Consider the following 57,047-nt stretch of genomic DNA (forward strand, 5'->3'; position numbering starts at 1 on the left):
GTGCTCGCGGTGCTCGCGGTGCTCGCGGTGCTCGCGGTGCTCGCGGTGCTCGCGGTGCTCGCGGTGCTCGCGGTGCTCGCGGTGCTCGCGGTGCTCGCGGTGCTGTGTGCGTCCTCCGCCCGCCGTGTTGTGCACGCTGGCCGCGTCGTAGCGGCCGGTTCGTGCCGGGGCCGTGACTCGGGAGGATTCCGTGCGGCCGCTGAGCGGTACGCCACGGCCGGAAAGAGGGCGTTCCGGAACCCGAGCCTATGTCCGGGCCAATGGTTCGCTTCTGGGCCTTCTCAGCGCCTCTCCGCAATCCCCCGCAAGAGTGGTCACGCCGTCGAAGGCCCCGATCGAGCGGGCGGGATGGCCCCGCGCGACTCAGCCGGCGTCGCGAGAAGGCGGGAAGCGGGCATGCGAGACCGTGTGGGCCTGAGCGCGAGGGCGGGTGTGCGAGGGCGGGCGTGCTAGGACGTGCGGGCCTGAGCGCGAGGGCGGGCATGCGAGGGCGGGGAGAGCAGGAGGCCGGGGAGAGCAGGAGGCCGGAAAAGGGCGAGGGCCCCGACCCGGTGTCCGGATCGGGGCCCTCGTCGAGGAGGAACTCAGCGGCCGCCGCCGTAGCCGGCGCCGTTGCGGAACTCGTCGGCGGCCTCGCGGTCGCGGGTGAAGTCCCAGCCGCCGGCGGCCTCGCGGCCCGGGCGGCCGCCCATCGCGAACCCGCCGATCTCCTGGCCGCGGCGCCAACCGCGGAAGTAGCCGGTGGTGTGCGCGGCGATCGAGGCGGCGTCCCGGACGATGCGGAGCGGGCGCTCCTCGCGGAGCGGAGCACCCGGGACCAGGTTGGCCTGGGGCACCCGCTTCGGCAGGCCGGCCGAGGTCTCGGCGGCCACCTCGGGGGTGGCGGCCTTCTCGGCGGCGCGCCAGCCGCTGTCGTTCGGGTTGGTCCAGTCGGCGCCCTCGTTGCCGCCGGGGCCGGTGAACCAGGCGGAGCGGGCCGCGGCGAAGATCAGCAGGTCGCCGTCGCTGCCGTCGGCCGGGACCGGCGGGGCCATGCTGCGGTCCAGCGCGGTGATCTTGTTGCTCAGCGGCACGTTGTCGCCACCGCCGTCGACCAGGCGCAGCGGGGGCGGGTTACCGGCGGCGTCCGGCGAACCGGGCCGGCCGTTGCCGTTGAGGCCGTTCTCCACCAGGCGGAGCGCCGGCGGCTCCTTCGGCATGTCGTGCCACGGCGGCCTGACCCGGCCCTCGGAAGCCGGCGAGCTCACCGAGGCGGCGGTCGGCGTGAGCGCGTCGTCGCCACTGGTGTTGATCAGCGGCCAGTTGGCGCGCGAGCCGGGCTCGGCGATCTCCGGTGCGGCCGGCCGCTGTGTGGGCATCGGCAGGCTGAAGTCGGTCGGGCCGGTCGCGGCGCCGTTGGCCGGGGTGGCGGCCGCCGGGGTCTGCGGGGTACGGGTGTTGGGGCGGGCCGGGATGACCGTACGCCGCTCCGCCCGGGCCCGGTTGAGCTCGGCGTTGGTCAGCGTCGGCCGGAACGGCTCGCCCGCCTCCGCCGGGGTGCTCGCGCCGGCCGGGGAGGAGGGCGTGACGAGCGGGTTCCGGGTTCCGGGGACCGGACGGGTGCCCGGCGTGATCGGCGTCATGCCCGGCGGGGGCGGCGGCACCGAGACCGGGCGGTTGCCCGGGGTGCCACCACGGGTCGGCAGCGGCGGCGGTGAGGTCGGCCGGTTGCCGGGCGTGCCACCACGCGTCGGCAGCGGCGGCGGCGCGGAGGACGGCCGGTTGCCCGGGGTGCCACCACGGGTCGGCAGCCCGTTCGACGCGGCGGGGGCGAGCGGCGGCGGTGTGATCGGGTTCGGCGCGACCGGTGGGGCGTTCATCGGCTGGGGCACGGCGGGACCGCCGATGCCGGCCACCGAGGGCTCGGGACGGCCGCGTCGGCCGAGACGGGCGCCACTGTCGGCCGCGGGCGGCGCCGAGGCGGGCTCGCCGGTGATCCGGCGGGCCGCCGAGCGGCGGCCGACGGCGGCGTCGAGCGCGGGGGTGCCGGCCCGGGCGCTGAGCGTGCCGACCAGTGCGGCGCAGGCCGCGTCGCAGGAGCGTACGGCGGCGATCGCCTGCCGGACCGCGTCCGCGGCGGCGGGGGCGAGGGACTTGTTCACACCACCGCGGCGGGGCGACTCGCTGATCGCCACGTGCAGCGCGGTGACCGCGGCGATGACCTGGTCGTCGGTGCCGATCCCGGCCCGGCCCAGGACGCCGGCGATCTCCTGCGCGGCCTGTCCGGGGTCGCCGCCCCGCCCGGTCAGTTTGCCGGGCTCGGGGACGGCGTCCAGGACGGCGAGGGCCAGCGGGTGCGCGGGGTCCGGGTACGCCCGGAGCGCCGCGGGGTAGAGCTCCCGGAGCACCTCTCGCAGCGCCATCGAGGCGGCGTTCCGCCCGTTCAGCATGGCGACGTGAGCGGCGAGGACGGGCTTGTAGCTGACCAGCTCGCGCGGGGTGGGGAGATTGGTGGCCGCGATCGCGCCGGCCTGCAGCGCCCGGGCCAGACCGATCGCCCGGCGTGCGGCGGCCGGTGCGGCCATCTCCTCCGGGGAGTCGTCGTCCGAGAAGCGCTCGGCGTAGTCGTCCGCGTCGTCGTCGTCGACCACGACCAGCGGGCGCCCGGCGGCGGTCAGCAGCGAGGTGACGACGTGGTCGTCACTGTCGGCGGCGACCGCCGCGTCGCTGAACCCCGTCGTGCGCTCCACGAGCAGTGTGCCCAGCTGGGAGTAGCCCGCTGGGTCGTCGCTGATCTCGTGGACGCCGAGCAGCCGGCCCGCGTCGTCGACCACGGCGATGGTCAGCGGCGCGGCCGAGGCCGTACGCACCGCGTCGTCCGCCGACGCCAGACCGCAGTACACGCGCACGAGCGCCACGGCGTTCTCCTCCCCGGGACTGCTTCTTTCTGGCCAAGGACTGATGTTCCCTGGTGACCGGTCAGTCACGCCAGTCCACAGCAGCAGAGATCTTGCCGATGACGGAACGCCAGCCGAGGCTCGCCTGCTGCGCCCCGATCTTCTTCAAGCGCCGACGTCCGAAGAAACCGCCCATGCCGCCGTTTTCCGCGGAACGGAGGGACTCGTCGAGGTCGTCGAGCGGGGAACCGGGCGACAGTGCCAGGATCACCGGCTTGAGATGGAGGGCGTAGCCCAGGTCTCGGGCGATCTCGCCGGCGGCGATCAGCAGCGGAAGATCCCACGTGTCGTGACCGCCACGCAGGTTCTCCACCACGAGGTCGAGCTCGTAGCGGTCGTCCGGCAGCGGGTCGATGTCGCTCGACTGTACCCGCTCGGCCAGGTCGGCCCAGGTGTCCAATTGTGCGAGATCGTGCGGTGCACCCGAACGAATGAAGGAGACCAGCGACTCGGCGCTCTTGAACGCGAGCAACCGGCCCTTGTGGGTGAGGAAGAGGGGGATCTCCTCGTCGTCCGGCTGGGCCTTCGCCTCCTCCGGTTCGTCCTCGAAGTCGGCCGGGTCGGGCTCGCCGTCCTCGTCCGCCCCGTCCTTCGCCTGCTTCTTCTCGTCGTCCTCGTCGTCGCCCTCGGCGAGCAGCGCCTGGTACTCCTCGTCGACGATGATCTCTTCTTCGTCGTCCTGCTCGCGCTTGCGGGCGTCGAACAGGTCCTCCTCCTCGGCCTCGACCTCGGTCGGGGTCACCTCGGAGTTCGCCCGGTACGCCCGGAGGGTCAGACCCACGCCGCCCGGCAGCGCGATCTCCACCGGCTCGACGCCTGCTTGCTCCCAGAGCTCACGCCCGGAGAGCTCCTCCGTCGAGGACTTCTCGGCCACCGGCGCGGACGCCTCGGGCTCGTCGGACTGGCTGGTCACGGTGACCTCCGGGTTGATCTGGGGGTGGCGGGACGGGTGACTATGGGCACACACCCTAGTCGGCAACGCTGTGTGACAGCGTCCCCGGTGGGCTCAGTAGCCCTTTGGATGCCACACCGTCTTCGTCTCCAGAAGAGCGGTCATCGGCCGGAGACCGGGGTCTCCGGTGAAGTCCGTACCCCCGGCCGGCGGGCGCAGCACGCGCTTCAGGGTGCCGGCCGCCGCGCGCTCCAGCTCGGTGGCGAGCTCGGCCGACTCGACCCCGGTCAGGTCCAGCCCGTTCACGTCGGCGTGCGCGGCCAGCCAGGGTGCGGTCTCGGCGTAACGGCCGGTGAGGACGTTGACCACGCCGCCGGGTACGTCACTGGTCGCCAGGACCTCGGCCAGGGTGACGGCGGCCTGCGGGTTCGCGGCGAGCACCACGGTGGTGTTGCCGGTGACCACGGCCGGGGCGATCACGCTGGTCAGGCCGAGCAGTGACGCCGGGGCGACCACCGCGACGACGCCGGTCGGCTCCGGAGCGGAGATGTTGAAGAACGGCCCGGCCACCGGGTTGGCGCCGCCGGCCACCTGGGCGATCTTGTCGGACCAGCCCGCATACCAGACCCAGCGGTCGATCGCGGCGTCCACCTCGTCGGCCTTGACGCCCAGCGCGGTGAACTCGCGGCGGCGGGCCTCCACCATCTCGGCGATCCGGTAGAGCACCTGGCCACGGTTGTAGGCGGTGGCTCCGGACCAGCCGGGGAAGGCGGCCCGGGCGGCGACCACCGCGTCGCGGGCGTCCTTACGGGAGGCGAGGGCCACGTTGTCGCCGTCCACCACGAAGGTCCGTCCTGATTCGCTGCGGGGGAACTTGCCGCCGATGAAGAGCTTGTAGGTCTTACGTACGGCAAGACGAGAGGACTTAGGCAAGGTACGCCTCCAAGCCGTGGCGGCCACCCTCGCGGCCGTAACCGGATTCCTTGTAACCGCCGAACGGCGACGCCGGGTCGAACTTGTTGAACGTGTTGGCCCAGACCACCCCGGCCCGCAGCCTGTCGGCCACGGCGAGGATCCGGGAGCCCTTCTCCGTCCAGATGCCGGCGGAGAGCCCGTACGGCGTGTTGTTCGCCTTCTCGATCGCCTCGGCCGGGGTCCGGAAGGTCAGCACCGAGAGCACCGGCCCGAAGATCTCCTCCCGGGCGATCCGGTGTGCCTGGGTCACTCCCGTGAAGATCGTCGGCGCGAACCAGAAGCCGCGGTCCGGCAGCGAGCAGGCCGGCGACCAGCGCTCCGCACCCTCCTGTGCCCCTATTTCCGACAATTCGGTAATGCGCGCCAATTGCGCCGCCGAATTGATCGCGCCGAGGTCGGTGTTCTTGTCCAAGGGGTCGCCGACCCGCAGCGTGCCCATGCGCCGCTTCAGCGACTCGAGTAGTTGATCAAGAATGGACTCCTGCACCAGCAGACGCGAGCCGGCACAGCACACGTGCCCCTGGTTGAAGAAGATCCCGTTGACGATCCCCTCGACCGCCTGGTCGATCGGCGCGTCGTCGAAGACGATGTTCGCCGCCTTGCCGCCGAGCTCCAGCGTCAGCCGCTTGCCGGTGCCGGCCACCGTACGGGCGATCTCCCGGCCCACCTCGGTCGACCCGGTGAACGCCACCTTGTCCACGTCCGGGTGGGCCACCAGGTAGGCGCCGGTGTCCCCGGCCCCGGTGACGATGTTGACCACGCCCGGCGGCAGCTCGGCCTGGCGGCACACGTCGGCGAAGAAGAGCGCGGAGAGCGGGGTGGTCTCGGCCGGCTTGAGCACCACGGTGTTCCCGGTGGCGAGCGCCGGCGCGACCTTCCAGGCGAGCATCAGCAGCGGGAAGTTCCACGGGATGACCTGCGCGGCCACGCCGATCGGCCGCGGGTCCGGCCCGAACCCGGCGTACGCCAGCTTGTCGGCCCAGCCCGCGTAGTAGAAGAAGTGCGCGGCGACCAGCGGCAGGTCGACGTCGCGCGACTCCTTGATCGGCTTGCCGTTGTCCAGCGTCTCGAGGACCGCCAGTTCGCGGGATCTCTCCTGGATGATCCGGGCGATGCGGAACAGATACTTCGCGCGTTCGCTGCCCGGCAGGGCGGACCAGGTGGTGAAGGCCCGCCGGGCGGAGGCGACCGCCCGATCCACGTCCTCCGGTCCCGCGGAGGCCACCTCCGCGAGGACTTCCTCGGTTGCCGGATTTATCGTCTTGAAGACCTCACCGCTCTTCGGCGAGTCGAACCGGCCGTCGATGAAGAGGCCGTAGGAGGGTTCCAGCGAGACGACGGAGCGGGACTCCGGGGCGGGCGCATAGGAGAACATCTGCCTCAGTCCAGGGTGAAGTAGTCGGGACCGCAGTAGTGACCCGTCGTCAGCTTGGTGCGCTGCATCAGCAGGTCGTTGAGGAGCGAGGACGCCCCGAACCGGAACCAGTCCGGGCTCAGCCAGTCGTCGCCGACCGTCTCGTTGATCAGCACCAGATACTTGATCGCGTCCTTGGTGTTCTTGATGCCGCCCGCGGGCTTCACGCCGACCTGGCGTCCGTGCGCGGCCCGGAAGTCGCGGACCGCCTCCAGCATGACCAGGGTGATCGGGAGCGTGGCGTTCACCGCGACCTTGCCGGTGGAGGTCTTGATGAAGTCGGCACCGGCCAGCATCGCCAGCCAGGAGGCCCGGCGGATGTTGTCGTAGGTGGCCAGCTCGCCGGTCTCCAGGATCACCTTGAGGTGGGCGGTGCCGCACGCCTGCTTGACCGCGACGATCTCGTCGAAGACCCGTGCATAGTCACCGGCCAGGAACGCGCCCCGGCTGATCACCATGTCGATCTCGTCGGCACCGGCGGCCACCGCGTCCCGGGTGTCGGCGAGCTTCACGTCGAGCGGTGCCTGGCCGGACGGGAAGGCGGTGGCGACGCTGGCCAGGTGCACCCCGGAGCCGGCCAGTGCGGCGGCTGCGACCGGGGCCATCGCCGGGTAGACGCAGATCGCGGCGACCGGCGGGCAGCTCGGATCGGCGGGGTCGGGCCGTCGCCCCTTCGCGCAGAGGGCGCGCACCTTGCCGGGCGTGTCGGCGCCCTCCAGGGTGGTGAGATCGACCATCCGGATGGCCAGGTCGATCGCCATGGCCTTGGCGTCGGCCTTCACCGACCGGGTGCCGAGCGCGGCCGCTCTCGCCTCGATCCCCACCTTGTCGACCCCGGGGAGGCCGCGCAGGAAGGAGCGGAGATCGGACAGCCCGATGGGCGCTGTCACAGTCATGAGAACGATTCTATGCGACCCCAGGACAGTTGATCTTGAATGAACGGTAGGTTGTGCGTTCGTGGACGTCCTAGTCGTAGATCACCCGCTGGCGCAGACCCGGCTCACCGCGATGCGTCGCACCGAGACCGAGTCCGGTGTCTTCCGCGCCTCGCTGCACGAGCTCACCACCATGGTGGTCTACGAGGCGGCCCGGCTCTTCGCGGTCGAGAAGTTCCCGATCGAGACCCCGGTGGCGCCGACCCTGGGCACCCGCCTGTCGAACCCGCCGCTGATCGTCCCGGTGCTCCGGGCCGGCCTCGGCATGGCGGACGCGGCGATCGCCCTGCTCCCCGAGTCGTCGATGGGCTTCGTCGGCCTGGCCCGGGACGAGGAGACGCACGAGCCGCGGGCGTACATGGAGTCGCTCCCGGCCGACCTCGCCGGGCAGCCGGTCCTGGTCCTCGACCCGATGCTGGCCACCGGTGGCTCGCTGCTGCACTGCTGCAAGCTGCTCGCCGAGCGCGGCTGCACCGACATCATCATCTGCTGCGTGCTGGCCGCCCCCGAGGGCATCCAGCGCCTCGCCGACTCCGGCCTGCCGCTGCGCCTGATCACCGCGTCGATCGACCACGGCCTCAACGAGAAGGCCTACATCGTCCCCGGCCTCGGCGACGCCGGAGACCGCCAGTTCGGTGGCATGCGCAGGTTCTAGCCGCAAGTTTCAGCCGCAAGGTTCTGGCTGGTGTTCAGGGGTGTCTCGCTCCGCTTGAGACACCCCTGAACACCAGCCAGAACCCGCGGGCGCGCGATGGCCGCGGCCACGCGCGGGCGTCGCGAGCCCGTGTGGTCAGGGCATCGGGGTGTAGGACCAGGACTGGGCCTTGCCGTCCTGGAACGGCATGACGCCGTGGAAGGGCTGCGGGGCGGGGCCGAGGACCAGCGGCAGGAAGTGGCGGTCGGACTCCCACATCGGCACCGTGCCGGCCAGGACGTCGGCGACCCGGACCCAGTGCAGGGAGCCCTCGTCGTTGGCGTCCCGCGGGGTGCCGGTCCAGGTGGGGATGCGGAAGAGGAAACCGAACCAGTTCTCGCCGCCGCGGCCGAAGCCGGGCCATGAGACGGTGCCGGCCAGCTCCATCGGGCCGCACTCGAGGCCCGCCTCCTCGGCGATCTCCCGGCGCATCCCGGCGACCACGTCCTCGTCGGTCTCCAGCTTGCCGCCGAGCCCGTTGTACTTGCCGAAGTGCAGGTCGTCCGGGCGGGTGTCCCGGCGGATCATCAGGATGCTCTCCCGGTCGGGGGAGAGGACGTAGCCCAGGGTCGCGATGACAGCCCGCACGGATGAACGCCTTTCTCGGTGGAACAGCCCGCACGATCCTCTCCCGGCCCGCCCGGTGTCCCGCTCTCGGGGCGTACAGTCAAGAATCAGTCACTGCGGAGAGCGATCCGGCCACGAAGAGCTTCTGCCTGCCGCGCGGGGCGGGAATCTCCGGCCGAGTGGCTACAAAGCCGGTCGCCTGGCTGCTGGCGGCTGAGCGCGGAACAGTTATGTTTCTCCCATGACCTCCATTCCGCTCGCCGAGGAATTACTTCTTCTCGCGTACGACGATCAGACGGGTAAGGCGACCGGTTCCCGGATCGGGCTCGATCTCGGCATGGCGGCGGCCGTGTTGATCGATCTCGCGCTGGCGGGACGGGTCGCCTACGTCGACGGCTACCTGCAGGTCAAGGACGCGAGCGCGATCGGCGACCCGATCGCGGACGCGGTGCTGACCAAGGTCGCCGGGGACCCGCCGCACACGCCGGCGCAGTGGCTGCAGCGTCTCCGCCACCGGCTGCGCACCCGGGTCCTGGAGGACCTGTGCGCCCGGGGCGTGGTGAAGGACGTGGACGAGACCCAGCTGGAGTACATCCACGTGCATCGGTACCCGACCACCGACCCGGCGTACGAGGCCGAGATCCGTGGTCGCCTGGCCGAGGCGCTGACCAGCGAGAAGATCCCGGACGAGCGGACCGCCGCGCTGGCCACCCTGCTGGTCGCCGCCCGGATGGAGCCGGCGCTGAAGCTGCCGGCCGAGGAGGTCGCGCAGGCGCATCAGCGGCTGGAGGAGATCGCCAGCAACGCCGGGTTCGCCGGTGGCGCCGGCGTGGAGGACTCGATCGTGCGCCCCAGCGTCGCGCTGGTGGTCGCCACCCTGGGCAAGGCGATCTCGGCCGCCCTGGGCGCTCCCAAGGTCTCCTGACGCGATCTCCGGGTGTCCCGGTCAGGACACCCGGAGAGCTGCCGGACTACAGGCCCAGGACCTCGGAGATCTCGGCGCGCAGGGCGCGCAGGCCGGCCGCGGCGCTGGTCCGGGCCGTCGCCACGTCGCCCCCGCCGACCGGTTCCACCACTTCGAGGTACGCCTTCAGCTTGGGTTCCGTCCCCGACGGCCGGATCACGACACGTGCCGTGGCGGTCCGGAAGGTCACCACGTCGTTCTCCGGCAGGAGGTCGGACACCTCGGTGACCGGCCCGCCGAGCAGGGCCGCGGGCGGGTTCCGCCGGGCCCGGCCCATCGCCTCGCCGATCTCGGCCAGGTCGTCCACCCGGACCGAGAGCTGGTCGGTGGCGTGCACCCCGAACTCGACGGCCAGCTCGTCCAGCCGGTCGCCGAGCGTACGGCCCTCGTTCTTGAGCCCGGCGGCGAGCTCCGCGACGGTGAGCGCGGCGGTGATCCCGTCCTTGTCCCGGACCAGCCCCGGCGCCACGCAGTAGCCGAGCGCCTCCTCGTAGCCGAAGGCCAGCTCCCCGGCGGCCCGGACGATCCACTTGAAGCCGGTCAGGGTCTCCGCGTACGGCACCCCGCGGGCGGCGCAGAGGCGGCCCAGCAGCGTGGACGAGACGATCGTGGTGGCGTACGTCCCCGGGACACCGCGCCGGATCAGGTGGTCGGCGAGCAGGACGCCGAGCTCGTCGCCGCGCAGCGGGCGCCAGGAGCCGTCCGCCGCCGGGATCGCCACCGCGCACCGGTCGGCGTCCGGGTCGTTGGCGATCGCCAGGTCCGCGCCCTCGCTCCCGGCCAGGCTGACCAGGTGATCCATCGCGCCCGGCTCCTCCGGGTTGGGGAAGGCCACGGTGGGGAAGTCCGGGTCCGGCTCCGCCTGGTCCGCCACGATCGCGGGCACCGTGAACCCGGCGGCGGCGAACGCCTCCGTCACGGTCTCCCCGCCCACACCGTGCAACGGCGTGTACGCGATGCCGAGGTCGCGCGGGCCTCCTCCGGTCAGGACGGCCGCCGCGCTGTGGACGTACCCGGAAAAGATCTTGTCATCGAGAATCGTGCCCGCCTCACCCAGCGGAACCGCGGAGCAGGCCGTGACCGCGCGGATGGCGGCCTCGATCCCGGCGTCGGCCGGCGGGACGATCTGCGCGCCGTCACCGGCCGGACCGCCCAGCGCAGCGCCGAGGTAGACCTTGTAGCCGTTGTCCTGCGGCGGGTTGTGGCTGGCGGTGACCATCACGCCGGCCACCGCACCGAGCTCCCGGACCGCGTAGGCGAGCACCGGCGTCGGCAGCACCCGGGGCATCAGCAGCGCCTCCCGGCCCGCCCCGGTGGCGACCCGGGCGGTCCGCTCGGCGAACTCGCGGGAGCCGTGCCGGGCGTCGTACCCGATCACCAGCGGGCCCCGGCCGCCCTGCTCGCCCAGCCAGGTCACCAGCCCGGCCGCGGCGCGGGTGACCACCGCGAGGTTCATCCCGTTCGGCCCGGCCCGCAGCCGGCCACGCAGCCCGGCGGTACCGAAGGTGAGCGGTCCGGCGAACCGGTCGCGCAGCTCCGCGGCGGTGGCCGGCAGCCCGTCGATCAGTTCACGCAGCTCCTGCCGGCCCGCCGGATCGGGATCGTCCGCGAGCCAGGCCTCGGCGGCCGCTCTCAAGTCAACATCAACTTCTGGTGCCATTACGGATTGATAGCACAGCCCGAAGGCGCTGGTCGCGGGTAGTCGACAGCGGTAACCCGCCCAACTCGGTATTTACAGGGACGCAAATATCGAAGCGCCGCGATTTACCTGCCGGAAACACGACGAAGGCCGGTGGCGCGCCGCCACCGGCCTTCGGTCCACTCGGGTCAGAGGTTCAGCTGGAAGCTGTCCGCCATCGCGTCGAAGTACTTCTTGCTGTCGTCGAACTTGGCGTCCGTGGTGGTCAGGAAGAAGGAGTACATCTTGCCGCCGACCGTGGTCATCCGCCAGATGCCGTGGCGCATGGTGTCGCCGGAGCCGCAGGTGTACTCGAACTGCGCCCCGGTGTGGCCGGAGACCTCCACATCGGTGGTCTCGACCGACTTGAACGGGCTCGGGCAGTTCTTCGACTTGTTCTTCAGCGTGCTCGGCGCGGTCTCCGAGACGAACCGGGACGGCTTGATCGAACCGTTCTCGACCAGGATCCGCACCTTCTGCAGGCTGTCGTCCGGGTCGATGTAGTCGACGTAGCTCCCGCCCGCGCTGCGCTTCCACCCGGCCGGCACGCTGACGCTGATCGCCTCGTTGCCCTTGTACGCCTGGGTCTCCACGTCGGCCGCCGGGGCCGCGGTGCTGGCCTCCGGCTGGGAGACCGGGGTCTGCGCGGTGGTGTCGTCGCCACCGCCGCCCAGCGAGAAGATCATGATCAGCACGAGCAGCGCGGCGACGCCGCCGCCACCGACCGCGAGCTGCTTGTTCTTCGGCCAGGAGCGGAAGGTCTCGGCCGCCTTCTCGGCGCTGGCCCGGGTGCCCTGTACCGCGTTCTGCACCGCCATCCGGCGCTTGGCCGCCGGGCTGGTCACCACGGTGCCGGGGCGTCCGCCACCGGACTGCCAGGTGTTCTGCGGCGGGATCACGGTGGTCGCGCCGTTCGGCGGCATGCCGCCGGGCATCTGGTGCGCGGCCAGCATGCCGGTCGGGTACCCGGCGCCGGCCGGCTCCGGGGCACGACGGCGGCCGCCGGGGGAGTTCTGCTGCTCCAGCTTGGCCAGGTGGTCGGTGAGCGACTCGCCGGCGTTGAGCATGGCCCGGCCGCCGATCTGGCCGCTGGGCTGCGGCGGGATCGCCTGGGTCTCGGCCGCGGGCGGCGGCGAGACCGGGCGCGGGCCGACCACCGAGTAGGGGTCGGTCATCATGTGCGGCGGGCTCTTGCTGGCCAGCGGGCCGGCCAGCTGCTGCCGCAGCAGCGTGCGCGCGGTCTGCACGTCCATCCGCTGGGCCGGGTTCTTCTCCAGCAGGCCCATCAGCACCGGGGTGAGCGAACCGGCCCGCATCACCGGGGCGGGCGGGTCCTCGACGACCGCGTGCATAGTCTCGATCGGGTCGCCCTTGTCGAACGGCGGGCGGCCCTCGATCGCGGTGTAGAGCGTGACGCCGAGCGAGAAGAGATCGCTGGGCGGCCCGAAGTCCTGGCCCATGGCCCGCTCGGGGGAGATGAAGTGCGGCGAGCCGAGCACCATGCCGGGCGTGGTCAGCTGGACGTCGGTCGGCATCCGGGCGACGCCGAAGTCGGTGAGCACGCAGCGGCCGTCCTGGCAGATCAGGACGTTGGCCGGCTTGACGTCACGGTGCAGCACGCCGTGCGCGTGCGCGACCTCCAGGGCGCCGAGCAGCGCGATGCCGATCTTGGCGACCACCCGGGCCGGGACCGGCCCGTCCTCGATCACCATGTCGGCGAGGCTGCGGGCGTCCAGGAGCTCCATCACGATCCACGGACGGCCGTTCTCGTGGACCACGTCGTAGACCTGGACCACGGCGGGGTGCTGCAGCGCGGCCGCGGCACGGGCCTCGCGCATGGTCCGCTCGTACATCGCGTCACGGTCGCTGGGAGCCAGGCCGGGTGGGAGGATGACCTCCTTGATGGCCACATCGCGGCGCAGCAGCGTGTCCGCGGCGCGCCAGACCGTGCCCATGCCGCCATGACCCACCGCGGCACGCAGGGTGTACCGCCCGCCGATGAGCGTGCCAGGGGCCGCGCGTCCGCTGAGAGAGCCTGCGTCGCCGCCGCTCCACGTCGGAATCTGAGTCACTGAGGATGCCACCGAGGGGGTATAGGGGGCTAAACCAACTCCGTCATCTTGCCCGCTCGTTGTCCGCAACGAAAGTCGCGAGCGGAGTGTTCATCGCACTAGCACGGTGGGTAGCCGAGGGGTGGCCGTGTGTCGAGCCACTCGGGACGCTCAGTGCCAAATCCCTCACTGTCGGCCGCCGGAACGGGTCGTGGGGGAGGCGCCGGCGTCCTACCGTTGAGGGTGGCGGCGTTGCGCCTCCGTGCGACGGTGGGAGAGGTCTGCCATCGTCGCGCGGAGTGTGGGGGACCTATCGACCGGTCGAACGGTTCTGAGCCCCGAAACGTACCGGTAGTGTGTCGCGTCACCTCCGCGATTCAGTACCCGTTGGAGAGTTGGCGGGCCGGGAAGACCTCCCGCGTGCCCGCCTCACCCCGCCTTCAGGGCCGCCCCACCATCGGCCGGCATGTTTACAGGACCGTTGCACAGCGTGACCGAATTCGGACTAAGCTGTCGCGCGTCGCGAAACGCGACGAAACCTCGAGATTGATACGGAAGCCGACGTGACTACTGCTCTGACGGCGCCCGAGGGTGCCGATACGGCGTGGCCGGGACCTCCCCCCGGCGCCGACCCCCTCCCCGGCCAGCTCGACCGCTGGCTCGCGACCCGGGGAGCCGAGCTGGTAGCGATTCGTCGGCACATCCACGCCCACCCCGAGCCGTCACACTCCGAGTTCGAGACCGCGGCGCTGGTGGCGCGCGAGCTGACCGTGGCGGGCCTCTCGCCCCGGATGCTGCCCCGTGGCAACGGCGTCATCTGCGACATCGGCGAGGGCGACCGGGCCGTCGCGTTCCGGGCCGATCTGGACGCGCTGCCGTTGCAGGACCTCAAGGACGTGCCGTACCGGAGCACTGTCGACAAGCTGGCACACGCCTGCGGCCACGACGTGCACACCACCGTGATCCTCGGTCTCGGCCTGGCCCTGGCCCAGCTGAACGAGCGGGGCGAGCTGCCCGGCCGGGTCCGGCTGATCTTCCAGCCGGCCGAGGAGGCGATCCCGTCCGGCGCGCCCGAGGTGATCGAGGCGGGTGGCCTCAAGGAGGTCGCCGCGATCTACGGCCTGCACTGCTACCCGCAGCTGCCCGCCGGCCTGATCGGCGTGCGCTCCGGCCCGTTCACCGCGGCCGCCGACACCGTCGAGGTCAAGCTCGCGGGTCCCGGCGGGCACACCGCCCGCCCGCACCTCACCGCCGATCTGGTGTACGCCCTGGGCCGGGTGATCACCGAGGTGCCGATGCTGCTCAGCCGCCGAATCGACCCACGGGCCGGCGTCTCGCTGGTCTGGGGCGCGGTGCACGCCGGGCAGGCGTTCAACGCGATCCCGGGCAGGGGCGAGCTCTGCGGCACCGTCCGGGCGCTGAGCCGGGACGCCTGGCGGGACGCCCCCGAGCTGGTCACCCGGCTGGTCCACGAGGTGGTCGCGCCGACCGGCGCCGAGGTCGAGGTGAACTACCGCCGCGGCGTGCCGCCGGTGATCAACGACCGGATGGCCACCGCGATCATCGCGGGCGCGGCCGGTGCCGCACTCGGTGCCGACCACGTGGTGGAGGCCGAGCTGAGCATGGGCGGCGAGGACTTCTCGTTCTACCTGGAGCACGTGCCGGGATCGATGATCCGGCTCGGCACCGCGGTGCCCGGCTCGGACGTGCGCCACGACCTCCACCAGGGTGACTTCACCGTGGACGAGAGCTGCATCGGGCACGGCGTGCGGGTGATGGTCCACACGGCCCTCGCAGCCCTCTCCAGCGGCGCCTTCTAGCCCGGGTTCCGAAACTAGCTCACCGGGGTGGGTGAGTCGGCCGTCTCGGCGGCCGGCTCCCCGCGCCGGCGGTACCTCCTGGCGAAGTGCCAGATCCCCCACGCGGGCAGGCCCACCGCGACGATCCACGGCAGCAGCGCGCCGAGCACGGTGAGCAGCACCGTGAGCGACACGATCAGGGCCTTCCAGCCACCCTCCAGGCCGGCGAGGAACCCGGCGGGATCCTCCTCCGGCTCGACGACCGCAGCCTCCGGGCCGAGCAGCACCACGGTGATGGTGGAGAGCGCGGCCAGGTCGGCCAGCTTGCGCTTCTTCGCCTGTAGCGAGGCCAGGTCGGACTCCCGGGTGGCCACCTCCTTCTCGAGCATGACCAGGTCGTTCAGCGACTCGGCCTGGCCCAGGAGCTTGCGCCCGCTCGCCACCCGGGCCTGCTGTACGGCGATCCGCGCGTCCAGGTCGACCACCTGCTCGGTGACGTCCTCGGTGGTGATCCCCCGGCTCTCCTCGTCGCCGAGCTTGGCGATCTGGTCGACCGAGGTGGTGAACTTGGCGGCCGGGATCCGGAGCGTCATCGTGGCGGTGGCGGCACCCTCGTCGCCGCTGTGCCGCTCGTCCCCGCCGATGAACCCGCCGGCCCCGGCGGCGATGCCGGTGGCCTGCGCGGCGGCGACGTTGACGTCCTTCACCCGGATGGTGATCGAACCGGTATAGACGATCGAGCGCTGGTCCACGCTCAGATCCGGCGCCTCGGCCGCGGTGTCCTTGCCCTCGGCGGTATTGCCCTCGGTGCCGGCGGCGTCCTGTCGCACCGCACCCCCGGCGTCCTCGGCGGCGCCCTTGGCGGGAGCCACGGCCGACGAGTCCGACCCGCCGTCGGCCCCGCATCCGGCCAGGCCGGCCATCAGGGCGCCGCAGACCGCGACGGCGCCGATTGCTGTATATCCCCGTTTGCGCATCACTTCTCCGATCGTCGGAACGACTGACCGCTGGGACGTGCGCCAGGTGTGACCTGGTTCCGGCAGACTGCGAGATGACCGGTCACGATTCAGTAGCGGAGGCGTCCCGTGCGCGTCACGAAGTTCACCCATTCCTGCCTGCGGATCGAGGGCGAGGGCGTACTCGTCGTCGACCCGGGTGCTTTCTCCGAGAAGTCCGTTCTGGACGGTGCGGACGCGATCGTCGTCACCCATGAGCACTTCGACCACCTCGACGTGGCCGCGGTGAACGAGGCGGTGAGCCGGCGTCCGCAGATCCGCGTCTTCGCCCACGCCGACGTTCTCAAGCTCCTGGAGGACGTCGCCGACGCGACGACCCCGGTGTTGCCCGGGGAGGGCTTCACCGCCGCCGGCTTCGAGATCTCCGCGTACGGCGGTGCGCACGCCGTGATCCACCAGGACATCCCCCGGATCACCAACCTGGCCTACCTGATCTCGGACGGGTCCACGAACCTCTACCACCCCGGCGACTCGTTCACGGTCCCGGAGGGCGCCGAGGTCGACACCCTCTTCGTGCCGCTCAACGCCCCGTGGATGAAGACCGCCGAGGCGATCGACTTCGCGCGCGCGGTCAAGCCGGGCCGGGCCTTCGCGCTGCACGACGCCCTGCTCAACGAGCGCGGAGCGGCAGTCTCCGACAAACATCTGGAAAACCTCTCCGGTACGCGCTACCGCCACGTGTCCCCGGGCACCACGCTTGACTGAGCTCTCCGTCGACGAGGTCGCCCGGCGGCTCTACCGCGAGCCACCGGACGGCTTCGTCGCGACCCGCACCGCCGCGATCGAGGAGGCGCGACGCTCCGGCGACCGGGCGGCCGCCCGCCGTCTGGCCGCCCTGAAGAAGCCCACGGTCGCCGCCTGGGTGATCAACCTGCTCGCCGTCGAGCGCCCGGACCTGATCGCCGAACTGGTCGACCTGTCGGCGGCGCTGCGCTCGGCCCAGCGCGACCTGCAGGGCGCCCAGCTCCGCGACCTCTCCACCCAGCGCCGCCGTTTCGTCTCCGCCCTGGTCACGACCGCCCGCAACCTCGCCCTGGCCGCCACCTCCACCCCCGCGCCCGGCTCGACGTCCGGCTCCACCCCCGCGCCCACCCCCGCGTCCGGCTCCGGCTCCGGCTCAGTGAAGCTTCCGCTCGGTGAGGTCGAGGCGACGCTCACGGCGGCCCTCGCCGACCCGGACATCGCCGCGCAGGTCCGCACCGGCCGTCTGATCCGCGCGGCGACCTACGACGGCTTCGGCGAGGTCCCCCGTCCGCGTCTGCGCCTGATCACCGGCGATGCCGTACCGGATTCGGCCGTTACGCCGCCGGATTCGGTCGGCGGCAACAAAACCGAAATATCGGTTTTATCGGATTCGGACACCGGCCTGCGGCGGGAGGAGGCCGAGCAGGGGCGGGAGGTGGAGCGGGTACGGGAGGCCGAGCGGGTACGGGAGGTGGAGCGGAAGCTGCGGCGGCTGCGGCGGGAGATGGCCGTCGCGCTCGACGCGGAGGAGTCCGCCGCCGTGCGGCTGGGGCGGGCCGAGGAGGGGGAGCGGGAGGCGGAGGGCCTCGTCGAGGAGCTCGACGCGGAGATCGCCGAGCTGGAGCGGCGGCGGGCCGAGGCCGTGGCGGAGGTGGCGCGGCGGAAACTCGCCAGGCGTAACGCGGAGCGGGCCGCGGCCGGGGCGCGACGGCGGGTCGGCGACGTGCAGGCGGCGCTGGACGATCTCGGCGACGATCCGGGATGAACCGGGTGAGCTGGGACGATGCGTTCGTTGGTGAACCCGCCCGGATTCCCGTCGCGAAGATCGACAAACATCTTCCGGATACATCGACGGCGGAGAGCGTTTCCGTTAACCGGTCCGGGAGAGCAGAATCGGGCGGTGACCCCGGAACAGGCCGCAGCCAACGCCACATCGGGACTCGCCGGCATCGTCGGAGCGTTCGCGGAATCACCGCAGACGCTGCGCCGTGCCCGGTTGCTCGGCCTCTCCGGGTGGGCGTACCACGTCTCGGCCCGGGCCGGCGCGCTCGGCGACGTACGGCCGGAGACGGTGGCCGCGGCGCTCGCCTTCATCGCGCCGGAGGCGGTCACCGACGGCTGGGAGGCTACCGCCAAAACGTCCGAACCGGCCGAGGTGGCCACCTGGCACCTGCACGAGCTGTGCACCTGGGGTGAGGAGCAGCTGGGCGGCTTCCCCCGGCTGAACCGGTTGCTGGAGCTGACCGGCCGGGTGGTGGCCGCGGTGGACGCCGCCGGGCTGCCGCTCTTCGCCGCCTGGCAGGCGATGCCGGCGCCGAGCTCGGCCCCCGGTGCCCAGGCCGCGGTGCTGCTGCACCTGCTGCACGAGCACCGGCAGGGCGTCTACGTGATCGCGGTCCGCGCCTCCGGCCTGAGTCCGCTGGAGGCGATCATCGCGGGCCCGGACGGAGAGACGGGCGCCGTGGCGCTCGGCTGGCAGCCGCCCTACCCGCCCGCAGGCCCGCTGGTCCGGCGCCTGATGTGGGCCGAGGCGGTGGCGTGCTCGCTGGCCGGCCAGGCCTACGCGACCCTGGACCGCGCCGAACGCCTCGAGTTCACCGGCCTCCTGGAGTCCCTCGGCCACCGTCTCGCCCGCTGACCCGAACCGGGACGCACGACGCCCGCAGCCGTGTGCTGTGGGGAGTCGGCGTGCGCTGAGCGCCCGATCTCACACGCGGCGGGCGGAGAGCGGTGGGGGTGTGAGACGCGGTGGGCGGTGAGTGGCGGGCCGTGGGTGGGGGTGCACGGGTGGTGGGGGTGCACGGTGGGGTGAAATCGGTTGGCAAGGGCGGGTGGGCGTGGTCGGATGCCCGCATGAGCGCGCTTCCGGACGGCTGGACGCTTCGCCGGCCCACCCTCGACGACGTGCCGCGGATCCTGGAGCTCGTGCACGCCAGTGACATCGCGGCGGTGGGCGAGCCGGACTTCACGGCCGACGAGGTGCGGGAGGAGCTGACCGGGCCGCACACCGACATGAGCCGGGACTGCTGGCTGGCGTTCGACCCGGCGGGCGAGATCGCCGGGTGGGCGTATCCGCGGAACCCCGGTGGCACGGCGCGGGACTTCCTGGAGGTCTACGTCTGGCCGGAGCGCGGGCTGCCCGCCCAGCGCCCGCTGCTGGAGCTGATCCTGGGGCGGATGGCGGAGCGGGCGGCCGAGCTGGGGCACCCGGAGTACACCGTCCGGGCCGGGGCGATCCCGAACGAGACGGCGTACATCGAGGCGCTCACCGGGGCCGGGTTCACGTTCCTGAAGCAGCACGCGCGGATGCGGATGCCGCTGGACGGGGTCGTTCCGGAGCCGCCGGAGCCACCGCCCGGGGTGACGATCCGTCCGGTCCGGCCGGGCGACGTTGGCGAGATGCGCCGGTTCCACGCGGTGATCGAGGAGGCGTTCCTCGACTCGGATCACCCGCACACCACCTACGAGGTGTGGCGGCGGCAGTTCGAGGCGGAGACCCGCGTCCCGTTCGACGAGTGGTTCGTCGCCGAGGTGGGCGGGACGATCGCGGGGGTGCTCCAGTCCTCCGACGCGGACGACGAGGGCTGGGTGCGCTATCTCGCTGTGCTCCGGTCGTACCGGAAGAAGGGTTTGGGGGAGGCTCTTCTGCGCCGTGCCTTCGCGACCTACGCGGCGAAGGGGCGGCCGCGCGCGGGCCTCGGCGTCGACATGGCCAACCCGACCGAGGCCGCACGGCTCTACAGCAGGGTCGGGATGACCCCGCTGTACCGGGCGAACGTCTACCAGACCACGGTGACCGCGGCCTAGCCGGATCTGGGGCGAGGCTGGTTCTCGGGTGAGGCTAGATCTCGGGTGAGGCGGTTCCGGTCGGGCGGCGGCGGAGGTCGGCGACGTAGTCGTCCGGGGCGCCGGCCTTCTCGGCCGCGTTGGCGATCTCGGAGAGATACCACGCGGTGGGCAGGCCGCCCTCGTAGCCCGCGAAGACGTAGACCCACGCGGACAGCTCGCCGTCGAGCGTGGAGACACGGACGGTCACCTTCTGGTACGTGCCCGCACTCACACCCTCGACTTCGTCGAGTTGCGCGGCGTCCCAGGGATGAACGTCGTAGAGGGAGACGAAGACGCGGTCGCCGGGCGACTCGACGATCGTCGTCACCGCACCCTCCCAGCCCATTTCCCCCTCACCGGCGAAGGTCAGGCGCCAGCCTTCGATCCACCCCACGCCGACCATCGGCGAGTGCGGACAGTAGGCCCGCATGCGGGCAGGGTCCAGGTTCGAGCCATACGCGGCGTAATGACGCACGGCGACGACCATAGCCCGAGTGAGCGGTGGTGAGAATATGAGGAGTGCGTGTCGGCACGTCTAATGGGAATTTTCGGGAGGTCGGGTAGTCGTGAGCCGAATCGTGATCATCGGTGGGGGACCGGGCGGGTATGAAGCGGCCCTGGTCGCCGCCCAGCTCGATGCCGACGTCACGCTGGTCGAGGCGGCGGGGCCGGGCGGCGCGTGCGTGCTCACCGACTGTGTGCCGTCGAAGGCCTTCATCGCCAGCTCCGAGGTGATGACCGGTTACCGCCACAACGAGCGGTTCGGCATCCGTTCGGCGGGCCTGGAGGGTGTCAGCGTCGACGCCGTGGCGGTCAACGAGCGGGTCAAGCGGCTCGCCCTGGCCCAGTCCGGTGACATCCAGGCGAAGCTGGTCAAGGTCGGCGTGGACGTGGTGAAGGGCCGGGCCCGGATGGGCGAGGACCGGCTCGGGCACACCCACCAGGTGCTGATCACGCCGGACGGCGGGGAGACGTACCCGGTGGAGGCGGACACCGTGCTGCTGGCGACCGGTGCCACCCCGCGGGTGCTCTCCTCGATGCGCCCGGACGGCGACCGGATCCTGGACTGGCGCCAGGTGTACGACCTCACCGAGCTCCCCAGCCACCTGGTGGTGATCGGCTCGGGTGTGACCGGCGCCGAGTTCGCCAGCGCGTACCTGGCGATGGGTGTCCAGGTGACGTTGGTCTCCAGCCGGGAGCGGGTGATGCCGCACGAGGACGCCGACGCGGCGATGGCGATCGAGCGGGTCTTCCGGGAGCGCGGGATGACCATTCTCAGTCAGGCCCGGGGCGACTCGGTGGTGAACACCGGCGATGGCGTCCGGGTCACCCTCGGCGACGGCAAGGTGATCGAGGCCTCGCACGCGCTGATCGCGGTCGGCGCCGTGCCGAACACCGCCGACCTGGGCCTCGCCGAGTACGGCGTGGCGGTCGGCAACGGCGGCTACGTGACCGTCGACCGGGTCTCCCGGACCAACGTGCCGGGCATCTACGCGGCCGGCGACTGCACCGGTGTGCTGCCGCTGGCCAGCGTCGCCGCCATGCAGGGCCGGATCGCGATCTGGCACGCGATGGGCGAGGCGGTGGCGCCGCTGCGGCTGCGGACCGTCTCGGCGAACGTCTTCACCGAGCCGGAGCTGGCCAACGTCGGCGTCACGCAGAACGAGGTGGACTCCGGCCGGACCCCGGCGCGCCAGGTGATGCTGCCGCTGACCGGGAACGCGCGGGCCAAGATGGCCGGGCTCCGGGACGGCTTCGTCAAGCTCTTCTGCCGCCCGGCGACCGGTCAGATCATCGGTGGTGTGGTGGTGGCGCCGAAGGCGAGCGAGCTGGTCCTGCCGATCACCATGGCGATCGAGAACAACCTGACCGTGGACCAGCTGGCCCACACCATCACGATCTATCCGTCGCTGTCGGGTTCGATCGCGGAAGCGGCTCGTCAGTTGATGCAGCACGAGGTTCAGTGATCGAGGCCGGCTCGCCGGCGGCCCTGCCGCCGGCGGCGCCCTCGTCGACGGGCTTGCCGCCGAAGAGGGCGAGTATCCAGCCGGCCGTGCCGAAGATGAGGGCGGCGGCCGCCGCGATCGCGAACAGCCGCCAGGCGGACTGGGTGATCGCGGTGCCGCCGAGGTGGCCGACCAGCCCGCCGTAACAGGCCCAGCCGAGCGAGGCCGCCCCGTCGTACGCGATGAAGTGCTTGACCGGGTAGCCGGTGCGGCCCGCGTGGTATCCGGAGGCCATCCGCCCGCCCGGGACGAACCGGCAGAGCAGCATCACGAGCGGGCCGGGCCGGCGCAGGCCGCGGGTGAAGCGCATCGCGGCCTGCCGGGTCTTCGAGCCCGGACCGTCGTCGTGTCGCGGGGCGAACCGGTCACGCAGCGCGCCGAACCGGGCACCGGTCGAGCGGCCCAGCACGAACGCGATGCCGTCGCCGGTGAACATGCCCAGCGCGCCGACCGCGATCACCAGGCCCAGGTGGAGATTGCCGTAGACGGTGAGCGCGCCCGACGTGATCATGATGGCCTGGATCGGCACCACCGGGATCAGGGCGTCGACCGCGAGGAACCCGAACAGCGCGAGATAGACCCAGGCCGGGATGGCCAGCGTGCTCAACAGTTCGGTCATCGGCGGCGCCACCTCACGGGTTGAGGGCTCACGGCATTCTGCGCGACCACACCTGAGAGGGTGCTGTGTCCAGCATCCGTCCGCGCGGGGCGCGCCCTTGAGTGATGCCTGTCACGGTATGGCCGGCGTACCCCCCGGCGCGCCCGATTTTCGGCGTACGCACAGAGCGCTGAAGTACCGTGGGTCTGCCCGCGGACATCGGATCCCCCGTTCCGATGTCGCGGAAGCGGGCCGCCGGTAGGTCCCGTATCGGCGGCCCGTCCCAGTGGATGGGCAGCGTACGGACTTGTGACGGCCGAAACGCGTCCGCAACGAACCGCACCTAGATTCCAGCCATGGCGGATCTCTTCGAGGAATACCGCCTCGGCCCCGGCTGGGACGAGATGTTTGCCGAGCTCGGCGTGCCCCGGGAGAGCTACGAGGCGCTGCACGCGACACTGCAGCCACTGTCCAGTGCGGAGCTCGGCGTCCGCGCCGAGGTACTGGCCCGGGCGTTTCTGGACCAGGGCATCACGTTCGCCCTCAAGGGGGTGGAACGCCCCTTCCCGTTGGACATCGTGCCGCGGATCATCGCGGCCACCGAGTGGCGCGAGGTCGAGCTGGGCGTGGCCCAGCGGATCCGGGCGCTGGAGGCCTTCCTCGCCGACGTGTACGGCGCCGGCCAGGTGCTCGCCGACGGCGTGGTGCCCCGGCGGATCATCGCGACCAGCGCGCACTTCCTGCGGGCGGCGGCCGGGATCACCCCGCCGAACGGGGTCCGCGTGCACGTGGCCGGCGTCGACCTGATCCGCGACGAGCAGGGCACCTTCCGGGTGCTCGAGGACAACGTGCGGATCCCGTCCGGGGTCAGCTACGTGATGGAGAACCGGCGGGCGATGGCCCAGGTGCTCCCCGAGGTCTTCGCGGCCACCCGGATCCTGCCGGTCGACTCGTACCCGGCGATGCTGCTGCGGGCGCTGCGCGCGGCGGCCCCGGCCGGGGTGAACGACCCGACCGTGGTGGTGCTCAGCCCGGGGGTCTTCAACTCGGCGTACTTCGAGCACTCGCTGATCGCCCGGGAGATGGGCGTCGAGCTGGTCGAGGGCCGGGACCTGATCTGCGTGGGCAACGCGGTGGCGATGCGGACCACGGCCGGCGAGCAGCGGGTGGACGTGATCTACCGCCGGATCGACGACGACTTCCTCGACCCGGTGCACTTCCGGGCCGACTCGGTGATCGGGGTGGCCGGGCTGCTCAACGCGGCCCGGGCCGGCCGGGTCACGATCGCGAACGCGGTGGGCAACGGGGTCGCTGATGACAAGCTCCTCTACACGTACGTGCCGGACCTGATCCGGTACTACCTCAACGAGGAGCCGCTGCTGCCCAACGTGGACACCTATCGCCTGGACGAGCCCGGCGTGCTGGAGCACGTCCTCGATCACCTGGACGAGCTGGTGCTCAAACCGGTGGACGGTGCCGGCGGCGCGGGGATCGTGATCGGCTCCCAGGCGATGCGGCACGAGCTGGACGACGTACGGGAGAAGATCGTCGGGAATCCGCGCGGGTGGATCGCGCAGCGCGAGGTCAAGCTCTCGATGGTGCCGACGCTGGTCGGCGACCGGCTCCGCGGGCGGCACGTGGACCTGCGGCCGTTCGCGGTCAACGACGGCGAGAAGATCTGGGTCCTGCCCGGCGGGCTGACCCGGGTGGCGCTGCCCGAGGGCGCGCTGGTGGTCAACTCCAGCCAGGGTGGCGGCTCGAAGGACACCTGGGTGCTGGCGTCCCCGGACGACACCGTGCCCTTCGAGGTACCGCACCTGCCGGCCGACCCCGCGCCGATCGCGATGGCCGGCCGCCCCGATCCCGGACCCGGCGGTGCCGCGGTCGAGGAACAGCAACAGCAACAGCAGCAAGCCCAGTGAGGACGGTGTGCATGCTCAGCCGGATCGCTGAATCGCTCTACTGGATCGGCCGGTACGTCGAGCGGGCCGAGGACACCGCCCGGATCCTCGACGTGCACCTGCAGCGGATCCTGGCCGACCCGTGGACCAGCGAGGAGTCGGCCTGCCGGTCGCTGCTCGCGGTGATGGGCATGGCCGTCGAGGACGGCCCGTTCACCTCGGCGCGGGTCGTCGACCTGCTCGGTCTCGACCAGCGCAACCCGAGCTCGGTGGTGGGCGCGCTGGCGTCCGCGCGGGAGAACGCCCGCGGTTGCCGCGAGATCATCTCGTCGGAGATGTGGGAGTGCCTGAACGCCACCTTCCACGGGCTGGGCCGGGCACAGCGCCAGGTGGAGTCGCAGGGCGTGCACGCGTTCTTCCGCTGGGTCCGCGACCGCAGCGCGGTGATGGCCGGGCTGACCGACGCCACCATGAGCCGCGACGAGGGCTGGCGCTTCCTGGTGCTGGGCCGCAACGTCGAGCGGGTCGACATGACCGCGCGGCTGCTGCGCACCCACGAGCTGGCCGGCGGCAGCATCCCGTCCTGGCTCACCCTGCTGCGTTCCAGCGGGGCCTGGGAGACCTTCCTGCGTACGTACCGGGGCGCGCTGGACGACCGGCACGCGGCCGAGTTCCTGCTGCTGGACCGGCTCTTCCCGCGCTCGGTCTTCGCGGCGCTGACGGCGGCCGAGGGCTGCCTGACCGATCTGGAGCCGGATCCGGGCCGGGCAGGGGTGGCGACCGAGGCGCAGCGGATCGTCGGCCGGGCGCGGACCGGTCTGGAGTTCCGCGGCGCCGACGAACTGGTCGGCGACCTTCCCGCGGTCCTGGCCGGGTTGGAACGGACCTGTTCGCAGGTGAACGAGGCGGTCTCCCGGCGCTATTTCCGGCAGACGACGGCGATCAACTGGGTGTCGGGGGCGGTGGCATGAGCGACTGCACCGAGCGGCACTCGGCCGCACCGGACAACGGCATCGCCGGTGAGGGCCAGGAGCGCGTGCCAGGAGGTTCAGCATGAGCAGTCCGGTCGACAGTTGGCGGCTCAAGATCCAACACAAGAGCGGTTTCCAGTACGCCGGACCCGTGTCGTCCTCCTACAACGAGGCCCGGATGTGGCCCCGCAACGACGGGCGGCAGGCGGTGCTGGATGCCAAGGTGGAGGTCTGGCCGGCGGCGCGGACCTACAAGTACGAGGACTACTGGGGCACCGTGGTCACCGCGTTCGACGTGCACGCCGAGCACGAGACGCTCACGGTGGCCGCCTCGTCGACGGTGGAGACGCTGCCGCCCGGTGACCTGATCCGCGACGACGAGGGCGTGAGCTGGGACGACCTGGTCCGCCCGGAGAACGCCGACCGGTGGTACGAGCTGCTCCTGCCGACCCGGCGCACCGGTCTCGACGCGGAGCTGGAGTCGATCGTGGCGGATCTGCGCGGGCGGTGCGCCACCCCGCAGGCGGCGGCGATGGCGGTCTGCGCGTTCGTCCGGGAGGAGGTGGCGTACGTGCCCGGCGCCACCGGGGTGCAGAGCGACGCGCTGCACGCCTGGGCCCAGCGCAAGGGCGTCTGCCAGGACCTGAGTCACCTGGCCACCGGGATGCTGCGCGCGCTGGGCATCCCGGCCCGGTACGTCTCCGGGTACCTGCACCCCAAGCCGGACGCGACGATCGGGGAGAGCGTCGTCGGGCAGAGCCACGCGTGGGTGGAGTGGTGGGCCGGGCGCTGGACGTCGTACGACCCGACCAACGGGGTGCCGGTCGGCGAGCGGCACGTGGCGGTCGGCCGCGGCCGCGAGTACGACGACGTGCCGCCGCTCAAGGGGATCTATGCGGGTCCGCCGAGCACCGGCCAAGCCGTCGAGGTGACCATCACCCGCCTGCGATGATCCGCCGGTTCGCGGTGTCCGGCCGGTTTGCGATGATTCTGCGGTGAGGAACGGGCGCTATCACCACGGTGATCTGCGGCGGGCGCTGCTGGAGGCTGCCGCCGAGGCGATCACCGAGTCCGGGGTGGCCACGCTCAGCATGCGCGACCTGGCCCGCCGGGCCGGTGTCTCGCACGCCGCGCCCACCAACCACTTCAAGGACCGGGCGGGCCTGCTCACCGCGCTCGCCACCGACGGATTCGACCAGCTCGCCCGGGCGCTGGCCACCTCGCGGCTGGCCAGCAACAGCCTGCTCGAGCTGGGCGTGACGTACCTGCGGTTCGCGCTCGCCAACCGCGCGCAGTTCGAGGTGATGTTCCGGACCGACCTGTACCGCGCGGACGACCCGGAACTGCTGGCCGCGCGGCGGCGGGCGGCCGACGCGCTCTACGCCGGGATGACCGACCTGCCGGACGCGCCGCTCGCCGGGGAGACCGTGGCGTCGCCGGCCCGCCCGGCCCGGGAGGGCATCGCGGCGACGGTGCCCGACGAGGTGCGCGACATCGGGCTGGCCGCCTGGTCGATGGTGCACGGCTTCGCCACGCTCTGGATCGGCGGCGCGTTCCCGGAGAGCGCCCGGGCCGAGGACCCGGTGGAGGCGGCACGGACCATCCTCGGCCGTCTCCTGGCCCTGCGTGGCTGAGCCGGTGCATGGCTGAGCCGGTGCGTGGCTGAGCCGGTGCGTGGCTGAGCCGGTGCGTGGCTGAGCCGGTGCGTGGCTGAGCCGGTGCGTGGCTGAGCCGGGCGGCCTGCGGTTACTCGATCTTGCAGATCACGGTGCCGGCCGTGATGGTGTCGCCGACCTTCACCGAGAGGCCGGAGACGACGCCAGCCGCGGTGGCCTGCAGCGGCTGCTCCATCTTCATCGCCTCGACCACCACGACGGTGTCGCCCTCGGCCACCTCGTCGCCGTTCTGGACCGCGACCTTGACGATGGTGCCCTGCATCGGGGCGGTCAGGGAGCCCTCGCCGGCGGGTGCGGTGGAGGCGGCGGCGCCCCGGGTGCGGCCGGCCGGGCGCTGGGGGGAGGCGGTGGGCGTACCGGAGAGGAGGCTCCTGGGAAGGCTCACCTCGACGCGCCGGCCATTCACCTCGACCACGACGGTCTCGCGCTCGGCGGCCTCGCCGCCCGTGGCCGGAAGGCCGAAGGGTGGCACCTCGTTGACCCACTCGGTCTCGATCCACCGGGTGTGCACGGTGAACGGCTCACCGGTGAAGGCCGGGTCGCGGACCACCGCGCGGTGGAAGGGCAGCACGGTGGCGATGCCCTCGATGACCGTCTCGTCGAGCACCCGGCGGGCGCGTTCCAGGGCCTGCTCCCGTGTCGCGCCGATCACGATGATCTTGGCGAGCATCGAGTCGAAGTTGCCGCCGATCACGCTGCCCGCCTCGACGCCCGAGTCGACCCGGACGCCGGGGCCGTCGGGCCAGGTCAGTGCGGTGACCGCGCCGGGGGCGGGCAGGAAGCCGCGGCCCGCGTCCTCGCCGTTGATCCGGAACTCGATGGCGTGCCCGCGCGGCTCCGGGTCCTCGGTGATCGCCAGTGCCGCGCCGTCCGCGATCCGGAACTGCTCGCGGACCAGGTCGATGCCGGTGGTCTCCTCGCTGACCGGGTGCTCCACCTGGAGCCGGGTGTTGACCTCCAGGAAGGAGATCGTCCCGTCCTGGCCGACCAGATACTCCACCGTGCCGGCGCCGTGGTACCCGGCCTCGCGGCAGATCGCCTTGGCGCTCTCGTGGATCTTCGTGCGCTGCGCATCGGTCAGGAACGGGGCGGGCGCCTCCTCGACCAGCTTCTGGTGACGGCGCTGGAGCGAGCAGTCCCGGGTGCCGACCACCACGACGTTGCCGTGGGTATCCGCGATCACCTGGGCCTCGACGTGCCGCGGGCGGTCCAGATAGCGCTCGGCGAAGCACTCGCCACGACCGAAAGCGGCCACTGCCTCCCGGGTCGCGCTCTCAAACAGCGCCGGGATCTCCTCGATGGTGCGGGCCACCTTCAGGCCCCGGCCGCCACCGCCGAAGGCCGCCTTGATCGCCACCGGCAGGCCGTGCTCCTCGGCGAAGGCCACGATCTCGGCGGCGTCCGCGACCGGCTCCGGCGTGCCGGGCACCAGCGGCGCGCCGGCCCGCTGCGCGATGTGCCGCGCGGTGACCTTGTCGCCCAGGTCGCGGATCGCCTGCGGGCTCGGGCCGATCCAGATCAGCCCGGCGTCGAGCACGGCCTGGGCGAACTCGGCGTTCTCGGAGAGGAAGCCGTAGCCGGGGTGCACGGCGTCGGCGCCCGCCCGGGCCGCGATCTCGATCAGCTTGTCGATGCGGAGATAGGTCTCGGCGGCGGTCTCCCCGCCCAGCGCGAAGGCCTCGTCGGCGAGCCGGGCGTGAGGTGCGTCCCGGTCGCTGTCGGCGTAGACGGCGACGCTGGCCAGGCCGGCGTCCTTGCAGGCCCGGATGACCCGGAGAGCGATCTCGCCGCGGTTGGCGATCAATATCTTCCGCACGGCTAGAGCCTAACGGGAGTTCAGCCCGGCGGTAGGCCCCGGCATCAATGGCGCCACAGAGCCGTGATCGGTACGTCCATCTCCGCGAGCAGGCGGCGCAGCAGCGGCAGCGACAGGCCGATCACGTTGCCCGGGTCGCCCTCGATCCGCTCCACGAACGCGCCGCCCCGCCCGTCCAGCGTGAACGCGCCCGCCACCTGCAGCGGCTCGCCGGAGGCGACGTACGCCGCGATCTCCTCGTCGCTGACGTCGGCGAAGTACACCGTCGTGGTGCCCACCGCCTCCGCCTGCCGTCCGCTGACCAGCCCGGTCAGGTGGTGGCCGGTGTGCAGCACCCCGGACTTGCCGCGCATCGCCATCCAGCGGGCCGCCGCCTCCTCGGCGTCGGCGGGCTTGCCGAGGACCTCGCCCTCGAACGCCAGCACCGAGTCGCACCCGAGCACCAGCGCGCCCGGGTCGGCGGGGAGGTCCGCGGCCACCGTGCGCGCCTTCATCCGCGCCAGGGCGAGGCTGGTGGTGTAGGCGTCGTCGGCCTCCACCACGCTCTCGTCCACCCCGCTGACGATGATCTCCGGGTCGATCCCGGCGCCCTTGAGCAGCGCCCGGCGGGCGGGACTGGCCGAGGCGAGGATCAGGCGGTACGCGTTGTCAGTCACGAAAAGTGAGACTACAAGCCGGGGCGGGGGGAAAGGGCCGTCAAGCTCCATGTTCAGCCGATTCGGCGCCCCGTCCCCGGTGCGTGCGCCTGTACTTTTCCGTCATGTATGGGGGCGCGGGCGGGTCCGGCTTCAGGCGGCTGCTTTCGGCCTCTCAGGCGGCCGGGAGGCCGATCGCGGGTCCGGGGGCGAGTGGGGTTTCGTCCGGTGGGCGGAGGACGGGATCGATGCCGGTGCCCGTGGCCCAGGGGTCGTCCGGCCGCCGCCGTGGGTGGTCGCCGTCCCGTCGGGGGCGTCCGGTGGCGGGCTGACCGATCACGCCGCCGACCGGGTTGATCCTTTCCGGTCCGGTGACGGTGGTGGCTGTCCGTGGTGGGGTGCCGATCACCGCGGTCGAGGCCGGGGCTCTGCGGGGTACCGCCACTCCCACGGCCACTCCGGCCGCTGCTCCGGCCGCCACTCCCGCCCCGATGATCGACGGCGAAATATCCGTTACTTCGGGAAAAGATGCCGCAGCTTTGCCGAGGCCGGCACCGATTCCCCCGCCGTCTCCACCGTCGCCATCGCCCGCGCCGCTCTTTTCGCTCATCCCGCGATTTCCGTTCCCGGTCCCGTCGTCGCCGCTGCCCCCGGGGCTGCCCCCGTCGCCGGGGTCGCCGGATGCGCGAGCCGCCACCGCACCTCTGGTGACCGTGGCGTCGCTCTCCGTCGTGGACGACGAGGTGTGCGGCTTCGGGGTGACCAGGGCCGCCCGCGCCTGGGCGAGCTCGGTGCTCAGGCCCGACATCAGCTCCCGGGCCTCGCCGTCCAGTGCCGTCTGCCGCGCCGTCACCCCCGTGGGTTCCCGGGGCGGCAGGCCGCGTGCCTTCCCCGGCGACAGCTGGTATTCCCGCAGAGCCCGGGCGTACCCCGCCAGTAGCTGCTGATTGGCGGCATACTCCCGATAGATCCGTTCAAGCACCCGCCGCGAACTCTCCAGCGCCCCGGTCGCCGCCGACAGGGCCCGGTGGTTCTCCGTCGCCGCCGCATGGGTGGCCCAGAGCTCGCCGATCAGCCCGTCGAGGCGGTCCAGATAGGCCGACGCGGCGGTACTCCGGTGCGACGGCCACGCCTCGGCGAGCGCGTCCCGGTAGCCCCGGACGTGGTGGAGGTGCTCCAGGATCAGCTCGTACGACCGTCGCCAGCCGGTGATCAGATCGTGGTGGGCGGCGCTGTCGTGCGCGCTCAGCATCGACCACATGTCGGGGACGGCGTACCGGCTCCAGTCGGTGCCCCCGCCGCCGCCCGCCTCACCCGGCATCGGGACCCCGCCGCCCGCTTCACCCGGCATCGGGACCCCGGCGCAGTCGGTCGCGGGTGGCCGCGTCCGCTTCCCGATATCGATCACTCACCGCCCGGGCCGCGTCCGCGAGGTCACTCGTCCCGTTCGCGAAATCACGGACATTGCGGCGGCAGGTGTCCTGAACCCGCTCATGTGCGTTGAGGAAAAGGTGCAACTCGACGAACCGGTCATCCGGCCTCGGCAGCCGTCCCAGCAGCGTGCTGGCGACGGCCTCGGCGCGTGGCGCGTAGTCCGCCGCTACGTCGGCGGCGAGCCGGGCGGCGAACCACTCCATGGCGGCGACGTCGGCCGTGATGTGGGTGGACGTGAGGTGGGTGGAGGCGCCGTCCGGGGTGGGCGCGGCGTCCGCGATGTGGGAGGTGAGGTCGGCCGCGATGTGACCGTAATCGCGCAACCAGGCCGGGGTGGCGCCGTCGTCGGAGGGCACCCCATCGAGGCTAGTCGTTCGGCGGCGCCGCGGAAGGCCCCTGTGGACGGTCGTCAGCGGGGCAGTCCGGACGACTTCCACGAGCGTGTGCCCGCGCTGGGCCTCGCTGATCGGATCCAGTCGGACGGGTTCCGACGGGAAGTTCCGGAATTGACCGAAGTAGATCGGGATGCCAGGATGGCGACCATTGCCGCTAGCTCATGATCGTCTAGGCTTCCGTGTACGACGCTGACCAGCGGTTCCTCGAACATCGGCTGAGCGTATGACACGTGTCCCACACTCGGCTGATCAATTCGCGGCCGCTCGACAGAACCAGGTATTTTCTGCGTGATGTCTTCTTCTCCCCCGCTCGTCGTCGCTGATCGGTACCGGCTCATTGCGCCGCTCGGTCAGGGCGGGATGGGTCGCGTCTGGCGGGCGACCGATGTCGTCCTGCACCGCGAGGTGGCCATCAAGGAGCTCGTGCCGCCTCCCGGGCTGACCCCGGGAGAACGGCAGGAGATGCGTGAGCGCTCCCTGCGTGAGGCCCGGGCCATCGCCCGGCTCAACAACATCAACGTGGTCCGCGTCTTCGACGTGCTGCGTACCGACGCCGACCCGTGGATCGTGATGGAGTACGTGCCGTCCCGATCGCTGCAGGACGTGCTGGCCGCGGACGGTCCCTTCACCGCGGCACGCGTGGCCGAGATCGGTCTCGGCGTGCTCAACGCGCTGAAGGCCGCGCACCGCGCCGGCGTCGTGCACCGGGACATCAAGCCGGGCAACGTGCTGATCGGCGGCGACGGCCGGGTGGTGCTCACCGACTTCGGTCTGGCCACCGTGCCGGGCGACCCGAACGTGACGCGGACCGGTCTGGTGCTGGGTTCGCCGGCGTACATCGCTCCGGAGCGCGCGCGGGACGGCACGGCCGGACCCGGCGCCGACCTCTGGTCGCTCGGCGCCACGCTCTACGCCGCCGTGGAGGGCCAGTCGCCGTTCGCGCGCCCCTCGGCGATCGCCACGCTCGCCGCCCTGGCCACCGAGAACGTGCCGGTGGCGCGGAACGCGGGACCGCTCAAGCCGGTCCTCAACGGCCTGCTGCGCAAGGACCCCGCGCACCGGATCGACGCCGACGAGGCCGAGCGCCTGCTGATGCGCGCCGCCGGCCGCCGGTCCAAGATGACGTTCCCGATGAGCCCGACCATGCGCCGTCCGGGCGTCGGCCGGGAGCGCCCGTCGCTGCCGAGCGGCCCGGGTGGCCCGCCGGTGCTGCCGGGCAGTGGTTTCACCACCGCGACCGGCTCCGCCCCGGTGGTGCCGACCCCGCGCCCGCCGGTCACCAACCGTCCGGGCGACCAGCCGAGCCGGTCGCAGGGCAGCGGCCGTCCGATCGACCCGCAGGCTCCGGCCGCGGGTCCCGGTCGTTCGCAGGCCCCGGCCGGCGGTCCCGGCCGTCCGCAGCCGCCCGCTGCCGGTCCGGCCGGTCCCGGCGGCCGTCCGCCGGTCTTCACGCCGGGCAAGGCCACGGTGGGTAAGGCGCCCGCGCCCGCGACGCCTCCGGCGCCGGGCCGCAAGCCGCTGGACGCGACCCGGGTGGACGGTCCGCCGGTCCGGGACGACGTTCCGGGTACGCGTCAGGGCCCGCCCGCCGGCGCCCGCCCCCGTGGTGGTGCGCCGGTGCCGCCCGCCCCGCCGTCGGCGCCGCCGATGTCGGCCCAGCCGCCGAACACCGTGCGGGTCGGCTTCACCGCCTCCGACGTGGTCGCCAACCGCCGGAAGCAGGCCGCGCCGGAGCACGAACGCTCGCTCGCCGCCGCGACCGGCGCCTACCCGGTGATCCCGGTCCCCGAGGCCGCCGCCTCGCCCGCTGTCCCCGAGGCGCCCGCAGCCCCGGAGGAGCAGGCCCCGGTGTCGCCCGCTCCCGTGTCGGCGTCTCCCGTGTCGTCCGCCCCTGTGCCGGCGGCTCCCGTGTCGGCGTCTCCCGTGCCGTCGGCCCCCGCGGCGTCGGCCCCGGTCTCGCCCGCACCGGTGTCTCCGGCGCCGGCTGTGGCGGAGCCCGCCGCGGCGGAGCAGCAGGAGGAACCGGCGAAGCCGGAGGAGCCCGCGGCGATCGCGGTCCCCGCCGCGCGCCCGGTCCCCGAGGAGCCCGAGGCCCGCGCGGCCGTCGTCTCCGTCCCGGCCGAGCGCCCCGCTCCCGAGGCCGGGACCACGCCCGAGGAGCCCGCCCCGGCCTCCACCTCGGCGTCCACCTCGGCGTCCACCGAACCCGAGTCCATCGCCACCGCGCAGCCCGCCTCGCCGGTCGCCGGGACCGGTACGGACGAGCCCGGTGCGGACGAGACCACGGAGGACGAGGATAGGGCGGACGAGACCAGGGCGGACGAGACCGCGGCGACCACCGCGGCGGACGCGAGCACGAGGGACGCGGGCGCGGCGGACGAGAGCGCCACGCCCGAGGACGACGAGGCCACCGTGGTCTCGCCGAAGCCCGCCGCCGTCGTACCGGAGAAGGCCGGATCGGAGCCGGTCGTCGAGGCGTTGGCCGAGCCGGTGCCGGAGCCCGTCGAGCAGAGGGCGCAGCCCGCTGCCTACGAGGACAAGACCTCGGTGGTGGACTTCACCGCGGTCGTCCCACAGTCCCCGGTCCCACAGTCCCCGGTCCCGCACGCCCGGCGCCCGCAGTCGCCGGGCGCGGAGAACGAGACCCGGGTCGTCGATCCGATGCCCCGGTTCAACCCGTCGAGCCGCCCGGCCTGGAACCCGATGCCGGTCCGCCCGGCGGTCCGCCGTCCGTCCGGTGGCATCACCATCCTGGGTACCACGCTGACCCGTCGCCAGGCGATCGTCGGCGCGTCGATCGTGCTGACCTTCGTGCTGCTCGTCGGCATCATCGTGGTGCAGGCGTTCGGCGGTGACGACGAGACCACCGGCAGCACGCCGGCCGGTCTCTCCACCGGTGCGCAGTCCACCGGGGAGGCGGGCACCGGCGGCAAGGCCTCGGCGGGCGCGACGACCGACGGGTCCTCGGGATCGGGCGACGGGACGAGCACGCCCAGCGCGGCCGCGTCGAGCTCGGCGGCGAGCGCGACCGTCCCGTCGAACTGGAAGACCTACAGCGGCTCCGGCTACTCGCTCTCGGTGCCCTCCGGCGCGTCGGTCAGCGGCAGCGGCCAGGAGATCCGGATCAGCTGGAACAACCGGCTGCTGATCATCTACCGGTTCGACGGTGACCAGGGCGACCCGGTCGAGGCGTTCCAGGACACCAGCAAGAGCTACTCCGGGTACCAGCAGGTCGGCATCAACGCCGTCCAGTACCAGGGTGAGTCCGCCGCGGACTGGGAGTACTACTACACCACCGACCGGGGCAACAAGCAGCACGTGGTGAAGCGCGGCTTCTCGGTGGGCGGCAAGACCTTCAACATCGGCTGGTACACCTCGCCCGACGACTGGAGCAAGGCCCAGTCCGACCTGCAGGCCGTCTACGCCAGTTTCAAGACCTCATAGGCCGTCATGCGTGATTTCCGGTGAGAGGGGGTAGTGCTTACCGGGAACACGGATGGAGGTGCGGTCATGAACTGCCGACGGTACGGCAGTCGGAAGCCCACAGTGGCCCTCTGGATGCTGGTAGCGGTGGCCGACGTCGCCCTGATCGTGGCCAACACCGGCCTGCTGATCGTGGTGCTGATGCTCGCCGCCCTGATCGTCCTGGCCGGTGGCGTGCTCGCCGCCCGGAACATGGGCCGCCACGAGGCACTCGACACAGGAACCACACATGACCAGAGGCGCAGGGCATAGCGGAATCGGCTACAGTCCCCCGCGTGCTGTCGATCGAGGGTGTGAACGACCTGTGGGACCAGCTGCTCGGTGCGCAGCCGGATCCACCCGGGATGCTGGTGCTCCTCACGGCGGTGGCCGGTCTGCTCGCGGTGACCGTCCGCCCGGTGTGGCGGATCGCCCGGAACGCGGTGACCATCGCCCATGAGGGTGGTCATGCGCTGCTCGCCCTGCTGAGCGGCCGCAAACTGCGCGGCATCCGGCTGGAGTTCGACACCTCCGGCCTCACCCTCTCCGCGGGCCGCCCGACCGGCCCCGGCATGATCCTCACCCTGCTCGGCGGCTACATCGCCCCGTCGCTGGTGGGTGTGCTCGGCGCCTGGCTGCTCGGCGGCAACCGGATCACGCTGCTGCTCTGGCTCGCCGTGGTCCTGCTGCTGCTCATGCTGATCAACATCCGGAACCTCTTCGGCGTGGTCTCGCTGCTGGTCACCGGTGCGATCGTCTTCGCCGTCTCGTGGTTCGCCAGCCCGGAGACGCAGTCCGCCTTCGCGTACGCGGGCGTATGGTTCCTGCTCTTCGGGGGTGTCCGCCCGGTCTTCGAGCTGCAGAGCCTGCGCAGCCGTGGCCGGATGCGCGAATCGGACGCCGACCAGCTCGCCCGCCTGACCCACCTGCCGGCGCTCTTCTGGGTCGGCGTCTTCCTGGTCATCAACCTGGCCGCTCTCCTCGCCGGGGCCTTCCTGCTGGCCGGCCAGTGGCTCCCGGAGAGCGGCACTCTCTAGCTGTGATGTCCAGCCCGTGTGCCGGAACCCGACCGCGCCTCGCACTCGGCCGGGTTCCGGCACACCAGGGCCTGATCACAACGGGATGTTGCCGTGCTTCTTCGGGGGCAGGGTCTCCCGCTTGGTACGCAGCATCCGTAGCGCCCGGGTCACCTGCGAGCGGGTCTGTGCGGGCTGGATCACCGCGTCCACGTAGCCCCGCTCGGCGGCGATGTACGGATTGGCGAGCTGGTCCTCGTAGTCGCGGATCAGCTCGGCGCGACGGGCCGCCGGGTCCTCGGCCGACGCCAGTTCGCTCCGGTAGAGGATGTTGACCGCACCCTGGGCGCCCATCACGGCGATCTGCGCGGTGGGCCAGGCGAAGTTCACGTCCGCGCCGAGGTGCTTGGAGCCCATCACGTCGTACGCCCCGCCGTACGCCTTGCGGGTGATCACCGTGACCTTCGGGACGGTGGCCTCGGCGTACGCGTAGATGAGCTTGGCGCCGCGCCGGATGATGCCGTCCCACTCCTGTCCGGTGCCGGGCAGGAAGCCGGGCACGTCGACGAAGGTCAGCACCGGGATGTTGAACGCGTCGCAGGTGCGGACGAACCGGGCGGCCTTCTCCGAGGCGGCGATGTCGAGCGTGCCGGCCAGGCTGATCGGCTGGTTGGCGACCACGCCGACCGGGCGGCCCTCGACCCGGCCGAACCCGACCACGATGTTGGTGGCGTAGAGCGGCTGGACCTCCAGGAAGTCCTCGACCACCGTCTCCACCACGGTCTTGATGTCGTACGGCTGGTTGGGCGAGTCCGGGATCAGGGTGTTCAGCGCGAGGTCGGCGTTGCCCGCGTCGAGGACGGCCTCCTCCTCGTACGTGACCGGCTCGTCCAGGTTGTTGCTGGGCAGGTACGACAGGAGCGCGCGTACGTAGTCGATCGCGTCGTCCTCGTCGCTCGCCAGGTAGTGCGCGTTGCCGCTGCGGGTGTTGTGCGTCCGCGCCCCGCCCAGCTCCTCGAAGCCGACCTCCTCGCCGGTGACCGTCTTGATCACGTCCGGTCCGGTGATGAACATGTGCGAGGTCTGGTCGACCATCACGGTGAAGTCGGTGATCGCCGGGGAGTAGACCGCGCCGCCCGCGCACGGGCCCATGATCAGCGAGATCTGCGGGATGACGCCGCTGGCCCGGACGTTGCGGAAGAAGATGTCGGCGTAGAGGCCGAGCGCGACCACGCCCTCCTGGATGCGCGCGCCGCCGGAGTCGTTGATCCCGATGATCGGGCAACCGATCTTCATGGCCAGGTCGAGCACCTTGACGATCTTCTCGCCGAAGACCTCGCCGAGCGAGCCGCCGAAGACCGTGAAGTCCTGCGAGAAGACGCAGATCTGCCGGCCGTCGACGGTGCCGTACCCGGTGACCACGCCGTCGCCGTACGGGCGGTTCCGCTCCAGGCCGAAGGCGGTCGAGCGGTGCCGGGCCAGCTCGTCGAGCTCCACGAAGGAGCCCTTGTCGAGCAGCATCTCGATGCGTTCCCGCGCGGTCCGCTTGCCCCGCGCGTGCTGCTTCTCGATGGCGCGTGCGGATCCGGCGTGAACCGCCTCCTCGCTGCGCTGGGCCAGGTCGGCGATCTTTCCGGCGGTGGTGTGGATGTCAGGCTGGGTCACGGTGGTCTCCACGCTGGCGAAGGCGGCGATGCACTCGTCGATGATCGTAGCCTCGTGGATGTCGCACACGGGGGGCGTCGCTACGGGGTCGTTTCGCACTCAATGTCCCATTCGTTACGACTGGCGTGACGAACGGAATGACCGCGGCCGGGCTGGCCTTCATCGCGGGCGGCCTCGCCACGCTGATCACCTTCCGGGCCTTCCTCTTCGGTGGTGACCGCCGGGACGACCGGGCCGCCGATCCGGAGCACGGCGAACGCCCGCCGGAGGAACGGCGCCGTACCCGGCGCCCGCGGACCGGGAGCGACCTGGCCTCGATCGGCCTCGCCGACGACCATCGGCAGCACGACGAGTTCGCCCTCCCCGCGGCGGACGAGAACTGGCTGACCGGACCCGCCGAGGAGCCCGCCCACCCCGAGCCCGCCCACCCCGAGCCCGCCCGCCACGAGGAGCCCGCCCACCCCGAGCCCGCGCGTCACGCCGAGCCGGTGCACTACGAGGAGGCGTGGTACCACGAAGATCACGCGGCCACGGCCTACGCGCCCGCGCCCGGGCCGGCCCGGGAGGACCCCTATCAGGAGCGGAGCCGGGAGATCGCCTGGTCGCAGCCGCCGGCCGCCGGGCCCGTCGCCCTCGTGTACGGAGAGGCCCCCGCCGAGCCGTACCGTGAGGCCCCTGCCGGGCCGTACCGTGAGGCCCCTGCCGAGCCGTACGAGACGGCCCCCGCCGAGCTGTACGAGACGGCCCCCGCCGAGCCGGCCCGCCCCGCCGAGCGGCAGGCCGACCGGGTCGACGGCTGGGTCCGCCCGGACTACCGCGCGCTCGACGACCTGCCGCTGACCGGCGAGTACTGGATGCCGGTCCCGGAACACCTGTACCACGACCCGGACCCGGAGCCCTCCGCCCGCGGATACGGCTGGCCGGTGCCGGTGGAGCGGCTGCCCCAGGTCCCCGACTACGAGCCCGCGACCGGTTTTGATCTGAGCCCGGGACAGGCCGCCGAGCCGACCGCCTACGTCCGCGACTGGCGCCCGGCGCCCGAGGACACCGACTACCGGATCCGGCTGCCGCGCTCCTGGGCCGACCGCGACGAGGACGGCGGTCGTGCTCCCCGCCCGCGGCCGCGTCCCCGCCCCGTGCTGCCGCCGGACCCCGATGACTACGTCAGTCGCCACTCCACGCACCGGCGGCCGTAGGCTTTCGGGATGTCTTCCGCGTACGCCGACCTGGACCGCCCGCCGCTCTCCGAGCGTGGCCTGAACCGGGCGCTCGTCACCTCCGGGTCGCTCTGGTCCCGCGTCGAGGTGCGTACCCGAACCGGGTCCACCAACGCGGACGCCGCGCTCGCCGCCCAGGAGGGTGCGGCCGAGGGCCTGGTCGTGGTCGCCGAGGTGCAGGACGCCGGGCGGGGGCGGCGGGACCGGCAGTGGCACTCGCCGCCGCGCGCCGGGCTCACGCTGAGCGTGCTGCTGAAGCCGGGCGTCCCCGATCCGGAGCGCGGCCTGCCCGCGGTCCCGCCCGGCGCGCTGGGCTGGCTGCCGCTGCTCGCCGGGGTGGCGCTGGCCGGGGCGGTGACCCGGGTGACCGAGCTCGAGGCGCGGCTGAAGTGGCCGAACGACCTGCTGGTCGGCGACCGTAAGTGCGCCGGGATCCTGGCCGAGATGGCCGGCGACACGGTGGTCGTCGGGATGGGGCTGAACGTCACCACCCGGTCCGAGGAGTTGCCCGAGACGACCGGCGTGCCGGCCACCTCGCTACGGCTGGCCGGCGCGACGGTGACCGATCGGGATCCACTGCTGCGGGCCCTGCTGCGCGGCTTCGACCGCTGGTACACCGGGTGGCGCGAGGCGGACGGGGACGCCGAGATGTGCGGGCTGCTCGGCGAGTACCGCCGGCTCTGCGCGACGATCGGCCGCCCGGTGCGGGTGCTGCTGCCGGCCGGGGGCGAGCTGCGCGGCGAGGCGGTCACCGTGGACAACGACGGCCAGTTGGTGATCCGTACGGAGGAAGGGGCCGAAGAACGCGTCTCGGCCGGTGACGTGCTGCACGTACGCTGACCGCGTGGCGTTCCCCGAGGATGTTCTCACCGAGGAGGAGGAGATCGTCCTCCACCTGCACCCGCACTGGCGCGCCGCGGTGGCGCCCGGCCTGCTCCTGGTGCTCGCCCTGACCGGCCTGATCATGGGCTGGGTGCTGCTCCCGGACGACGAGGGCGGCCGCGTCGGGCTGGCCCTGATCGCCGCGATCCTGCTCTGGTACTCGTTGCGCTACGCCGTCCACCCGCTGCTGGTCTGGCGGTGCACGCACTACGTGCTGACCAGCGAGCGGATCCTGCTGCAGCACGGCATCCTCACCCGGGAACGCCGGGACCTGCCGCTGAACCGGGTCAACGACCACGCGCTGACCCAGTCCCTGCCGGATCGGCTGCTCGGCTGCGGGACGCTGGTGGTCGACTCGATCGGCGAGCAGACCGCCCGGCTGGTGAGCGTGCCGCACGCGCAGCTGGTGCAGACCACGCTCTACGAGCTGATCGAGGCGGCCCCGGAGGACGAGGACGAAGAGGAGGAGGCTTCGGTACGCCCTTAGCGGGCGTCGAGCTCCGGCTCCAGGTCGAGGTGGGCGGCGCTGCCGGGCACCTCGACCGCGCTGAGCTCGGCGAGGCCGGCCGTCGCGTCCATCTCGGTGATCGCGCCCTCGTGCCCGTCGACCGGGGGCTTGAGGAAGACGAAGGTCCGGTACGCCCAGAAGCGGAAGACCGTGGCGATGCCGATGCCGAGTACGGTGACCGCCAGGAACGCGATCTCGTCGTGCTCCTCGGTGAGGCCGAAGCCGTACTTGCCGATCGCGATCGAGCCGGACTGGATCACCATTCCGACCAGGTTGAACCCGAAGAAGAGGATGTACTCCCGGCGCAGCGCGGTCCGCTCGTGGTTCCGGTAGGTCCAGTACCGGTTCGCCAGGTACGCCAGGGTGGTGGTGATCACCGTCGCGAGGACGCTGGCCTTGACCGCGCCGATCGGCAGGGCCACGTACGTGATCGCCATGTAGAGCAGGGTGTTCCCGGCGCCGATGATGCCGAAGGCGATGGCTTCCGGAGCGAGACGGCGGAGGCGATCCGTCAGCGAACTGGCTGAAGGCATTGGGCAACCTTACGGGGGAAGGGTCGGTTACACCGAATCACTACGGGGCGGTGGACGACGATGTCACACCCCCGGTGCGATGCGCGGTGCTGGTGCCCGGCGCCGCGGCCCGGAACACGAACTTCCGATAGGACCAGAAGCGGAAAAGCGTACCCGCCGCGGTGCCGATGAGCTGCCCCGAGACGTTGTCGGCGAGCTGGCTGCGGAAGACCGGCCACCAGTGGCCGAGACCGTAGTGGCTGATCGCCAGGCAGGCCAGCGCGATGCCGAGGCCGACCGCGTTCAGCGCGAAGAACGTGGTGTACTGCCGGGCCACGTGGACGTGCTCGCCGTGCCGCCAGGTCCAGTACCGGTTGCCGAGGAAGGCGAGTGTGGTGGCGATGGTGGTGGAGACGGTCTTCGCGGTGAGCGTCTCACTCCCGGCGTCGCGCAGCAGGTTGAAGATCAGCAGATCGACGCCGAACGCGATGGCGCCGACGGTGCCGAACTTCCCCATCTCGCGGACCGCTCCGCGGAGCCGGGCGCTCAGGCCGGACGGCTGCGCGGAGGTCGATGACACGGCTCCAAGGTACCGGGGCACCGCATCTCCCGCCGGTTTCGATGACGAGTCTTAACCCGAGGTACCGGCATGGTCACGTTGCCGGTACGGAGGGTTCCGGAACCCGTCCACTTCGCGGATCTCGTCCAGCCGTCCCCGGCACTCGGCGCACCAGCCCAGATGGGTGCGCATCCGGTGCGCGTCGCGCGCGGCGAGCCGGCCGCGGACCTCGCCGCCGAGCCGCTCGCCGGCCCACCGGCACTCCGGGTGGTCGGCGGCCGCGACGTGCTGCTGCAGATAGAGGCTGCGCAGGCCCTCGCGCGCGCGATGGGCGAGGACGGCCACCGCGTTCGGGGTGAGGCCCATCCGCGGCGCGAGCTCGGCCGGGGTGCTCCCCTCCACCTCGGTCTGCCAGAGCACGTCCCGCCAGCGCTGCGGCAGCTGACGGAACGCGTTGGCGGCGAAGCTGCGCTCCAGCCGGTCCAGCGCCGGGTCGGTGAACGGCTCGCCCGGGTCGTACGGGGTGAGGTCGTCGGTGAACTGCAGCCGCCGGTCGCGCCGGGCCCGCCGGTAGAAGACGTGCCGCATGGTGGTGTGCAGGTACGCCCGGAACGCCAGCAGGGGCCCCCGGCCGGCCCGCAGCGACGCGAAGACCCTGGCGAACGTCTCGGCCACCAGGTCGTCGACGTCGGCGGGGTCGCGGCTCAGCGCGTACGCGTGCTGCCGAGCCGCCACGTGATGGCGCTCGTACAGCGTCCCGTACGCGGCGGTGTCGCCGGCCCGGACGGCGGCGAGGAGATCCGTGTCCGTGTCCGCGTCGTGGCCCGGGGTCGTCATTCCGCCTCCTGTGGCAGGAACTGCGAGGAAAGCCCGATTAGGTGAAAGTCTAGAGCTTCTGTCCCTTTTGTGAAAGTTGCCAGAACCGCCGGTGTGGCTGAGGCGCCCGCGGTGGCCGGTGCGCGCTGTTGCATATTGCGGCGAAGAATCAATCGTCATTGCGCACCGCAGCCAAAGATTGTGCGGTTGTCCACAGATACAACCGATGAACTGCACGCACTTCCGGCTTACGCTGACGTGACTCCCATGACAAAAGCCGGATTCTCCGGCCGATCTGTCATTGGTCAGTGCCGACCGAAGGAGCTTCACCTTGTCTCAGCCCCCCACCTCGCACTCCCGCCTTCTGGCGTGGATCGACGAGGTCGCTGCCCTGACAACTCCCGACCGCATCGTCTGGTGTGACGGTTCGGACGCCGAATGGGCCCGGATGACCGACGAGCTCGTCGCGTCCGGCGCGCTGGTCCGTCTCGACGCCGAGAAGAAGCCGAACTCGTTCTGGGCGCGGACCGACCCGTCGGACGTCGCGCGTGTCGAGGAGCGGACCTTCATCTGCTCGGCCGACGAGGCGGACGCCGGCCCCACCAACAACTGGATGGCGCCGGCCGAGATGAAGTCCCTGATGACGGAGCTGTACCGCGGCTCGATGAAGGGCCGGACGATGTACGTCGTCCCGTTCTGCATGGGCCCGCTGGACGCGCCGTCACCCATGTTCGGCGTGGAGCTGACCGACAGCCCGTACGTCGTCGCCAGCATGCGCATCATGACCCGGATGGGGGCCGAGGTCCTGACCGCGCTGGGTGACGACACGGACTTCGTGCCCTGCCTGCACTCGATCGGCGCGCCGCTCGAGCCCGGCCAGGAGGACGTGGCCTGGCCGTGCAGCGAGACCAAGTACATCTCGCACTTCCCGGAGACCCGGGAGATCTGGTCCTTCGGTTCCGGGTACGGCGGCAACTCGCTGCTCGGCAAGAAGTGCTACGCGCTGCGGATCGCCAGCGTGGCCGCCCGGGACGAGGGCTGGCTCGCCGAGCACATGCTGATCATGAAGCTGACCTCGCCCGAGGGCGTCGTCCGGTACATCGCCGGCGCCTTCCCCTCGGCCTGCGGCAAGACCAACCTCGCCATGCTCGAGCCCACCCTCGACGGCTGGACGGTGGAGACGGTCGGCGACGACATCGCCTGGATGCGCTTCGGCGAGGACGGCCGGCTCTGGGCCACCAACCCGGAGTTCGGTCTCTTCGGCGTGGCACCCGGCACCGACTTCCACACCAACCCCAACGCCATGCGTACGTTGGCGAAGGGGAACTCGGTCTTCACCAACGTGGCGCTGACCGACGAGGGCGACATCTGGTGGGAGGGCATGGGCGAGCCGCCCGCGCACCTCACCGACTGGAAGGGTAAGGACTGGACGCCGGAGTCGGAGGCGCCGTCGAGTCACCCCAACAGCCGGTTCTGCACCCCGATCGAGCAGTGCCCGATCCTGGCGGACGAGTACCACGACCCGCGCGGCGTGCCGATCGACGCGATCCTCTTCGGCGGCCGCCGCAAGACCACCATCCCGCTGGTCACCGAGGCCCGCGACTGGGTGCACGGGGTGTACCTGGGCGCGACGCTCTCCAGTGAGACCACCGCGGCCGCGGTCGGGCAGGTCGGCGTGGTCCGGCGCGACCCGATGGCGATGCTGCCGTTCATCGGCTACCACGCGGGCGACTACTTCCAGCACTGGATCGACATGGCCAAGGGCGCCTCGGGCGACGCGTCCAAGCTGCCCAAGGTCTTCTACGTGAACTGGTTCCGCCGGGACGCGGACGGCGGGTTCCTCTGGCCGGGCTTCGGCGAGAACAGCCGGGTGCTCAAGTGGGTCGTCGAGCGCCTGGACGGCAAGGCCGACGCGGTGGAGACCGCGATCGGTCACGTGGCCACCCCGGAGTCGCTCGACCTGACCGGTCTGGACATCGACCCGGCGGCCCTGGAAGCGGTGCTGCGGGTCGACAAGGACGAGTGGCTGGCCGAGCTGCCGCAGGTCACCGAGTGGTTCGAGAGGTTCGGCGACAAGCTGCCGGCGGTGCTCTGGGCCGAGCTGGACGCGCTGCGCGCCCGCCTCGCCGACGCCTGACGCTCGTCCTTCCCGGGTCTGACGGCCCCCTGAACACCGTCGGGTCGTGTCCGCCTCAACGGCGAGGCGGATGCGACCCGCCGGACGGTGGAGGGTCACCATCGGGACGATGGCGGTCCTTTACCACACGATCGGCCGCATCCCGGCGCGATTGGTCCCGATGGCACACGGTCGCCGCTCGGCCCGCCACCCGCAGTGGCTACCCTTTGCGGTGATGAGCGTGCGTTCACTGATCTATTCGTTCTACGAACGGCGGCTCGCCGGCAAACTGACCGGCAAGCCGGTGCCCCGCCATGTCGGCGTCATGTGTGACGGCAATCGGCGCTGGGCCCGGGAGATGGGCTTCGTCGACCCCAACGACGGCCACCGTGTCGGCGCCAGCCGGGTCAAGGAGCTGCTGGCCTGGTGCGATCAGGCCGGCATCGAGCACGTCACCCTCTACCTGCTCGCCACCGACAACCTGCGCCGCCCGGCGGCCGAGCTCGACCCGCTGGTCCGGATCATCGAGGACCTGGCCACCGAGCTCGCCGAGGAGGGCAACCCCTGGCGGCTGCGGATGGTCGGCGCGCTCGACATCCTGCCCGCCGCGACCGCCGCGACGCTGAAGGCCGCCCAGGAGAAGACCCGGGACCGCAGCGGCGGCGTCGAGGTCAACATGGCGGTGGGGTACGGCGGGCGCCGCGAGATCACCGACGCGGTCCGCTCCCTGCTCCAGCAGCACGCGGCCTCCGGCGGCACGCTCGAGGAGCTCGCCGAGATCCTCGACGTCGAGCACATCGCCGAGCACCTCTACACTCGCGGCCAGCCCGATCCCGACCTGGTCATCCGGACCAGCGGGGAGCAGCGGCTCTCCGGCTTCCTGCTCTGGCAGTCGGCCCATTCGGAGTTCTACTTCCACGACGCGAACTGGCCCGACTTCCGCCGGATCGACTTCCTCCGCGCCCTGCGCTCCTACGCCAGCCGCCAGCGCCGCTACGGCGCCTGAACCCACGCGCGCCACCGCGCGCCACCGCGCGCCACCGTGCGCCACCGCGCGGGACGGGCGGGTGCCGCGGTACGGGCTCGCGAGCCGGCTGCCACCCCGGGGCCGGAGCGCGGGTTGCGGTTCTGGCTGGTGCTCAGGGGTCTCTCAAGCGGAGCGAGAGACCCCTGAGCACCAGCCAAGACCTGGGGCGCGGTGCGGCCGGGACCACGACGGTGGTCGCGGCGCGTGCGGACGGCACCTTTTGAGCGGGGCGGGTGCCGCAGGTGCGTACTGGAGAAGGGGTTCAGAAACGCTGGAGACCCTCGGTCAGGAAAGCGGCGACCGCGTGCGGGGACTCGAGCGTGAGGTCGGCGGCGCTGGAGACCTCGGCGCCGGTCTCCGGATTGGCCACGGCGACCGCCATGCCGAAGAAGTCCGGGTCGACGGCCTCGCGGGCGCGCAGTGCGTCGAAGGCCTTGATGTCGGACATGTCGTCGCCGAAATACCACGCGCAGCCGGCGTTGCGGACCACCTCGGTGATGACCATGCCCTTGTCCTGGTCGACCGGGGGCTTGAGCTCGACGACCATCCGGCCGTTCTGGATCTTGAGGCCGTGCCGCTCGGCCTGTTCGTGGCCCCAGCGCTCGATGGCCGGGGCGAGCGACGGGTCGGTGCGGTAGTGCAGGGCGACCGAAAGCCTCTTGTACTCCACCCGGGCGGGCTCGGGGAGCTCGGCGCGGGCCTGCTCGGCGAGCTCGGTCATGGCCGGCACCCACTCCTCGGCGGCCGGCTCGGTCACCACCTTGCCGTCGTGCCACATCTCCAGGCCGTAGAGGCCGTAGAGGTCGACGTGCTCGAGCGACGCGAAGCGGGAGCGCAGGAAGCTGACCGGGCGTGCTGAGACGATCACCACTCGGGCCACCGAGGCGGCCAGCCGCTCCAGGACGCCCGGGATCTCCGGCACCGGCTGGGAGGCGTCGGGATCCTCGGTGACGGGTGAGAGCACACCGTCGAAGTCGAAGAAGAAGGTGGTCAGGGACGCGCGCTCGGCGGTGAGGGCCCACGCCTCGGCGCTGCTCGACGGATGGGTCGGACGCTCGATCTGTGCCACGTCGTCAGACTACCCGCGGATGGTCGTCTTTTAAGCCCGGCGATTTTCGCGTGGGTCGAGCGTCACTCGTAGGTGCCCGATTTTGCGCACTACCGGGATTGGCAGTTGACCGCTAGCGTTTGAGTCATGGCACGGGGTCATCCCGAGCCAGCCGGTCGGCCCGGACCTGCGACTTCGTGCGCCATAGGGCCCGCAATCCAGCCCTGTGCCAGTGCCGGCGGCCGGAGGTGGCGGACCGCGGGTGGCCGGGTTGCACGCCCGCTGGAGCAGGCCTGTGACATCTCGCCGTACCGATGCCGGTGTCGCCTCAACTGCAGAAGCTGCAGTCCCGGCCGACAAGGTGACCAAGAGCCGTGCCACGTCCTCCCGCCGCAAGGCGGTCGACCGGCACGCCGACGCCGAGCCCGCCCCCGTCGGCCGGGTCTTCGTCCTGGACACCTCGGTCCTGCTGTCCGACCCGGCGGCCTTCCGCCGGTTCACTGATCATGAGGTGATCGTCCCCCTGGTGGTCATCTCTGAACTGGAGGGCAAACGCCACCACCCCGAGCTCGGCTGGTTCGCTCGACAGTCTCTACGGATGCTGGACGAGCTCCGGATCAAGCACGGGCGACTCGATCAGCCGGTGCTCTGCAACGACGAGGGCGGCACGCTGCGGGTCGAGCTCAACCACGCCGACCAGAGCGTCCTGCCGCAGGGCTTCCGGAACGACTCGAACGACACCCGCATCCTCTCGGTCGCCCTCGGGCTGGCCGCCGAGGGCCGGGACGTCACGCTGGTCAGCAAGGACATGCCGCTGCGGGTGAAGGCGGCGTCGGTCGGCATCACCGCCGACGAGTACCGGCACGGCCAGGCCAGCGACCCGACCTGGACCGGCATGGCCGATCTGGAGCTGGAGGAGGACCAGGTCAGCGCGCTCTACTCCGGTGACGTGCTGGAGCTGGACGAGGCGGCGAACCTGCCCTGCCACACCGGCCTGGTGATCCACTCGGCGCGCGGCTCGGCGCTCGGCCGGGTCAACCCGGACAAGACCGTGAAGCTGGTCCGCGGCGACCGGGACGCGTTCGGGCTGCGCGGCCGTTCGGCGGAGCAGCGGATCGCGCTGGACATCCTCCTCGACGAGGAGATCGGCATCGTCTCGCTCGGCGGCAAGGCCGGCACCGGCAAGTCCGCGCTGGCGCTCTGCGCCGGCCTGGAGGCGACGATGGAGCGCAACCGCCACAAGAAGGTGATCGTCTTCCGTCCCCTCTACGCGGTCGGCGGCCAGGAGCTCGGCTACCTGCCCGGCAGCGAGTCGGAGAAGATGTCGCCCTGGGCGCAGGCGGTCTTCGACACGCTCGGTGCCGTGGTGCACGCCAACGTGGTCGAGGAGGTGATGGCCCGCGGCCTGCTCGAGGTGCTGCCGCTGACGCACATCCGCGGCCGGAGCCTGCACGACGCGTTCGTGATCGTCGACGAGGCGCAGTCGCTGGAACGCAACGTGCTGCTCACCGTCCTCTCCCGGATCGGCCAGGGGTCCCGGGTGGTGCTGACGCACGACGTGGCGCAGCGGGACAATCTGCGGGTCGGCCGGCACGACGGTGTGACCGCGGTGATCGAGGCGCTGAAGGGGCATCCGATCTTCGCCCATGTCACGCTCACCCGTTCGGAGCGGTCGCCCATCGCCGAGGTGGTCACCGATCTGTTGGAGGAGATCCCCCTCTGAGGTGACGGCAGAGCGGTTTTTTGCCCCTTATGTAGGGAAAAAACCCGTGACTAAAGTCACAAGACCGCTCTGGCATTTCACATCCACTTCACGTTGCGCCATGGTGTCTGGCGAGCACCACTCTCGTGGCCGCAACGGTAGTGATCGATAGCGGCCACGCCCTCACGGGACGTGAGGGCGGCGGCCCGTCGGGTCGCGGTGCTCGCGGTACGGCTTTCGACGGCCGGCCGTGTCATTGCCCCCGACGAAGGGAATCTTCGTGAAGCGGCTCTGGAGCCGGCTCGGAGTTCGCGCGTTGTCTGTCGGTCTGCTCGCATCGGGCCTCGGCGGCGGCGTGTATCTGGGACAGAACCGGGACATCCAGCAGCAGAGCGCCGAAGCGCAGCTCGTCGTTCAGGCGGACGCCGAGGAGATCCAGCTGCTGAAGGAGCGCGCGGCCGACCACGCCGCGGCTCGCGCATTCCGTACCCAGGCCGAGGGTGCCGCGGCCGAGAAGGCCGCCACCGAGGCCAAGGCCGCCGCCGGCAAGGCGAAGAAGCTCGAGGCGGCGGTGATCGCGGAGAAGAAGGAGGAGGCCGCGAAGAAGGCCGCCGCGTCCGGTGCTGCCGTGCCGTACACCGGTGAGATCCCGACCTCCTGCAACGAGTACTCGGGTTCCCGGGCGATCGGCTGCGCGCTGATGCTCGACGCGGGCTTCGCGATCGACCAGTTCCCGTGCCTCGACAAGCTGTGGAAGAAGGAGAGTGGCTGGAACTACAAGGCCACCAACCGCAGCTCGGGCGCGTACGGCATCCCGCAGGCCCTGCCGGGCAGCAAGATGGCGTCGATCGCCTCCGACTGGAAGACCAATCCGGCCACCCAGATCAAGTGGGGTCTCGGCTACATCGAGGGTCGCTACGACTCGCCCTGTGGCGCCTGGACCCACTCGGAGAACACCGGCTGGTACTGAGCCGACCGGGGTCGCGCGGCAAAGCCGTGCGGCCCCGTTTTCCTGTGGTCCAATGTCCACATGGTCCGAATTGCGGCTTCCGTAGCGCTGGCCGTCGCGGTGGTGTCAACGGTGGGCGGTTTCGCCCCGGCCCGTGACGTCGTCGGCGGCAATGTCGCCAAGGCGGGGGAGTTCCCCTGGGTGGTGCGGCTCTCGATGGGCTGCGGCGGCGCGCTCACCGCACCCCGGGTGGTGCTCACCGCCGGCCACTGCGTCGGGCGCTCCGGCCCGAACGACAGGATCACCGTGACGGCCGGCTCGGCCGATCTGCAGGGCGCCGACGCGGTCGCGGTCCACTCCGTCGAGGTGATCCGGGCCACCGGCTTCGTCAACGAGTTCCGCGGCGACGACTGGGCCGTGGTCAAGCTGGAGAAGGCGCTCACCCTGCCCACCCTCGACCTGGCCGGCACCCCGGTCGGCGACGGCGACGTGGTGACCGTGATGGGCTGGGGCCAGACCCGGGAGCAGGCCCCGCGGCAGGAGCGCAACCTGCACTACGCCACGGTGCCGATCATCGGAGTCGCGGAGTGCGCGAGGGCGTACCGGAAGGCCACAGTGGAGCTGGTGCGGGCGGACTCGCTCTGCGCCGGGCGGCACGGGGTCGACACCTGTCAGGGTGACTCCGGTGGCCCGATGGTGCGGCGGGGGCCGGACGGGCGCTGGGCACAGGTGGGGATCGTGAGCTGGGGGCTCGGCTGCGCGCGGGACGACTATCCCGGCGTCTATACCCGGATCGCCGCGTTCCGGACCGCGATCAAGGCGGCGACCAGGCGACTCAGCGCCGGCTGAGCGGTGTTCGACTGGCCGGGGGTGCGCGGGGCTGGGACCATTCCGGTATGGCTTACGGGATTCCCGACACGCGTACCGACGCGGCCACCTTCGGCACCGAGTCCTTCTACGCCTCCATCGGCCGCGCGTTCGTCACCATGTGCGCGGTCGTCCCCGTCCTCTTCCTGATCGAGGCGATCGACGTCGGGATCGGCGCCGGCACCCTGGACATGGCCGGCGGCATCCTCCCGCACCACCTCGCCGGCCTTGACGGCGTGCTGTTCAGCCCGTTCCTGCACGCCGGCTGGGACCATCTGTACGGCAACGCGGTCCCGCTGATCCTGCTCGGCACGTTCGCCCTGGCCGGCGGCGCCCGCCGTTTCCTCTGGTCGACCTTCGTGATCATGCTGGTCAGCGGCCTCGGCGTCTGGTTCATCGGCGACCCGAACACGGTGGTGGTCGGCGCCAGCGGCGTGATCTTCGGCTACCTCGGCCTGCTCTTCGCCCGCGGCTTCGTCGAGCGCAGCTGGTGGAACTTCGGGGTGGCGCTCTTCATCGGCCTGCTCTACTGGTACCAGCTCTTCAACATCCTCCCCACCGACCAGCGCATCTCCTGGCAGGGCCACCTGCTCGGCCTGGTCGGTGGCTTCCTCGCGGCCATCCTCTTCCGCCGCCGCTCTTGATCCACAGTGCACGATCCCGCTTCTCCGGTACGGGTCTCGTAGCGCATCAGCCGGCCGCCGGGTGGCCGCGGCACCCGCTCGCGGTCCACGGGGTGATCGGGCCCGCGGTCGCTGTTCGTGTGCGGCTGTCGCGATGGTGGGCGGGATCGTGTGCCGGTGCCGCCCTGGCGGGGCGGCCCGGGCGGGGCGGCCCGGGCGGGAGCGCCCGGGCCGGAGTGGTCAGATGATCGCGTCGCCGATCGGGACCGTGGGGAGGTGGCCGTCGAAGTCGACCGCGGAGTACAGGGCCAGCTTCTCCAGGCGGTGGTACGAGTCGATCACGCGGATCGTGCCGCTCTTGGAGCGCATCACGATCGACTGGGTGTGCGCGCCGCCGGAGCGGTAGCGGACGCCCTTGAGCAGGTCGCCCGAGGTGACGCCGGTGGCGACGAAGAAGCAGTTGTCGCCGGTGACCAGGTCGTCGGTGGTGAGCACCCGGTCCAGGTCGTGACCGCCGTCGATCGCCTTCTGCCGTTCCGAGTCGTCGAGCGGCCAGAGCTTCGCCTGGATCATGCCGCCGAGGCACTTGATCGCGCAGGCCGCGGTGATGCCCTCCGGGGTGCCGCCGATCCCCATCAGCACGTCGACGTCGGACTCGGCCCGGGCCGCCGAGATGGCCCCGGCGATGTCGCCGTCGGAGATGAACTTGATGTTCGCGCCGGCCTGGCGTACCTCCTCGACCAGCGCGGCGTGCCGCGGACGGTCCAGAATGCACACCGTCACATCGGAGACGCTGGACCGCTTGGCCTTGGCGATGCGGCGCAGGTTCTCGGTGGCGCCGGCGTTGATGTCGATCACGTCGGCGCAGTCCGGGCCGACGGCGATCTTGTCCATGTAGAAGACCGCGCTGGGGTCGAACATCGCCCCGCGCTCGGCGACGGCGAGAACCGCCACCGCGCCGGGCATGCCCTTGCTCATCAGCGTGGTGCCGTCGACCGGGTCGACCGCGACGTCCACCTCCGGGCCGGTGCCGTCGCCGACCTGCTCGCCGTTGTAGAGCATCGGGGCCTCGTCCTTCTCGCCCTCGCCGATGACGACGACGCCCCGCATCTGGATCGAGTTGATGAGCTTGCGCATGGCGTCGACGGCCGCGCCGTCCCCGCCGTTCTTGTCTCCGCGCCCGACCCAACGGCCGGCGGCCATGGCGGCGGCCTCGGTCACACGGACCAGGTCGAGAGCGATGTTGCGGTCGAGATCCTGGGGAACCCGGGCAGGCATGTCGGCCTCCTCGCATCGTTGCGGGGCTGATGGATTCCCCGATCCTGGCATCCGAGGTGCTGCCACGTCCCGTTTCAGCGACATGGTTAACAATGAGCAGGTGGAACCCGCTACCGAGAACGCGCCGGCCTCGTCCCCCGTGCCGCCTTCCGCAGAGCCGTCCGCCGAGCCGCAGGCATCGCTCTCCGCCGTGCCGCAGGCCGCGTCGCCCGCCGTGCCGCAGGTGTCGCCGTCCGCCGTGCCGCAGGCGTCGCCGCGGTTGGCCAAGCGTGAGGAGCGGCGGCCACGGGACATGGCGTTGTCGCTGGCCGTGCTGATGGTGCCGATCGTGCTGATGCTCGCGTTCTACCGCGTGGTGCTCGGCGGCGACGAGCCGATGACCGTCGACCCGGCCTCCTCGATCGACCTGGCGTCGAAGGAGTTCTCCGTCCTGAAGCCGGCCGGTCTGGGCGAGGACTGGCGGGTGACCGCGGCGAACTTCAAGCGCGAGGACACCGGCGCCACCCTCCGGATCGGTTACGTCGACCCGGACGACGCCCCGGTCCAGCTGGTGGAGAGCACCACGCCGGCCGGCACCCTGGTCCCGGCCGAGATGGGCGCGGACGGCGAGCGTACCGGCGCCTACCGCACCGACGCCCGGACCTGGACCATCTACACCGGCCGGCCGGGCGAGACCGCCCTGATCAGCACCGAGGGCGCGCGTACGGTCCTGATCCTCGGCAAGACCGACCAGAGTTACCTGGAGACCCTGGCGTCCTCGCTCTCCTGACCGGCCGTCGGTCTCCCGATCGGGTCCGGCCGGCCGTCGGTCTCCCGATCCGGTCGGTCTCCCGATCCGGTGTCAGTCTCCCGATCCGGCGTCAGTCGTCGGTGCGGGCGGCTCGGGCGGCGTCGATGCGCTCGCGGGCACCGTCGAGCCAGCGCTGGCAGACGTCGGCCAGCCGCTCGCCGCGCTCCCAGAGGGCGAGCGACTCCTCCAGCGTGCCGCCGCCCTGCTCCAGGCGCTCGACCACCCCGGCCAGCTCGGTGCGGGCCTGCTCGTAGCTCAGGCTCTCGTCGGCCGGGCTCTGGTTGCTCATGCGTCCTCCTCGTCGGCCGGGCTCGTCGCCGGTGCGACGGCCTTGGCTCTCTTCTTCGGCGCCGCCTTCTGCGGGGGCGCCGCCTTCCGGCGGGGCGCGTCCGGCGCATCCGTGCCGGGCGAACCGGGCGCGGTGGCCGGGCGGGGCGCGGCGATGGGGCCGGACCCGGTGGCCGGGGGTGCGGGCGGGGTGGCCGGGCCGGGGGCGGCGATGGGGCCGGGCGCGGTGGCCGGGGGTGCGGTCGTGGTGGCGTGCAGCTCGCCCTCGGCCAGGCGCAGGCGCAGCGTGTCGCCGGGGGAGACGTCGGCGGGAGCGCGCAGCACGTGGCCGTCGGAGCGCTGGACGATCGCGTACCCCCGCTGGAGGGTGGCGAGCGGGGAGAGCGCGCGCAGCCGGGCGACCGTGTGCCGGAGCTCGTCGTCGGCGCGGCGCAGGCGGTGGTCGAGGCTGCGGGTGGCCCGGTCGCGGAGCTGGACGGCCTCGCGGGCGCGCTGGTCGAGCAGGGCCTCCGGGCGGGCCAGCACCGGGCGGGAGCGCCACGACTCGATGCGGTGGCGCTCGCGGTCGATCAGGGTGAGCACGGCGCGGTCGAGGCGGTCGCGGGCGTGCCCGATCAGGCGGACCTCGTCGCCGAGGTCGGGGACGATCCGCTTGGCGGCGTCGGTGGGGGTGGAGGCGCGCAGGTCGGCGACGTAGTCCAGCAGCGGGGTGTCGGTCTCGTGGCCGATCGCGCTCACGACCGGGGTGCGGGCGGCGAAGACGGCCCGGCAGAGCGCCTCGTCGGAGAAGGGGAGCAGGTCCTCCACGCTGCCGCCGCCGCGGGCGATCACGATAACGTCGACGCCGTCGTCGTTGTCGAGGACCTTGAGGGCGTCGATGATCTGCGGGACCGCGGTGGGGCCCTGGACCGGCACGTTGACCACGCGGAAGTCGACGCCGGGCCAGCGGCGCCGGGTGTTCATCAGCACGTCGCGCTCGGCGGCGCTGGCCCGGCCGGTGATCAGGCCGATCCGCTGCGGGAGGAACGGGAGCCGGCGCTTGCGCTCGCGGGCGAACAGGCCCTCGGCGGCGAGCAGGCGCTTCAGTTTCTCCAGGCGGGCCAGCAGCTCGCCGAGGCCGACCTGGCGGATCTCGTCGGCGCGCAGGCTCAGCGTGCCGCGGGCCGGGTAGAACTCCGGCTTGGCGTGCAGGGTGACCCTGGCTCCCTCGGCCAGCTCGGGCGCGCCGGCGTCGAGCACGTCGCGGTGGGCGGTGACGGTCAGGCTGAGGTCGGCGGAGGGGTCGCGCAGGGTCAGGAAGACCACGCCGGAGCCGGGGCGGCGGCTGATCTGCGCCACCTGGCCGTCGACCCAGACCCAGCCCAGCTTGGCGATCCAGGCGCCGACCTTCTGGCTCACGACGCGGACCGGCCACGGCTCGTCGGCGGTGCTCTTGGCGGGACCCGGCTCACTCACCCGGCCAGATTAGGTCAACCCACCGACATTCTCCCCGGCGCGATGCCGGGCGGCGTGGATGTCGCCGGGCGCCCGCTCCTGGGGGAGCTCGGTGGCGAGGGCCTGCGCCTCGGCATGGCGCCCGACGTAGTCGCTCAGGTCGACCGGGGTACGGCGTTCGGGGAGGAGGCGACCGGTCAGCGAGACGACGGTCAGCGCGATCAGGCCGGCGCACGTCCAGAACGCGAGGTCGTAGCCGGCGTACTTGAGGTCGGCGTGCGGGGTCGTCCCGGTGCCGGTGCCGAGGAAGGGGAGCGGGTAGCCGCGGCGCTGCGGGTAGCCGGTCAGGCAGCAACGGGTGGTGGTGAGCGCGGTGCCGGCCGCGAGACCGCCGAGGGCGACCACGGCGGTGGCCGCCCATCCGGGGCCGCCGGGGGCGATGCGGTGCAGGCAGAGAAGGATGACGCCGCCGAGCGCGAGACCGGCGTGGAAGACCACGTACGGGACGTCGTTCCACCCGCAGAGCAGGTCGAGCAGGCCGAGGCCGAGCACGAACCAGCCGGTCATCACGCGTACCACGGTGGGGATCGAGGGCCACTCGTCGGCGGCGGCGTGTCGCGGCTCGGCCCTCATGAACCGAGTATCTCGCCCTTAACCGTCCTTATGGGGCGAAACGTGCTATCGGGCCGCGCGCTCCCGCCACCGGCGCCAGGCGGCACCGGCCAGGACCGCGATCAGGAAGCCCGCCGCGGCCCAGAACGCCAGGTCGGCGGCGAGGTGGTAGCCGTTCGTGGTCCAGCCCCCGGCCTGCGCCAGGGCACGCGCCTCGGCCTCGGTGTCGGCCACCCCGCCACGCTCGGACCAGGCGTACGGCCAGCCCCGGTGCTCGGTGTATCCGAACATGCAGCAGACCTGCTCCGACCGTACCCAGAGGGAAGCGGAGAGACCCGCGGCCGCCCCGGCGAGAGTGCCCGCGACGGTGGCCGCGACCGGCGGCCGGAGGTGATGCCAGAGAAGGAGCAGGACGCCGGCGGCCGCCAGCACCAGACCGGCCGGATCGATCAGTGCCCAGAGCGCGCCCAGCACGCTCAGCGTCGCGCCCGCGATGACCAGTATCGGCCGTTTGACCTCTGTTTTCATGGCTACCCCCGTCATGCGGGGAGTTATAGCACCCGATATCAACTGTGGTGCTGATCGCAGGAGGGCGGGTGTGCGGGCGGGGCACGTACCATGGCCGGGTGACTGAAGCTCGCAAGCGGGTGTTGCTCGCCAAGCCGCGTGGCTACTGCGCCGGCGTCGACCGGGCCGTGCAGACCGTCGAGGAGGCGCTGAAGCTGTACGGCGCGCCGGTCTACGTCCGCAAGCAGATCGTGCACAACAAGCACGTGGTCAGCACCCTCGAAGCCCGTGGCGCGATCTTCGTCGAGGAGAACTACGAGGTCCCCGAGGGGTCGACCGTGGTCTTCTCCGCGCACGGGGTGGCCCCCGAGGTGCACGACCAGGCCCGGGAGCGCAACCTCAAGGCGATCGACGCGACCTGCCCGCTGGTCACCAAGGTCCACCACGAGGCGAGGCGGTTCGCCGCCGACGACTACGACATCCTGCTGATCGGTCACGAGGGCCACGAGGAGGTCATCGGCACGGCCGGCGAGGCGCCGCGGCACATCCAGCTGGTCGACGGCCCGGACGACGTGGAGAACGTGGTGGTCCGCGACCCGTCCAGGGTCGTCTGGCTGTCGCAGACCACGCTCTCGGTCGACGAGACCATGGAGACGGTCGCCCGGCTCAAGACGCGGCTGCCGCTGCTCCAGTCGCCGCCCAGCGACGACATCTGCTACGCCACCTCCAACCGGCAGCACGTGATCAAGGAGATCGCGCCGGACTGCGACGTGGTGATCGTGGTCGGCTCGACCAACTCGTCGAACTCGGTGCGGCTGGTCGAGGTGGCCCTCGGTGCCGGCGCGCGCGCCGGTCACCTGGTCGACTACGCCTCCGAGATCCAGGAGGAGTGGCTGGCCGGCGCCACCACGGTCGGCGTCTCGTCCGGTGCCAGCGTGCCGGACGAGCTGGTCATGGAGGTGCTGGCGTTCCTGGCCGAGCGCGGCTTCGGCGAGGTCACCGAGTACACGACGGCCGACGAGCGGCTCACCTTCTCCCTGCCGCAGGAGCTGCGCAAGGACATGAAGGCGGCGGCGGCCCGGGCGGCTAGCTGAGCTCGGGGGCCTGGGGCTGGCGGGGAGCCAGCTCCACCTGGGGCGGGACGGGCAGCTCGTCGTCGGAGACGCCCATCTCGGCCAGCTTGCGGGCGCTCACCAGCACCCGCCCCTCCAGCGAACCCACCGCCCGGTTGTACGCGGTGACCGCCCCGGCCAGCGAGGTGCCCAGCTTTCCCACGTGATCGCCGAGCGTGGCGAGCCGTCCGTACAGGTCCCGGGCCAGCCGGTGCACGGCGACCGCGTTGCTGGCCAGCGCCTCCTGCCGCCACGAGTAGGCGACCGTGCGCAGCATCGCGATCAGCGTCGCCGGGGTGGCGAGCACCACGTTGCGGCGGAACGCGAAGTCCATCAGCACCGGGTCCCGCTGCAGCGCCGCGTCCAGGAACGGGTCGGCCGGCACGAAGAGCACCACGAAGTCCGGGGACTGATCGAAAGCGGTCCAGTACGCCTTCGCCGACAGCGCCTCCACGTGCGCCCGAAGGTGCCGGGCGTGCTGGTCGAGCAGGAGGTCACGGTCCCGCTCGTCGCGGGCCTCCATCGCGGACAGGTACGCCTCCAGCGGTGCCTTCGCGTCCACCACCACGCTGCGCCCGCCGTGCAGGGTGACCACCAGGTCGGGGCGGACGGCGTGCCGGTCGGTGGCGGCGGTGACCTGCTCGGCGAAGTCGCAGTGCTCCAGCAGCCCGGCCGACTCGACGATCCGGCGCAGCTGCTGCTCGCCCCACCGCCCCCGGACCTGCGGTGCCCGCAACGCCGCGACCAGCTGCTTCGTCTCGGTACGCAGTTCGCCGGAGACGGCACCCATGGCGCGTACCTGCTCGCGGAGCTCGGCATACGCGTCGACCCGCTCGTGTTCCAGCTCGGCGACGCGCTGTTCGTACCGGCGCAGGGTGTCCTGCAGCGGGGCGATCGCCCGGGCCACCGCCT

The 57,047-nt window shown here is 71.9% G+C and carries 51 protein-coding genes and 2 pseudogenes (1 of these 53 only partly in view); 26 read left to right on the forward strand and 27 right to left on the reverse strand.

Going from position 1 to position 57,047, the window contains the following annotated elements; genetic code table 11:
- Positions 1–584 precede the first annotated feature (584 nt).
- The 5 genes from AB0M08_RS20550 to deoC form a co-directional block, all read right to left on the reverse strand.
- Positions 585–2,897, reverse strand: coding sequence for a transposase (locus tag AB0M08_RS20550; RefSeq protein WP_364495337.1), 2,313 nt, complete (start codon positions 2,895–2,897; stop codon positions 585–587).
- Positions 2,898–2,958: 61 nt separating this feature from the next.
- On the reverse strand, positions 2,959–3,849 hold the full coding sequence (locus tag AB0M08_RS20555) for a DNA primase (protein ID WP_364495339.1): 891 nt from the start codon (positions 3,847–3,849) through the stop codon (positions 2,959–2,961).
- Between the two features lie 93 nt (positions 3,850–3,942).
- Complete coding sequence (locus AB0M08_RS20560) at positions 3,943–4,761, reverse strand: aldehyde dehydrogenase family protein (RefSeq protein ID WP_364495342.1); 819 nt, start codon at positions 4,759–4,761, stop codon at positions 3,943–3,945.
- Positions 4,754–6,178 carry an aldehyde dehydrogenase family protein gene (locus AB0M08_RS20565; RefSeq protein WP_364495345.1) on the reverse strand — a complete coding sequence of 475 codons (1,425 nt, stop codon included), beginning with the start codon at positions 6,176–6,178 and terminating at the stop codon, positions 4,754–4,756. Before AB0M08_RS20565 ends, AB0M08_RS20560 begins: the two co-directional genes overlap by 8 nt.
- 5 nt (positions 6,179–6,183) lie before the next feature.
- Entirely contained in the window at positions 6,184–7,113 is a 930-nt protein-coding gene (gene deoC / locus AB0M08_RS20570) for a deoxyribose-phosphate aldolase (RefSeq protein ID WP_364495348.1), read from the reverse strand.
- 61 nt (positions 7,114–7,174) lie between these two features.
- On the opposite strand from deoC, the gene upp reads away from it, so the two are divergent.
- Positions 7,175–7,807 (forward strand): uracil phosphoribosyltransferase, encoded by a 633-nt coding sequence (gene upp, locus AB0M08_RS20575; protein WP_364495351.1) that lies wholly within the window; start codon positions 7,175–7,177, stop codon positions 7,805–7,807.
- Positions 7,808–7,942: 135 nt separating this feature from the next.
- Here upp and AB0M08_RS20580 read toward each other — a convergent pair whose 3' ends face one another.
- Positions 7,943–8,434 (reverse strand): 8-oxo-dGTP diphosphatase, encoded by a 492-nt coding sequence (locus AB0M08_RS20580; RefSeq protein WP_364495354.1) that lies wholly within the window; start codon positions 8,432–8,434, stop codon positions 7,943–7,945.
- 220 nt (positions 8,435–8,654) lie between these two features.
- Here AB0M08_RS20580 and AB0M08_RS20585 point away from each other — a divergent pair, with 220 nt between their 5' ends.
- Complete coding sequence (locus AB0M08_RS20585; protein WP_364495357.1) at positions 8,655–9,338, forward strand: GPP34 family phosphoprotein; 684 nt, start codon at positions 8,655–8,657, stop codon at positions 9,336–9,338.
- 46 nt (positions 9,339–9,384) lie between these two features.
- Here the strand turns inward: AB0M08_RS20585 and AB0M08_RS20590 are convergent, their stop codons facing one another.
- Together AB0M08_RS20590 and AB0M08_RS20595 are read right to left on the reverse strand one after the other, a co-directional pair.
- On the reverse strand, positions 9,385–11,037 hold the full coding sequence (locus tag AB0M08_RS20590) for a phospho-sugar mutase (protein ID WP_364495360.1): 1,653 nt from the start codon (positions 11,035–11,037) through the stop codon (positions 9,385–9,387).
- Positions 11,038–11,204: 167 nt separating this feature from the next.
- Positions 11,205–13,127 carry a protein kinase gene (locus AB0M08_RS20595; protein ID WP_364495363.1) on the reverse strand — a complete coding sequence of 641 codons (1,923 nt, stop codon included), beginning with the start codon at positions 13,125–13,127 and terminating at the stop codon, positions 11,205–11,207.
- 542 nt (positions 13,128–13,669) lie between these two features.
- Here AB0M08_RS20595 and AB0M08_RS20600 point away from each other — a divergent pair.
- Positions 13,670–14,926, forward strand: a complete 1,257-nt coding sequence (locus tag AB0M08_RS20600; protein WP_364495366.1) for an amidohydrolase — start codon at positions 13,670–13,672, stop codon at positions 14,924–14,926.
- A gap of 14 nt (positions 14,927–14,940) precedes the next feature.
- On the opposite strand, the gene AB0M08_RS20605 is transcribed toward AB0M08_RS20600, so the two are convergent.
- A complete protein-coding gene (locus tag AB0M08_RS20605; protein WP_364495547.1) occupies positions 14,941–15,882 on the reverse strand; it encodes a DUF4349 domain-containing protein in 942 nt (313 codons plus the stop codon).
- Between the two features lie 108 nt (positions 15,883–15,990).
- On the opposite strand from AB0M08_RS20605, the gene AB0M08_RS20610 reads away from it, so the two are divergent.
- From AB0M08_RS20610 to AB0M08_RS20625, 4 genes are all read left to right on the forward strand, one after another.
- Positions 15,991–16,626, forward strand: coding sequence for an MBL fold metallo-hydrolase (locus AB0M08_RS20610; RefSeq protein ID WP_364495369.1), 636 nt, complete (start codon positions 15,991–15,993; stop codon positions 16,624–16,626).
- A complete protein-coding gene (locus AB0M08_RS20615; protein ID WP_364495372.1) occupies positions 16,619–17,650 on the forward strand; it encodes a hypothetical protein in 1,032 nt (343 codons plus the stop codon). The genes AB0M08_RS20610 and AB0M08_RS20615 overlap by 8 nt, the downstream gene beginning before the upstream one ends.
- A gap of 135 nt (positions 17,651–17,785) precedes the next feature.
- Positions 17,786–18,523, forward strand: coding sequence for a hypothetical protein (locus AB0M08_RS20620; RefSeq protein ID WP_364495374.1), 738 nt, complete (start codon positions 17,786–17,788; stop codon positions 18,521–18,523).
- 215 nt (positions 18,524–18,738) lie between these two features.
- Complete coding sequence (locus tag AB0M08_RS20625) at positions 18,739–19,692, forward strand: GNAT family N-acetyltransferase (protein WP_364495377.1); 954 nt, start codon at positions 18,739–18,741, stop codon at positions 19,690–19,692.
- 34 nt (positions 19,693–19,726) lie between these two features.
- Here the strand turns inward: AB0M08_RS20625 and AB0M08_RS20630 are convergent, their stop codons facing one another.
- Entirely contained in the window at positions 19,727–20,188 is a 462-nt protein-coding gene (locus AB0M08_RS20630) for a gamma-glutamylcyclotransferase (RefSeq protein WP_364495379.1), read from the reverse strand.
- Positions 20,189–20,279: 91 nt separating this feature from the next.
- Between AB0M08_RS20630 and AB0M08_RS20635 the strand changes: the two genes are divergently transcribed.
- On the forward strand, positions 20,280–21,680 hold the full coding sequence (locus AB0M08_RS20635; RefSeq protein ID WP_364495382.1) for an NAD(P)H-quinone dehydrogenase: 1,401 nt from the start codon (positions 20,280–20,282) through the stop codon (positions 21,678–21,680).
- Here the strand turns inward: AB0M08_RS20635 and AB0M08_RS20640 are convergent.
- Positions 21,607–22,338: a DedA family protein gene (locus AB0M08_RS20640; protein WP_364495385.1), complete on the reverse strand. Its 732-nt coding sequence runs from the start codon at positions 22,336–22,338 to the stop codon at positions 21,607–21,609. The genes AB0M08_RS20635 and AB0M08_RS20640 overlap by 74 nt on opposite strands.
- A 335-nt stretch (positions 22,339–22,673) precedes the next feature.
- Here AB0M08_RS20640 and AB0M08_RS20645 point away from each other — a divergent pair, with 335 nt between their 5' ends.
- The 4 genes from AB0M08_RS20645 to AB0M08_RS20660 all read left to right on the forward strand — a co-directional run bounded on the left by AB0M08_RS20645 (position 22,674) and on the right by AB0M08_RS20660 (position 26,823).
- On the forward strand, positions 22,674–24,239 hold the full coding sequence (locus tag AB0M08_RS20645; protein ID WP_364495388.1) for a circularly permuted type 2 ATP-grasp protein: 1,566 nt from the start codon (positions 22,674–22,676) through the stop codon (positions 24,237–24,239).
- 11 nt (positions 24,240–24,250) lie between these two features.
- Positions 24,251–25,189, forward strand: a complete 939-nt coding sequence (locus tag AB0M08_RS20650) for an alpha-E domain-containing protein (protein WP_364495391.1) — start codon at positions 24,251–24,253, stop codon at positions 25,187–25,189.
- Positions 25,190–25,271: 82 nt separating this feature from the next.
- Positions 25,272–26,141 (forward strand): transglutaminase family protein, encoded by an 870-nt coding sequence (locus tag AB0M08_RS20655; protein ID WP_364495394.1) that lies wholly within the window; start codon positions 25,272–25,274, stop codon positions 26,139–26,141.
- 43 nt (positions 26,142–26,184) lie between these two features.
- On the forward strand, positions 26,185–26,823 hold the full coding sequence (locus tag AB0M08_RS20660; RefSeq protein ID WP_364495397.1) for a TetR/AcrR family transcriptional regulator: 639 nt from the start codon (positions 26,185–26,187) through the stop codon (positions 26,821–26,823).
- A gap of 112 nt (positions 26,824–26,935) precedes the next feature.
- Here the strand turns inward: AB0M08_RS20660 and AB0M08_RS20665 are convergent, their stop codons facing one another.
- From AB0M08_RS20665 to AB0M08_RS20685, 5 genes are all read right to left on the reverse strand, one after another.
- Positions 26,936–28,681, reverse strand: coding sequence for a biotin carboxylase N-terminal domain-containing protein (locus AB0M08_RS20665; protein WP_364495399.1), 1,746 nt, complete (start codon positions 28,679–28,681; stop codon positions 26,936–26,938).
- 44 nt (positions 28,682–28,725) lie between these two features.
- Positions 28,726–29,337, reverse strand: coding sequence for a Maf family protein (locus AB0M08_RS20670; RefSeq protein WP_364495402.1), 612 nt, complete (start codon positions 29,335–29,337; stop codon positions 28,726–28,728).
- Between the two features lie 154 nt (positions 29,338–29,491).
- Entirely contained in the window at positions 29,492–30,667 is a 1,176-nt protein-coding gene (locus AB0M08_RS20675) for a hypothetical protein (protein ID WP_364495405.1), read from the reverse strand.
- Positions 30,657–31,106, reverse strand: coding sequence for a hypothetical protein (locus AB0M08_RS20680; RefSeq protein WP_364495408.1), 450 nt, complete (start codon positions 31,104–31,106; stop codon positions 30,657–30,659). Before AB0M08_RS20680 ends, AB0M08_RS20675 begins: the two co-directional genes overlap by 11 nt.
- A 53-nt stretch (positions 31,107–31,159) precedes the next feature.
- Positions 31,160–31,483: an acyl-CoA carboxylase epsilon subunit gene (locus AB0M08_RS20685; protein WP_364495411.1), complete on the reverse strand. Its 324-nt coding sequence runs from the start codon at positions 31,481–31,483 to the stop codon at positions 31,160–31,162.
- Between AB0M08_RS20685 and AB0M08_RS20690 the strand changes: the two are divergent.
- From AB0M08_RS20690 to AB0M08_RS20700, 3 genes and pseudogenes are all read left to right on the forward strand, one after another.
- Positions 31,437–33,095: pseudogene (locus AB0M08_RS20690) on the forward strand (protein kinase); the annotation flags it as partial. The gene AB0M08_RS20685 and the pseudogene AB0M08_RS20690 overlap by 47 nt on opposite strands.
- 1,608 nt (positions 33,096–34,703) lie before the next feature.
- Positions 34,704–34,880: a hypothetical protein gene (locus AB0M08_RS20695; protein ID WP_364495413.1), complete on the forward strand. Its 177-nt coding sequence runs from the start codon at positions 34,704–34,706 to the stop codon at positions 34,878–34,880.
- A 23-nt stretch (positions 34,881–34,903) separates the two neighbouring features.
- Entirely contained in the window at positions 34,904–35,644 is a 741-nt protein-coding gene (locus AB0M08_RS20700; protein ID WP_364495416.1) for a M50 family metallopeptidase, read from the forward strand.
- Positions 35,645–35,719: 75 nt separating this feature from the next.
- Here the strand turns inward: AB0M08_RS20700 and AB0M08_RS20705 are convergent, their stop codons facing one another.
- On the reverse strand, positions 35,720–37,288 hold the full coding sequence (locus tag AB0M08_RS20705; protein WP_364495550.1) for an acyl-CoA carboxylase subunit beta: 1,569 nt from the start codon (positions 37,286–37,288) through the stop codon (positions 35,720–35,722).
- A gap of 125 nt (positions 37,289–37,413) precedes the next feature.
- Between AB0M08_RS20705 and AB0M08_RS20710 the strand changes: the two genes are divergently transcribed.
- From AB0M08_RS20710 to AB0M08_RS20720, 3 genes are read left to right on the forward strand one after another with little or no spacing between them, the layout of a single operon-like run.
- Positions 37,414–38,484, forward strand: coding sequence for a hypothetical protein (locus AB0M08_RS20710; RefSeq protein ID WP_364495419.1), 1,071 nt, complete (start codon positions 37,414–37,416; stop codon positions 38,482–38,484).
- A 9-nt stretch (positions 38,485–38,493) separates the two neighbouring features.
- Positions 38,494–39,345 (forward strand): biotin--[acetyl-CoA-carboxylase] ligase, encoded by an 852-nt coding sequence (locus tag AB0M08_RS20715; protein ID WP_364495422.1) that lies wholly within the window; start codon positions 38,494–38,496, stop codon positions 39,343–39,345.
- 4 nt (positions 39,346–39,349) lie between these two features.
- Positions 39,350–39,874, forward strand: a complete 525-nt coding sequence (locus tag AB0M08_RS20720) for a PH domain-containing protein (RefSeq protein WP_364495425.1) — start codon at positions 39,350–39,352, stop codon at positions 39,872–39,874.
- Here the strand turns inward: AB0M08_RS20720 and AB0M08_RS20725 are convergent.
- From AB0M08_RS20725 to AB0M08_RS20735, 3 genes are all read right to left on the reverse strand, one after another.
- On the reverse strand, positions 39,871–40,428 hold the full coding sequence (locus AB0M08_RS20725) for a GtrA family protein (RefSeq protein WP_364495427.1): 558 nt from the start codon (positions 40,426–40,428) through the stop codon (positions 39,871–39,873). The genes AB0M08_RS20720 and AB0M08_RS20725 overlap by 4 nt on opposite strands.
- Before the next feature lie 40 nt (positions 40,429–40,468).
- Positions 40,469–40,924: a GtrA family protein gene (locus tag AB0M08_RS20730; protein WP_364495553.1), complete on the reverse strand. Its 456-nt coding sequence runs from the start codon at positions 40,922–40,924 to the stop codon at positions 40,469–40,471.
- Between the two features lie 114 nt (positions 40,925–41,038).
- The gene (locus tag AB0M08_RS20735; protein WP_364495429.1) at positions 41,039–41,803 is read right to left on the reverse strand and encodes an RNA polymerase sigma factor; all 765 of its coding nucleotides are present in this window, start codon (positions 41,801–41,803) and stop codon (positions 41,039–41,041) included.
- Positions 41,804–42,113: 310 nt separating this feature from the next.
- Here AB0M08_RS20735 and AB0M08_RS20740 point away from each other — a divergent pair, with 310 nt between their 5' ends.
- On the forward strand, positions 42,114–43,919 hold the full coding sequence (locus tag AB0M08_RS20740) for a phosphoenolpyruvate carboxykinase (GTP) (RefSeq protein ID WP_364495432.1): 1,806 nt from the start codon (positions 42,114–42,116) through the stop codon (positions 43,917–43,919).
- Between the two features lie 214 nt (positions 43,920–44,133).
- Complete coding sequence (locus AB0M08_RS20745; RefSeq protein ID WP_364495435.1) at positions 44,134–44,904, forward strand: isoprenyl transferase; 771 nt, start codon at positions 44,134–44,136, stop codon at positions 44,902–44,904.
- Between the two features lie 283 nt (positions 44,905–45,187).
- Here AB0M08_RS20745 and otsB read toward each other — a convergent pair whose 3' ends face one another.
- Positions 45,188–45,994 carry a trehalose-phosphatase gene (gene otsB / locus AB0M08_RS20750; protein WP_364495438.1) on the reverse strand — a complete coding sequence of 269 codons (807 nt, stop codon included), beginning with the start codon at positions 45,992–45,994 and terminating at the stop codon, positions 45,188–45,190.
- Positions 45,995–46,268: 274 nt separating this feature from the next.
- On the opposite strand from otsB, the gene AB0M08_RS20755 reads away from it, so the two are divergent.
- The 4 genes from AB0M08_RS20755 (at position 46,269) to AB0M08_RS20770 (ending at position 50,135) form a co-directional block, all read left to right on the forward strand.
- Entirely contained in the window at positions 46,269–47,696 is a 1,428-nt protein-coding gene (locus AB0M08_RS20755; protein WP_364495441.1) for a PhoH family protein, read from the forward strand.
- A 259-nt stretch (positions 47,697–47,955) separates the two neighbouring features.
- A complete protein-coding gene (locus tag AB0M08_RS20760; RefSeq protein WP_364495444.1) occupies positions 47,956–48,645 on the forward strand; it encodes a lytic transglycosylase domain-containing protein in 690 nt (229 codons plus the stop codon).
- A gap of 60 nt (positions 48,646–48,705) precedes the next feature.
- On the forward strand, positions 48,706–49,473 hold the full coding sequence (locus AB0M08_RS20765) for a serine protease (protein WP_364495447.1): 768 nt from the start codon (positions 48,706–48,708) through the stop codon (positions 49,471–49,473).
- 47 nt (positions 49,474–49,520) lie between these two features.
- The gene (locus AB0M08_RS20770) at positions 49,521–50,135 is read left to right on the forward strand and encodes a rhomboid family intramembrane serine protease (protein ID WP_364495449.1); all 615 of its coding nucleotides are present in this window, start codon (positions 49,521–49,523) and stop codon (positions 50,133–50,135) included.
- A 219-nt stretch (positions 50,136–50,354) separates the two neighbouring features.
- On the opposite strand, the gene glpX is transcribed toward AB0M08_RS20770, so the two are convergent.
- Entirely contained in the window at positions 50,355–51,392 is a 1,038-nt protein-coding gene (gene glpX / locus AB0M08_RS20775; protein WP_364495452.1) for a class II fructose-bisphosphatase, read from the reverse strand.
- A 100-nt stretch (positions 51,393–51,492) separates the two neighbouring features.
- Between glpX and AB0M08_RS20780 the strand changes: the two genes are divergently transcribed.
- Complete coding sequence (locus tag AB0M08_RS20780) at positions 51,493–52,161, forward strand: DUF4245 family protein (protein WP_364495455.1); 669 nt, start codon at positions 51,493–51,495, stop codon at positions 52,159–52,161.
- 91 nt (positions 52,162–52,252) lie between these two features.
- Here AB0M08_RS20780 and AB0M08_RS20785 read toward each other — a convergent pair whose 3' ends face one another.
- The 4 genes and pseudogenes from AB0M08_RS20785 to AB0M08_RS20800 all read right to left on the reverse strand — a co-directional run bounded on the left by AB0M08_RS20785 (position 52,253) and on the right by AB0M08_RS20800 (position 55,044).
- Positions 52,253–52,471: an exodeoxyribonuclease VII small subunit gene (locus AB0M08_RS20785; protein ID WP_364495458.1), complete on the reverse strand. Its 219-nt coding sequence runs from the start codon at positions 52,469–52,471 to the stop codon at positions 52,253–52,255.
- Between the two features lie 245 nt (positions 52,472–52,716).
- Positions 52,717–53,925: pseudogene (gene xseA / locus AB0M08_RS20790) on the reverse strand (exodeoxyribonuclease VII large subunit); the annotation flags it as partial.
- A 9-nt stretch (positions 53,926–53,934) separates the two neighbouring features.
- Positions 53,935–54,537, reverse strand: a complete 603-nt coding sequence (locus AB0M08_RS20795; RefSeq protein ID WP_364495461.1) for a hypothetical protein — start codon at positions 54,535–54,537, stop codon at positions 53,935–53,937.
- Positions 54,538–54,582: 45 nt separating this feature from the next.
- The gene (locus tag AB0M08_RS20800) at positions 54,583–55,044 is read right to left on the reverse strand and encodes a hypothetical protein (protein ID WP_364495464.1); all 462 of its coding nucleotides are present in this window, start codon (positions 55,042–55,044) and stop codon (positions 54,583–54,585) included.
- A 53-nt stretch (positions 55,045–55,097) separates the two neighbouring features.
- Here AB0M08_RS20800 and AB0M08_RS20805 point away from each other — a divergent pair, with 53 nt between their 5' ends.
- Entirely contained in the window at positions 55,098–56,117 is a 1,020-nt protein-coding gene (locus AB0M08_RS20805) for a 4-hydroxy-3-methylbut-2-enyl diphosphate reductase (protein ID WP_364495555.1), read from the forward strand.
- On the opposite strand, the gene AB0M08_RS20810 is transcribed toward AB0M08_RS20805, so the two are convergent.
- Positions 56,110–57,047: the 3' portion of a DNA recombination protein RmuC gene (locus AB0M08_RS20810; protein WP_364495467.1), read on the reverse strand. 196 nt of this gene lie beyond the right edge of the window; the window shows 938 of its 1,134 coding nt (coding positions 197–1,134); the start codon falls outside the window, past its right edge; its stop codon occupies positions 56,110–56,112. The two genes, AB0M08_RS20805 and AB0M08_RS20810, sit on opposite strands and share 8 nt — an antisense overlap.

Origin of the sequence: Actinoplanes sp. NPDC051851 (assembly GCF_040681165.1) — a bacterium.
GTDB lineage: Bacteria > Actinomycetota > Actinomycetes > Mycobacteriales > Micromonosporaceae > Actinoplanes.

What these genes read in the sequence shown, in the direction of transcription:
- AB0M08_RS20565 (WP_364495345.1), bottom strand. Translation starts at nt 6,178, where the DNA reads ATGTTCTCCTATGCGCCCGCCCCGGAGTCCCGCTCCGTCGTCTCGCTG.
- deoC (WP_364495348.1), bottom strand. Translation starts at nt 7,113, where the DNA reads ATGACTGTGACAGCGCCCATCGGGCTGTCCGATCTCCGCTCCTTCCTG.
- AB0M08_RS20585 (WP_364495357.1), top strand. Translation starts at nt 8,655, where the DNA reads ATGACCTCCATTCCGCTCGCCGAGGAATTACTTCTTCTCGCGTACGAC.
- AB0M08_RS20590 (WP_364495360.1), bottom strand. Translation starts at nt 11,037, where the DNA reads ATGGCACCAGAAGTTGATGTTGACTTGAGAGCGGCCGCCGAGGCCTGG.
- AB0M08_RS20605 (WP_364495547.1), bottom strand. Translation starts at nt 15,882, where the DNA reads ATGCGCAAACGGGGATATACAGCAATCGGCGCCGTCGCGGTCTGCGGC.
- AB0M08_RS20625 (WP_364495377.1), top strand. Translation starts at nt 18,739, where the DNA reads ATGAGCGCGCTTCCGGACGGCTGGACGCTTCGCCGGCCCACCCTCGAC.
- AB0M08_RS20640 (WP_364495385.1), bottom strand. Translation starts at nt 22,338, where the DNA reads ATGACCGAACTGTTGAGCACGCTGGCCATCCCGGCCTGGGTCTATCTC.
- AB0M08_RS20645 (WP_364495388.1), top strand. Translation starts at nt 22,674, where the DNA reads ATGGCGGATCTCTTCGAGGAATACCGCCTCGGCCCCGGCTGGGACGAG.
- AB0M08_RS20650 (WP_364495391.1), top strand. Translation starts at nt 24,251, where the DNA reads ATGCTCAGCCGGATCGCTGAATCGCTCTACTGGATCGGCCGGTACGTC.
- AB0M08_RS20655 (WP_364495394.1), top strand. Translation starts at nt 25,272, where the DNA reads ATGAGCAGTCCGGTCGACAGTTGGCGGCTCAAGATCCAACACAAGAGC.
- AB0M08_RS20675 (WP_364495405.1), bottom strand. Translation starts at nt 30,667, where the DNA reads ATGCCGGGTGAAGCGGGCGGCGGGGTCCCGATGCCGGGTGAGGCGGGC.
- AB0M08_RS20685 (WP_364495411.1), bottom strand. Translation starts at nt 31,483, where the DNA reads ATGAGCCGGTACCGATCAGCGACGACGAGCGGGGGAGAAGAAGACATC.
- AB0M08_RS20695 (WP_364495413.1), top strand. Translation starts at nt 34,704, where the DNA reads ATGCTGGTAGCGGTGGCCGACGTCGCCCTGATCGTGGCCAACACCGGC.
- AB0M08_RS20715 (WP_364495422.1), top strand. Translation starts at nt 38,494, where the DNA reads ATGTCTTCCGCGTACGCCGACCTGGACCGCCCGCCGCTCTCCGAGCGT.
- AB0M08_RS20725 (WP_364495427.1), bottom strand. Translation starts at nt 40,428, where the DNA reads ATGCCTTCAGCCAGTTCGCTGACGGATCGCCTCCGCCGTCTCGCTCCG.
- AB0M08_RS20730 (WP_364495553.1), bottom strand. Translation starts at nt 40,924, where the DNA reads ATGGGGAAGTTCGGCACCGTCGGCGCCATCGCGTTCGGCGTCGATCTG.
- AB0M08_RS20735 (WP_364495429.1), bottom strand. Translation starts at nt 41,803, where the DNA reads ATGACGACCCCGGGCCACGACGCGGACACGGACACGGATCTCCTCGCC.
- AB0M08_RS20745 (WP_364495435.1), top strand. Translation starts at nt 44,134, where the DNA reads ATGAGCGTGCGTTCACTGATCTATTCGTTCTACGAACGGCGGCTCGCC.
- AB0M08_RS20765 (WP_364495447.1), top strand. Translation starts at nt 48,706, where the DNA reads ATGGTCCGAATTGCGGCTTCCGTAGCGCTGGCCGTCGCGGTGGTGTCA.
- AB0M08_RS20770 (WP_364495449.1), top strand. Translation starts at nt 49,521, where the DNA reads ATGGCTTACGGGATTCCCGACACGCGTACCGACGCGGCCACCTTCGGC.
- glpX (WP_364495452.1), bottom strand. Translation starts at nt 51,392, where the DNA reads ATGCCTGCCCGGGTTCCCCAGGATCTCGACCGCAACATCGCTCTCGAC.
- AB0M08_RS20785 (WP_364495458.1), bottom strand. Translation starts at nt 52,471, where the DNA reads ATGAGCAACCAGAGCCCGGCCGACGAGAGCCTGAGCTACGAGCAGGCC.
- AB0M08_RS20795 (WP_364495461.1), bottom strand. Translation starts at nt 54,537, where the DNA reads ATGAGGGCCGAGCCGCGACACGCCGCCGCCGACGAGTGGCCCTCGATC.
- AB0M08_RS20800 (WP_364495464.1), bottom strand. Translation starts at nt 55,044, where the DNA reads ATGAAAACAGAGGTCAAACGGCCGATACTGGTCATCGCGGGCGCGACG.